At 60.6% G+C, this 57,060-nt stretch carries 50 protein-coding genes, 1 tRNA gene and 1 other RNA gene (2 of these 52 cut by a window edge); 28 read left to right on the forward strand and 24 right to left on the reverse strand.

What is annotated here, in order from left to right; genetic code table 11:
- From ACGHEN_RS02130 to ACGHEN_RS02140, 3 genes are all read left to right on the forward strand, one after another.
- Positions 1–2,006 carry the 3' portion of a heavy metal translocating P-type ATPase gene (locus ACGHEN_RS02130; RefSeq protein ID WP_390397039.1) on the forward strand. Its footprint begins 10 nt before the window's first position, so 2,006 of the gene's 2,016 nt are visible here — the last part of the coding sequence; its start codon lies off the left edge, out of view; it ends in the stop codon at positions 2,004–2,006.
- A gap of 138 nt (positions 2,007–2,144) precedes the next feature.
- Positions 2,145–2,498 carry a hypothetical protein gene (locus tag ACGHEN_RS02135; RefSeq protein WP_390397042.1) on the forward strand — a complete coding sequence of 118 codons (354 nt, stop codon included), beginning with the start codon at positions 2,145–2,147 and terminating at the stop codon, positions 2,496–2,498.
- Positions 2,495–3,010: a type II toxin-antitoxin system VapC family toxin gene (locus tag ACGHEN_RS02140; RefSeq protein ID WP_390397044.1), complete on the forward strand. Its 516-nt coding sequence runs from the start codon at positions 2,495–2,497 to the stop codon at positions 3,008–3,010. The genes ACGHEN_RS02135 and ACGHEN_RS02140 overlap by 4 nt, the downstream gene beginning before the upstream one ends.
- A gap of 58 nt (positions 3,011–3,068) precedes the next feature.
- Here the strand turns inward: ACGHEN_RS02140 and ACGHEN_RS02145 are convergent, their stop codons facing one another.
- On the reverse strand, positions 3,069–3,503 hold the full coding sequence (locus ACGHEN_RS02145) for a hypothetical protein (RefSeq protein WP_349116549.1): 435 nt from the start codon (positions 3,501–3,503) through the stop codon (positions 3,069–3,071).
- A 237-nt stretch (positions 3,504–3,740) separates the two neighbouring features.
- Here ACGHEN_RS02145 and ssrA point away from each other — a divergent pair.
- The 8 genes from ssrA to ACGHEN_RS02185 all read left to right on the forward strand — a co-directional run bounded on the left by ssrA (position 3,741) and on the right by ACGHEN_RS02185 (position 12,829).
- Positions 3,741–4,104: a transfer-messenger RNA gene (gene ssrA / locus ACGHEN_RS02150) on the forward strand.
- Between the two features lie 370 nt (positions 4,105–4,474).
- Positions 4,475–5,353 carry a patatin family protein gene (locus ACGHEN_RS02155; RefSeq protein WP_390397047.1) on the forward strand — a complete coding sequence of 293 codons (879 nt, stop codon included), beginning with the start codon at positions 4,475–4,477 and terminating at the stop codon, positions 5,351–5,353.
- Between the two features lie 157 nt (positions 5,354–5,510).
- Entirely contained in the window at positions 5,511–5,954 is a 444-nt protein-coding gene (gene rplM, locus ACGHEN_RS02160) for a 50S ribosomal protein L13 (RefSeq protein ID WP_022094635.1), read from the forward strand.
- 2 nt (positions 5,955–5,956) lie between these two features.
- Positions 5,957–6,352 carry a 30S ribosomal protein S9 gene (rpsI, locus tag ACGHEN_RS02165; RefSeq protein ID WP_022094634.1) on the forward strand — a complete coding sequence of 132 codons (396 nt, stop codon included), beginning with the start codon at positions 5,957–5,959 and terminating at the stop codon, positions 6,350–6,352.
- Between the two features lie 123 nt (positions 6,353–6,475).
- Positions 6,476–7,813: a phosphoglucosamine mutase gene (glmM, locus tag ACGHEN_RS02170; protein ID WP_349073807.1), complete on the forward strand. Its 1,338-nt coding sequence runs from the start codon at positions 6,476–6,478 to the stop codon at positions 7,811–7,813.
- A 71-nt stretch (positions 7,814–7,884) separates the two neighbouring features.
- Positions 7,885–8,382 carry a PTS glucose transporter subunit IIA gene (locus tag ACGHEN_RS02175; RefSeq protein ID WP_390397052.1) on the forward strand — a complete coding sequence of 166 codons (498 nt, stop codon included), beginning with the start codon at positions 7,885–7,887 and terminating at the stop codon, positions 8,380–8,382.
- A 272-nt stretch (positions 8,383–8,654) separates the two neighbouring features.
- A complete protein-coding gene (gene nagB, locus ACGHEN_RS02180; RefSeq protein WP_349116551.1) occupies positions 8,655–9,383 on the forward strand; it encodes a glucosamine-6-phosphate deaminase in 729 nt (242 codons plus the stop codon).
- Positions 9,384–9,832: 449 nt separating this feature from the next.
- Positions 9,833–12,829, forward strand: coding sequence for a BTAD domain-containing putative transcriptional regulator (locus ACGHEN_RS02185; protein WP_390397056.1), 2,997 nt, complete (start codon positions 9,833–9,835; stop codon positions 12,827–12,829).
- Positions 12,830–12,888: 59 nt separating this feature from the next.
- On the opposite strand, the gene ACGHEN_RS02190 is transcribed toward ACGHEN_RS02185, so the two are convergent.
- Both ACGHEN_RS02190 and ACGHEN_RS02195 read right to left on the reverse strand, forming a co-directional pair.
- Positions 12,889–13,188: a YhbY family RNA-binding protein gene (locus tag ACGHEN_RS02190; protein WP_390397059.1), complete on the reverse strand. Its 300-nt coding sequence runs from the start codon at positions 13,186–13,188 to the stop codon at positions 12,889–12,891.
- A gap of 158 nt (positions 13,189–13,346) precedes the next feature.
- Positions 13,347–14,177 (reverse strand): methyltransferase domain-containing protein, encoded by an 831-nt coding sequence (locus ACGHEN_RS02195; RefSeq protein WP_390399354.1) that lies wholly within the window; start codon positions 14,175–14,177, stop codon positions 13,347–13,349.
- On the opposite strand from ACGHEN_RS02195, the gene ACGHEN_RS02200 reads away from it, so the two are divergent.
- Positions 14,102–14,374 (forward strand): hypothetical protein, encoded by a 273-nt coding sequence (locus ACGHEN_RS02200; RefSeq protein WP_147350659.1) that lies wholly within the window; start codon positions 14,102–14,104, stop codon positions 14,372–14,374. The genes ACGHEN_RS02195 and ACGHEN_RS02200 overlap by 76 nt on opposite strands.
- 176 nt (positions 14,375–14,550) lie before the next feature.
- Here ACGHEN_RS02200 and ACGHEN_RS02205 read toward each other — a convergent pair whose 3' ends face one another.
- The 6 genes from ACGHEN_RS02205 to ACGHEN_RS02230 form a co-directional block, all read right to left on the reverse strand.
- On the reverse strand, positions 14,551–15,915 hold the full coding sequence (locus ACGHEN_RS02205) for a PFL family protein (RefSeq protein WP_117843357.1): 1,365 nt from the start codon (positions 15,913–15,915) through the stop codon (positions 14,551–14,553).
- Positions 15,916–16,023: 108 nt separating this feature from the next.
- Positions 16,024–18,591, reverse strand: coding sequence for a homocysteine S-methyltransferase family protein (locus tag ACGHEN_RS02210; protein ID WP_390397062.1), 2,568 nt, complete (start codon positions 18,589–18,591; stop codon positions 16,024–16,026).
- The gene (locus tag ACGHEN_RS02215; protein ID WP_117800482.1) at positions 18,581–19,594 is read right to left on the reverse strand and encodes a DUF4928 family protein; all 1,014 of its coding nucleotides are present in this window, start codon (positions 19,592–19,594) and stop codon (positions 18,581–18,583) included. The genes ACGHEN_RS02210 and ACGHEN_RS02215 overlap by 11 nt, the downstream gene beginning before the upstream one ends.
- A complete protein-coding gene (locus ACGHEN_RS02220; RefSeq protein ID WP_117790239.1) occupies positions 19,557–20,717 on the reverse strand; it encodes a DNA cytosine methyltransferase in 1,161 nt (386 codons plus the stop codon). The genes ACGHEN_RS02215 and ACGHEN_RS02220 overlap by 38 nt, the downstream gene beginning before the upstream one ends.
- 109 nt (positions 20,718–20,826) lie before the next feature.
- Entirely contained in the window at positions 20,827–21,618 is a 792-nt protein-coding gene (locus tag ACGHEN_RS02225) for a hypothetical protein (RefSeq protein WP_390397065.1), read from the reverse strand.
- On the reverse strand, positions 21,618–22,490 hold the full coding sequence (locus ACGHEN_RS02230; protein WP_390397067.1) for a methylenetetrahydrofolate reductase: 873 nt from the start codon (positions 22,488–22,490) through the stop codon (positions 21,618–21,620). The genes ACGHEN_RS02225 and ACGHEN_RS02230 overlap by 1 nt, the downstream gene beginning before the upstream one ends.
- Positions 22,491–22,916: 426 nt before the next feature.
- Here ACGHEN_RS02230 and ACGHEN_RS02235 point away from each other — a divergent pair, with 426 nt between their 5' ends.
- On the forward strand, positions 22,917–25,004 hold the full coding sequence (locus tag ACGHEN_RS02235; RefSeq protein ID WP_118205277.1) for a glutamine synthetase III: 2,088 nt from the start codon (positions 22,917–22,919) through the stop codon (positions 25,002–25,004).
- Between the two features lie 184 nt (positions 25,005–25,188).
- On the forward strand, positions 25,189–25,950 hold the full coding sequence (locus tag ACGHEN_RS02240) for a 4Fe-4S dicluster domain-containing protein (RefSeq protein WP_390397070.1): 762 nt from the start codon (positions 25,189–25,191) through the stop codon (positions 25,948–25,950).
- A gap of 279 nt (positions 25,951–26,229) precedes the next feature.
- Here the strand turns inward: ACGHEN_RS02240 and ACGHEN_RS02245 are convergent.
- The 4 genes from ACGHEN_RS02245 to ACGHEN_RS02260 all read right to left on the reverse strand — a co-directional run bounded on the left by ACGHEN_RS02245 (position 26,230) and on the right by ACGHEN_RS02260 (position 30,948).
- Positions 26,230–26,306: transfer RNA gene (locus tag ACGHEN_RS02245), tRNA-Glu, on the reverse strand.
- Positions 26,307–26,605: 299 nt separating this feature from the next.
- The gene (locus tag ACGHEN_RS02250) at positions 26,606–28,783 is read right to left on the reverse strand and encodes a MurT ligase domain-containing protein (protein ID WP_390397072.1); all 2,178 of its coding nucleotides are present in this window, start codon (positions 28,781–28,783) and stop codon (positions 26,606–26,608) included.
- Between the two features lie 45 nt (positions 28,784–28,828).
- Complete coding sequence (locus tag ACGHEN_RS02255; RefSeq protein ID WP_390397075.1) at positions 28,829–29,872, reverse strand: hypothetical protein; 1,044 nt, start codon at positions 29,870–29,872, stop codon at positions 28,829–28,831.
- Positions 29,872–30,948 carry a hypothetical protein gene (locus ACGHEN_RS02260; RefSeq protein WP_250786838.1) on the reverse strand — a complete coding sequence of 359 codons (1,077 nt, stop codon included), beginning with the start codon at positions 30,946–30,948 and terminating at the stop codon, positions 29,872–29,874. Before ACGHEN_RS02260 ends, ACGHEN_RS02255 begins: the two co-directional genes overlap by 1 nt.
- Before the next feature lie 500 nt (positions 30,949–31,448).
- Here ACGHEN_RS02260 and ACGHEN_RS02265 point away from each other — a divergent pair, with 500 nt between their 5' ends.
- From ACGHEN_RS02265 to ACGHEN_RS02290, 6 genes are all read left to right on the forward strand, one after another.
- Entirely contained in the window at positions 31,449–32,672 is a 1,224-nt protein-coding gene (locus tag ACGHEN_RS02265; protein ID WP_117583326.1) for an iron-containing alcohol dehydrogenase, read from the forward strand.
- A gap of 83 nt (positions 32,673–32,755) precedes the next feature.
- A complete protein-coding gene (locus ACGHEN_RS02270) occupies positions 32,756–33,856 on the forward strand; it encodes a glycerol dehydrogenase (RefSeq protein WP_117563611.1) in 1,101 nt (366 codons plus the stop codon).
- 147 nt (positions 33,857–34,003) lie between these two features.
- A complete protein-coding gene (locus ACGHEN_RS02275; protein ID WP_390397080.1) occupies positions 34,004–35,071 on the forward strand; it encodes a glycerol dehydrogenase in 1,068 nt (355 codons plus the stop codon).
- Positions 35,072–35,222: 151 nt separating this feature from the next.
- Positions 35,223–36,476 carry a 4Fe-4S binding protein gene (locus ACGHEN_RS02280; protein WP_271744132.1) on the forward strand — a complete coding sequence of 418 codons (1,254 nt, stop codon included), beginning with the start codon at positions 35,223–35,225 and terminating at the stop codon, positions 36,474–36,476.
- Between the two features lie 114 nt (positions 36,477–36,590).
- Complete coding sequence (ychF, locus tag ACGHEN_RS02285) at positions 36,591–37,667, forward strand: redox-regulated ATPase YchF (RefSeq protein ID WP_055309950.1); 1,077 nt, start codon at positions 36,591–36,593, stop codon at positions 37,665–37,667.
- A gap of 11 nt (positions 37,668–37,678) precedes the next feature.
- Positions 37,679–38,062 (forward strand): DUF1648 domain-containing protein, encoded by a 384-nt coding sequence (locus ACGHEN_RS02290; RefSeq protein WP_117640119.1) that lies wholly within the window; start codon positions 37,679–37,681, stop codon positions 38,060–38,062.
- 9 nt (positions 38,063–38,071) lie between these two features.
- Here the strand turns inward: ACGHEN_RS02290 and ACGHEN_RS02295 are convergent, their stop codons facing one another.
- Positions 38,072–38,461: a hypothetical protein gene (locus tag ACGHEN_RS02295; protein ID WP_117757406.1), complete on the reverse strand. Its 390-nt coding sequence runs from the start codon at positions 38,459–38,461 to the stop codon at positions 38,072–38,074.
- Positions 38,462–38,537: 76 nt separating this feature from the next.
- Here ACGHEN_RS02295 and ACGHEN_RS02300 point away from each other — a divergent pair, with 76 nt between their 5' ends.
- Positions 38,538–38,756 (forward strand): helix-turn-helix domain-containing protein, encoded by a 219-nt coding sequence (locus tag ACGHEN_RS02300; protein WP_035136926.1) that lies wholly within the window; start codon positions 38,538–38,540, stop codon positions 38,754–38,756.
- A 317-nt stretch (positions 38,757–39,073) separates the two neighbouring features.
- Here the strand turns inward: ACGHEN_RS02300 and ACGHEN_RS02305 are convergent, their stop codons facing one another.
- Complete coding sequence (locus ACGHEN_RS02305) at positions 39,074–40,087, reverse strand: asparaginase (protein WP_390397087.1); 1,014 nt, start codon at positions 40,085–40,087, stop codon at positions 39,074–39,076.
- A gap of 268 nt (positions 40,088–40,355) precedes the next feature.
- Between ACGHEN_RS02305 and guaA the strand changes: the two genes are divergently transcribed.
- The 3 genes from guaA to ACGHEN_RS02320 all read left to right on the forward strand — a co-directional run bounded on the left by guaA (position 40,356) and on the right by ACGHEN_RS02320 (position 43,007).
- The gene (guaA, locus tag ACGHEN_RS02310) at positions 40,356–41,954 is read left to right on the forward strand and encodes a glutamine-hydrolyzing GMP synthase (RefSeq protein ID WP_035136929.1); all 1,599 of its coding nucleotides are present in this window, start codon (positions 40,356–40,358) and stop codon (positions 41,952–41,954) included.
- Between the two features lie 121 nt (positions 41,955–42,075).
- Positions 42,076–42,711 (forward strand): GyrI-like domain-containing protein, encoded by a 636-nt coding sequence (locus ACGHEN_RS02315; protein ID WP_390397089.1) that lies wholly within the window; start codon positions 42,076–42,078, stop codon positions 42,709–42,711.
- Positions 42,712–42,755: 44 nt separating this feature from the next.
- On the forward strand, positions 42,756–43,007 hold the full coding sequence (locus ACGHEN_RS02320) for a hypothetical protein (protein WP_390397090.1): 252 nt from the start codon (positions 42,756–42,758) through the stop codon (positions 43,005–43,007).
- A 79-nt stretch (positions 43,008–43,086) separates the two neighbouring features.
- Here ACGHEN_RS02320 and ACGHEN_RS02325 read toward each other — a convergent pair whose 3' ends face one another.
- The 6 genes from ACGHEN_RS02325 to ACGHEN_RS02350 form a co-directional block, all read right to left on the reverse strand.
- Positions 43,087–44,484: a sensor histidine kinase gene (locus ACGHEN_RS02325; RefSeq protein ID WP_390397092.1), complete on the reverse strand. Its 1,398-nt coding sequence runs from the start codon at positions 44,482–44,484 to the stop codon at positions 43,087–43,089.
- A gap of 26 nt (positions 44,485–44,510) precedes the next feature.
- Positions 44,511–45,173: a response regulator transcription factor gene (locus tag ACGHEN_RS02330; protein WP_161154696.1), complete on the reverse strand. Its 663-nt coding sequence runs from the start codon at positions 45,171–45,173 to the stop codon at positions 44,511–44,513.
- 45 nt (positions 45,174–45,218) lie between these two features.
- Entirely contained in the window at positions 45,219–45,371 is a 153-nt protein-coding gene (locus tag ACGHEN_RS02335) for a hypothetical protein (RefSeq protein WP_390397095.1), read from the reverse strand.
- A 242-nt stretch (positions 45,372–45,613) separates the two neighbouring features.
- Entirely contained in the window at positions 45,614–46,429 is an 816-nt protein-coding gene (locus ACGHEN_RS02340; RefSeq protein ID WP_390397097.1) for a lantibiotic ABC transporter permease, read from the reverse strand.
- A complete protein-coding gene (locus tag ACGHEN_RS02345) occupies positions 46,429–47,199 on the reverse strand; it encodes a hypothetical protein (protein WP_390397099.1) in 771 nt (256 codons plus the stop codon). The genes ACGHEN_RS02340 and ACGHEN_RS02345 overlap by 1 nt, the downstream gene beginning before the upstream one ends.
- Positions 47,200–47,219: 20 nt before the next feature.
- Entirely contained in the window at positions 47,220–47,924 is a 705-nt protein-coding gene (locus ACGHEN_RS02350) for a lantibiotic protection ABC transporter ATP-binding protein (protein WP_390397101.1), read from the reverse strand.
- A 340-nt stretch (positions 47,925–48,264) separates the two neighbouring features.
- Between ACGHEN_RS02350 and ACGHEN_RS02355 the strand changes: the two genes are divergently transcribed.
- The 3 genes from ACGHEN_RS02355 to ACGHEN_RS02365 all read left to right on the forward strand — a co-directional run bounded on the left by ACGHEN_RS02355 (position 48,265) and on the right by ACGHEN_RS02365 (position 50,540).
- Entirely contained in the window at positions 48,265–48,447 is a 183-nt protein-coding gene (locus ACGHEN_RS02355) for a restriction endonuclease subunit S (protein ID WP_390397103.1), read from the forward strand.
- Positions 48,448–48,573: 126 nt separating this feature from the next.
- The gene (locus ACGHEN_RS02360; RefSeq protein WP_390399357.1) at positions 48,574–49,773 is read left to right on the forward strand and encodes an ATP-binding protein; all 1,200 of its coding nucleotides are present in this window, start codon (positions 48,574–48,576) and stop codon (positions 49,771–49,773) included.
- 236 nt (positions 49,774–50,009) lie between these two features.
- On the forward strand, positions 50,010–50,540 hold the full coding sequence (locus ACGHEN_RS02365) for a flavodoxin family protein (RefSeq protein WP_390397105.1): 531 nt from the start codon (positions 50,010–50,012) through the stop codon (positions 50,538–50,540).
- A gap of 109 nt (positions 50,541–50,649) precedes the next feature.
- Here the strand turns inward: ACGHEN_RS02365 and ACGHEN_RS02370 are convergent, their stop codons facing one another.
- The 3 genes from ACGHEN_RS02370 to ACGHEN_RS02380 all read right to left on the reverse strand — a co-directional run bounded on the left by ACGHEN_RS02370 (position 50,650) and on the right by ACGHEN_RS02380 (position 56,260).
- Complete coding sequence (locus ACGHEN_RS02370) at positions 50,650–51,744, reverse strand: ATP-binding protein (RefSeq protein ID WP_390397107.1); 1,095 nt, start codon at positions 51,742–51,744, stop codon at positions 50,650–50,652.
- Positions 51,745–51,976: 232 nt separating this feature from the next.
- Positions 51,977–54,217, reverse strand: coding sequence for a DNA gyrase subunit A (locus ACGHEN_RS02375; RefSeq protein WP_117635855.1), 2,241 nt, complete (start codon positions 54,215–54,217; stop codon positions 51,977–51,979).
- Positions 54,218–54,262: 45 nt separating this feature from the next.
- Positions 54,263–56,260 (reverse strand): type IIA DNA topoisomerase subunit B, encoded by a 1,998-nt coding sequence (locus ACGHEN_RS02380; protein WP_390397109.1) that lies wholly within the window; start codon positions 56,258–56,260, stop codon positions 54,263–54,265.
- Between the two features lie 465 nt (positions 56,261–56,725).
- Here ACGHEN_RS02380 and ACGHEN_RS02385 point away from each other — a divergent pair, with 465 nt between their 5' ends.
- A protein-coding gene (locus ACGHEN_RS02385; protein ID WP_390397110.1) for a hypothetical protein crosses the window boundary here: on the forward strand, positions 56,726–57,060 show its start. It continues 682 nt past the right edge of the window; the window shows 335 of its 1,017 coding nt (coding positions 1–335); its start codon is at positions 56,726–56,728; its stop codon lies off the right edge, out of view.

The raw sequence follows: 57,060 nt of genomic DNA on the forward strand, positions 1-57,060 counted from the left end.
GCGATCTCGATGCACTTCTTAAGCTTGGCGGCGACATCGACGGCGTGCACAAGGTGCGCGTCTACGGCCGCATCGGCCAGATGGCGCTCGAATACGATGAGCCGCGCCGCGCGAGCGTGCTCGACGCCTTGGGCGCACTCGATGCTCAAGCTATCGCCGATGCCAAGTCGGGCTACGTGATGCAACTCGAGCCGCGCAAGCACAAGCTCGTCATGGATCTTGCCACGCTTATCGGCGCCCACTACGCACGTCGCTGGTTTCTGCCCACGCCCCTGCGTGCGGTGTTTGTCGTGGCCGGTTACATGACCTTTTTGCGCGCCGCCCTCCGTGAGCTCGCGCAGCCGCGCCTGACCGTTCCCGTGCTCGACGCTTCGGCCATCGGCATTTCGTTCGTCAAGCGTGATATCGACACCGCGGGCCAGACGATGTTCCTGCTCAACGTGGGCGAGCTGCTCGAGGACTACACCCGCGCCATGAGCGAAAACGAGCTCATCAACTCGCTGCTCGATGTGCCCGACAAGGCGCAAAAGGTCGTCGGCGACACCGAGGTAAGCGTTGCCGCCACCGAGCTCGAGCCCGGCGACTTGGTGGCCGTGCGCACTGGCATGTCCATTTGCATCGACGGTGTTGTCGAGCAGGGGAGCGCCATGGTCAACCAGGCGACCCTGACCGGCGAGCCGCTTGCCGTCGAGCGCAGCGTGGGCGACGACGTGTTCGCCGGCACCGTCGTGGAGGACGGCAGCGTCTTGGTGCGTGTGCGCGCCAATACGGCGCAAACCAAACTGCGCTCAATTGTCTCGCTCGTGCAGACGGCCGACTCGCTCAAGTCCGAGGGCCAGTCGCATATGGAGGACCTTGCCAACAAGATCGTCCCGTGGAACTTCCTGCTCGCGGGCCTGGTTGCGCTCACCACGCGCAGCCTTATCAAGACCTCGGCGGCGCTGATGGTCGACTACTCGTGCGCACTCAAGCTCACGGGTTCCGTCGCCGTCATGACCGCCATGAGCGATGCCGCCAAGATGGGCGTCATGGTCAAGGGCGCGAAGTACTTTGAGTCGTTTGCCAAGGCCGACACCATTGTGTTTGATAAGACTGGCACGCTCACCGAGGCGCAGCCGCGCCTGGCTTGTGTGCTGACGACCGACGGCTGGAGCGAGGACGAGGTCCTGCGCCTTTCTGCCTGCCTGGAGGAGCATTTCCCGCATCCTGTGGCGCGTGCCGTGGTCAACGCCGCCCGCGAGCGCGGGCTCGAGCACCGAGAGCGCCATGCCGCCGTCGAGTACATCGTGGCGCACGGCATCGCTTCGTCCATCGAGGGGCGTCGCGCGATTATCGGCTCGGCACACTTTGTGTTTGAGGATGAGGGCGCGCAGCTCGAATCCGACATCAAGGAGCGCATCGAGTCCCAGATGCAGGGCTTGTCGCCGCTGTACCTGGCGGTCGACGGCACGGTCGTGGGCGTGCTCGGCATCGAGGATCCGCTCAAGCCCGGAGTGCGCGAGGCCATCGCCGATCTGCATGCGCTGGGCGTCAAACATGTCGTTATGCTTACGGGCGACTCCGAGCGCACGGCCGAGCGCATTGCGCGAGAGGCGGGGGTCGACGAGTTTAAGGCCGAGCTGCTGCCCGAGGATAAGTACGCGTATGTGGAGCGCATCAAGGGCGAGGGGCGCCACGTTGCCATGGTGGGCGACGGCGTCAACGATTCGCCGGCGCTCGGTTTGGCCGACGTGGGCCTGGCGATGGGTGGCGGAAGCGACATCGCCAAGGAGGTCGCCGATATCATCCTGACCGATACGGATCTCGCCGCGATCGTGCGCCTGCGCCGCATGAGTCAGGGCCTCATTGATCGTCTGACGAGCTCCTACTCTAAGGTGATGCTCACCAACTCGGCGCTCCTGGCGCTCGGCATTACCGGCGCGATTACCCCGCAGACGTCGTCGTTGCTGCACAATGGCTCGACGATTGCCTACAGCCTGAGCAACGCGAAAGCATATCTGCGCTAGCACTTTTACTTTAGTTTTCGGCCTGCATTTGGGCGGTGTTGCAGCCGCCAGAATGCAGGCCTTTTGCGTTTGACCATGTGCTAGCAGCAATATATAGTTGTGCTAGCTAAGATAGCGGAAGTCGAAGGTGAGGTTGAGATGGGTGCTGTTGACGGCATGGCGCAGGTGAACGTTCGCGTGGATCGCCAGGTCAAGAACCGTGCCGAGGAAGCGCTGCGGCTTTCGGGCGGGTCACTGCCCGAGCTCATCAAAAAGGTGGTGGCCAAGGTCGCGCAGGGTGGCGGGCAGTGCGAGGAAGTGCTTGCGGCCGTCGACGACCGGCAGCAGACCGTCGCGCCCGATACTCCGTTCGCCGCATCATGGGCGGCGGCGGATCAGCTTTACGCGGACCTGGGCATCGCTACGTTGCCCGTATCCGACGATCGCGATTGGGACACAATCTATTCCGAAGCCATGGACGAGCGCTATCGCCAAAAGGGGATGATCCTGTGAGCGGGGCTCCCCTCAAAATAATGGTGGATGCCAACGTATGGGTTGATTCGTTTTGCGTCGACCATGCCGAGTCGCTTGCCGCGCGTGCGTTTATCGGACGGGCTGCGGAATCTGGCGCAACGTTGCTCTTTCCGGTGCATATCGCCAAGGATGTACTGTACGTTGTCCAACACGAGCTGAAGCGCAGGGTTATTGCTAAAAAAGGCTCGGCCGACGAAGCATCGGCACGAGCGATAGGCGAGGCCGCGCTGGCGTTTGTTCGAAATATGACCGAAAACGCCACCGCCGTGGGCGCAGACGCATCCGATCTGTGGCTAGCCGACAAATACTTAGCGCTCCATTGCGATTACGAGGACAACTTGGTACTCGCCGCATGCAAACGCGCCCAGGTTGATTACTTGGTAACTAACGATCGCAAACTGCTCGAACATGCCGATCTTGCAGCAAAGACACCTCGTCAAATGATGCCGATTCTTATTTTGGCCGAACGCGGCGGCGCGGCTATCAGTTGACGCGAACTGTTTGCAGGCCTCTTGGACGACGATGCGCCAAGGGACCCGCATCTGCTATTTACAAAAGCTCGGCCTTAATGGCGGGACTTTCTGCGAGCTGCTCGGCTGCCTTTTCGTCGGAGCTATCGAGTGCTGCCAGACTGCGGTAGACCCACTCGTTGACCTGGGTGTTCTTGACGCCTGCGGTCTGCATAAGGGCGCCTACCTCGCAGATTGCTGCGAGCAGATCAGCTTTTGGACCCGCGAGCTCGACCTCGATGCCGTGGTAGGCGGACACGCCGCGGTTCTCACTCACATGGTCGATAAAGCCCTCGACGGTCTCAAGCTGCTGGGCGAGAGCTGCATCATCGTCAGCGTCCAGCACGACGAGTGCGTTCGATACCGTGAGGGCGGGATGTCCGCAGGGGACAAAGCCTTCGATGACATCCATAGCTTCGGTAATGGTTGAGCCCAGACCTGCGAGGGCATTGACGAGTTGCTGCTTGGTATCCATAACGGTCCTTTCGATGGGTCAATTTTGCTTGGCGAAAATATACGTGACGTGTCCGGTAGCAAAAGTGCGAAGTGTGGTGCACATTATGGTCTTCACAGCTCGTGCATAGAGCAGCTGTCCGCCTTTAGAACGTGGTAAGATAGCTATCCACGAGCGGGGCTCACCCCGCGTGTTCCTTGAAAAGTCGACGGGTGTTGGGTGCTCGTGCCCAATGCCATCCAGACTTTCCCGACATTCGGGGGCGACTGGTTTCGACACGATAGCTCTGAGAGAGGAAGCAAGCCGAGGTCTCCTCGCCTCGTTAAACAGGGGTACCGTCAAATTGAATTGACAACAACTCTTCTTTTGAGCCTATGGCTCTCGCTGCTTAGTTTATAGCGGCGCGTCAACCCGGTGATTTCCCCGACACCGGCGCGACGTCATTTTAGGGGAATGCTCCTGCGCACGTAATCGGTATGGCGCGGGCTAAGACCGAACCGGTTGGGATGCCGCGAGCGTGTCGCTGCGCGCAAAGCGTCCGAGACAAAACCAGCGACTGAGCTTGGAGATGCCAATCAGGGGGCTTTCGTGGACCGGAGTTCGATTCTCCGCGCCTCCACCAATAGTTACAAGCAGGTAGAGAAGTGTTTCTACCTGCTTTTTTATTACATACAGATACCGCGGAGAATCGAACTCTGCGCAGGGCGCGGGCGTAAAGAAAACGCGTGAGCGTTTTTAGCCCGCGGGCGAGGGCGCCGGCAGGCGGCCGAAGCCGGTGCGGATTTGCGAAGCAAATACGCGGATTCTCCGCGCAAAGCCTCAAACCTATATAGATGCGATGATATCGAATCTCAGCCTGCCATGCGCCGCAGCAACGCAGAGTGGGACGCGCTTTCCCGCCGACCGCCCCGTCCTCCGCAACTCCAAAACCAATGCGCTCTCTATCCCAAAACTGGGTAGAAGAAGCCCAAACGAAACAGCAGGAGGTCAATATGACTGCAGAAGATAGGGCAAAGAACGCCGGCAAGGTCGCGCTCGTTTTGGAGGGCGGCAGCTTCCGCGGGCAATTTACCGCAGGCGTGCTCGACGTCCTCATGGAGGTCGGCGTCGAGATTCCGGCTGTCTATGGCGTATCGGCCGGCGCCCTCAACGGCGTCAACTACAAGTCGCACCAGATCGGCCGTGCCAACCGCATCAACCTGGCTTTCTGTAACGACAGCCGCTACATGGGTGCCGCATCGTTTGCGTCCACGGGCTCTATTGTGGGTTACGACTTTATCTTTAACGACGTCCAGGACCGCCTGGATCCCTTTGACAACGAGACGTTCGACGCCAGCCCCATCGAGATGTACGCCGCCGCGACGGACATGCTCTTTGGAACCGCCGCGTACCTGCCGGTCAAAAGCGCCGTGCTCGACCTCGATGCCGTGCGCGCCTCGACGTCGCTGCCGCTGGTGACGCCGCCGGTCGAGATTGACGGGCACAAATACGTCGACGGCGGCGTAGCCGATTCGGTCCCTATCGAGCATGTGCTCGAGGAGGCGGGCTTCGACCGTGCGGTCGTTATCGTTACGCAGGACCGCTCATACGAGAAAAAGCCTTACGAGTTTATGCCCGCCGCGCGCGCCCGCTATGCCGACTACCCCTACCTGCTCGAGGCTATCGAGACGCGCCACGACCGCTATAACATCCAACGCATGCATCTGTGGAAGTATGAGCGCGAGGGCCGTGCGCTGGTCGTTGCTCCGCAAAAGCCGGTCGAGGTCGGCCACGTTGAGCACGATCCGGCAAAGCTCCTCGACCTGTATATTCAGGGCCGCCAGGAGGCAAAGCGATTGCTGGGAGATATCGAGGCGTTTGTCGAGCGCTAGCGTCGCGACGTCATGACCCATGGACGACATGTGCAGAAAGTCTGGTCAGAGCCAAAATACCTGTTGACTCGGGCGACGAGCGGGGTAATATGGACGGGTTACTTGCAGAGCCCCGTGAATCTCTGTAACAACACGTACTGTACATGGAGGAGTCTAAGTGATTTCGAAATCGACTCACTACGCCAAGCAGGGCGAGGTCCAGCGCAACTGGGTTCTCGTCGACGCCGATGGTGCTGTCCTGGGCCGTCTTGCCACCCAGATCGCAATGATCCTGCGCGGTAAGAACAAGCCCCAGTTCACGCCCAACAGCGACTGCGGCGACTTCGTTGTCGTCATCAACGCCGATAAGGTCCAGCTTACCGGTAACAAGGCCGACACGAAGACCTATTATCGCCACAGCGGCTACAACGGCGGCCTCAAGGCTGAGAGCTTCCGCCAGGCTATGGAGAAGCACCCGGAGAAGGTCATCGAGCGCGCCGTTCGCGGCATGCTGCCCAAGACCACCCTCGGCCGTGCCCAGATGACCAAGCTTAAGGTCTACGCTGGTGCCGAGCATCCGCACGCTGCCCAGAACCCCACGAAGATTGAGCTGGAGGCTTAAAGATGGCTGAGAACACCGTTGTCTACCAGGGTACCGGCCGTCGTAAGAACGCCGTCGCCCGCGTCCGTCTCGTCCCCGGCACCGGCAAGGTGACCATCAACAAGCGTGACGCCGAGCAGTATTTCGGCCGTCATCAGCTCGTTGAGAACGCCCTTGCTCCCTTCAAGGTGACCGACACCGCCGGTCAGTTCGACGTTATCGCTCTGTGCGATGGCGGCGGCATCTCCGGTCAGTCCGGCGCTCTGCGCCTGGGCATCGCTCGCGCTCTTCTGAACGCTGGCGACTACCGTGCTGACCTCAAGAAGGCCGGTTTCCTTACGCGCGATGCTCGCGTGGTCGAGCGCAAGAAGTACGGCCTCAAGAAGGCTCGCCGCGCTCCCCAGTTCTCCAAGCGCTAAGGTTTTATCTCCTTACGAGATACAATGTACAAGCGGGGCCTGCCGATTGCTCGGCGGGTCCCGCTTTTCTTTTTCGACTAGGGTGGGCGACTGCGTTTTGCCCACTTGGGAAGGAGCGATCCTATGCCCCAGAACATCTTCGGTACCGATGGCGTCCGCGGCGTCGCCAACGCCGACCTCTCGTGCGACCTCGCGTTTCGTCTTGGCCGTGCGGCGACCAAGTTCCTTGGTCCGGACATTTGCATCGGCCGTGACACGCGTCTTTCGGGCACCATGCTCGAGAGTGCTCTGACCGCCGGCATTATGGCCGAGGGCGGCCGACCGCACTGCTGCGGCGTTATCCCTACGCCGGCCGTGGCGCTGCTCACCGTCCAAAACGAGCTCGACGGCGGCATCGTCATCTCTGCTTCGCACAATCCGCCGGAGTTCAACGGCATCAAGTTCTTTAGCCGCAAGGGCATGAAGCTTCCCGATGCTGTCGAGGAAGAGATCAGCGCCTGGGTCATGTCCGAGGAGGCCATGGCTGCCGACACGCTGCCGACCGGCGCCGGTGTGGGTCACATCATCAAGATGAAGGACGCCCGCAAGGCATATGTCGATCATGCCATCAACACGCTCGACGGCCTTAAGCTCGACGGCTTGGTTGTTGCCGTCGACTGCGGCCACGGCGCTTCTTGCCAGACCACGCCCGCCGCACTGCAGCGCCTGGGCGCCACGGTCCATGCCATCAACACCGACTACTGCGGCACCGACATTAACGTCGAGTGCGGCTCCACTCATCTTGAGCCCTTGCGTGAGCTCGTACTGCGTACCCACGCCGACATCGGTCTGGCTCACGATGGCGACGCCGATCGCGTGCTGTTCGTGGACAGCGAGGGCAACGAGATCGACGGCGACTACATCCTGGCCATCTGCGGCTCTGACCTGGCCGCTCGCGGTAAGCTCGCCAACTCCGAGATCGTCTCGACCGTTATGTGCAACCTCGGTTTCTCCATCGCCATGAAGGAGCAGGGCTTTGAGATGGTGCAGACCGCCGTGGGCGACCGCTATGTCCTCGAGCGTATGCTCGAGGACGGTGCCGTCATCGGCGGCGAGCAGTCCGGCCACATCATCTTCCTGGAGCACAACACCACCGGCGACGGCTTGGTGACGGCCCTGCAGCTTCTGGCCGTGCTCAAGCGCACCGGCCGCACCCTCACCGACCTTGCCGGCATCATGAAGAAGTACCCGCAGGTACTTGTCAACGTACATTCCGACAATAAGGCCGGCCTGGACGATTGTCAGCCCATTTGGGACGCCGTCGCTGCCGCCGAGAAGGAGCTCAACGGTCGCGGCCGCATTCTGGTACGTCCGAGTGGCACCGAGCCGCTGGTCCGTGTGATGGCCGAGGCCGAGACGCACGAGTTGACCCAGCGTGTGGTTGACGACATCGTCGAGGTTGTCAAGCGCGAACTTCCCTAATGGTCAAAAACGGGTGCCAAGTGGTAAACTGTTAAAGTTATTTTGATTGATTGGTATGTCCGAGGGGGAGCATGTTCACTAAAGTCCTGAGGTCTTTTGGTATGCGTGGTCGAGTCCTTACGCTGGATGCTCCCATCTCGGGCGACGTCATTCCGTTATCCGAGGTCAAAGACCAGACGTTTGCTACCGGCCTTTTGGGCCAGGGCGTGGCGATTCAGCCTACGGGTACACGTGTGATTGCTCCGGCTGACGCTAAGGTCGAGGCGATTTTTCCCACGGGTCATGCCGTTGCGCTCAACACGGTCGATGGTCTAGACGTGCTCATCCATGTTGGTTTGGACACCGTTCAGCTCGAGGGCAAACATTTTACTGTGTATGCGCAAGTGGGTGACATCGTCCATAAGGGCGATGTACTCATCGAGTTCGATCGCGAGGCAATTGCTGCCGAGGGCTACGATGTGACGGTTCCCATCTTGGTGTGTAACTCCGTTGAGTTCTCGAGCATCAAGGGTTCCGTTGGCGAGCATGTCGAGGAGATGGACCAGCTTATCGTCGCGCGTGAGCGCTAGTCGCTCCGCTTGGCCTTTAGCCTACAATTCAAACACGTTTACGGAGGGCGCCCTTGAAAGAGGGCGCCCTCCGTGGCAAGATGGGAAACGTCCGAGGCTAAACAGCTTTGGGTCACCGTGGACGGGCAGGGGCCCCGACGCGGTTAGACACGAGACACATATATTACGCGACCTCGCCCTGGTGGCCGCACACGTTGGTTGCGGCCGACGCGGGCCGCGGGCAAGTGCTTGTAAGGGGAGCCTTGCCTCTCTTGTACGAGAAAGGACGCGTAATGAAAATCATTAAAGCTAAAGACTACGAGGATATGAGCCGCAAGGCCGCTAATATCATCTCGGCTCAGGTTATCCTCAAGCCCGATTGCGTGTTGGGTCTTGCCACCGGCTCCACCCCGATTGGCGCTTACAAACAGCTCGCTGCTTGGTACGAGAAGGGCGACATTGACTTTGCCGAGGTCAGCACCTATAACCTGGACGAGTATCGTGGTCTTTCGCACGACGATCCCCAGAGCTATCACTACTTTATGCGCGAGAACTTCTTCGATCACATCAATATCGATCTGAACAACACGCACGTGCCCGATGGCTCCAACCCCGATGCCGCCGCTGCCTGCTCCGAGTACGACAAGATCGTCGCTGCCGCCGGTTACCCGGATCTGCAGCTGCTCGGCATTGGCAACAACGGTCACATCGGCTTTAACGAGCCCGATGACCACTTCTCCAAGGGCACGCACTGCGTCGACCTCACCGAGAGCACCATTCAGGCCAACAGCCGCCTGTTCGACAGCATCGATGACGTGCCCCGTCAGGCTTACACCATGGGCACCCAGACCATCATGTATGCCCGCATGATCCTGGTTGTCGCCAACGGCGAGGCCAAGGCTCAGGCCGTGCACGATATGTGCTATGGTCCGGTTACGCCCAAATGCCCGGCTTCGATCCTGCAGCTGCACACCAACTGCGTTGTCGTTGCTGACGAGGCCGCTCTTTCGCTCTGCGAGTAACGCGATCAGCGATCTTACATAGTTTCTCAAAAGGCCCTCGCTTTGCGGGGGCCTTTTTAGTGGGCATACGCCGTGGCGTATACATGACGGAAACCTTGCCGCGTGCTTGACTGGAGGGTTTTAAATTTTTGTGATTCATTCTATAGCAGATTCTGTGCACATTTGCCACCATAGAGTCGCAGGCGGTAGCGAGGAGTAGGCGAGTTGCGCAACTCAAATAAAAATAGCCGACTGCGCTACACTGCAAATGGGATGGGACATGCTGGCAAGCGCATTGACCTGCGCAAAGACCTATTGGTCGGGGGATAAGTTACCATCGGGCCTCGCTGTACAAAAACTTGCCAAACACGTACCGGCAGACAATTAAAAACTCTAAGCCGCGCTATTCACGGGGCGGCTATTATGGTCCTGCAGCTACGGTGTCCATATGGTCGAGTTGAGGAGCAAGTATGGTAAACGATCTGGGCAATACGGACGACCTCGAGTTGATGCCGACGGGCGGCGGCTATATGGTGCGGCGCGATCGCTTGATGAACGAGCTCATCGTTAAAGGGCGCAAGGCGGGAATTGTTTTGCTCTACGCGCCCGACGGGTTTGGTAAGACGTCGGTGTTGCTGCAATACGTGCAGGAGGTTAAATCGGATCCCACGCGAGGGCCGGTTCGGATTATCGAGGCCGACCGCGCGATTGGACGCGAGCTCTTTATGCAGCTCGAGGTTGTCGCCGATGAGCTTAAGGACAAACCTCATTCGCTCGTTGCGATCGACAACGTGCCCAATCTCGAGCAGCACGAAACCGAGGACCTCATCGATCGAATCCGCAGCTTACGTGCTACGGGGACGGGGGTCTTTATTGCCTGCCGCCCCTCCAACCGATTGCTTATCCACGGGCTGGGCGATTCTGTAAAAGTCAATGCGCAGATGCTCAAGGTGCACGCCTATGAGTATTCGTCATGGGCCACGGCGTTCTCTATCAGCACATCGCTCGATTTTTATCGGCTCACGCAAGGTGTGCCAGAGCTGGTATCTGCCTTGCAGACGGGGATGTATGGACAGGGCGATGTTGCCGGGTTGCTCGAGAACGAAATCGTCAACGTGTACGGTGCGGCGCTGGCCGATCTCGCATCGCTCGAGAACAACCTGTTGTTTACCGTTGCCTGCTTGATGGTATTGATGGGCGAGGGCCGCATTGCGGAGCTAGAGGCGTGCGGTGTGAGGCTTTCGATGGTCGACCAGTCTATCTTTGTGCGCGATTATCCGATTTTTGGCGTGGATCCGTCTGATCGCACCTTTAGGTGTTTGGGTGCTAAGGACAACGCGCGCCTGAGGCTGCGAAAGCTTGTTGCCGAGATCCGTCCCGAACTAGTATCGCGGGCTGCTCGCATTTTGATAAAGGCGGCCCGATGCGATTTGGCCATGGACCTGGCCGATGCGTTCTTGGACCGCCGTGTGGTGTTGGAGCTTGCCGGGCAGTATGGGGCCGATCTTGCCCTGACCGGGCATGGAGGGGACATTTGCCGTGCAGCATCGGCGATGATCAATGCGGAAAAGCAGGAGCAAGAGCCGACAGCCGCCGAGGCACTCGGCGTGTATCTGGCGGCTGTCAGCGTGTGCAATACAAAGCTCGCAAGGTATATGGCGTCCGTTATCGAACGTGCGGGTGACCAGGCGGCCCGCGAGGTCGACCCCGCTACCTGGAAAATAGCCCAGGCGCTTACCATCGCCTTTTACGGCGACAATGACCTGGGGCTTCCCGCCAACCCTGTTGTGCAAGAACAGACATCCTGCGAGGTGCTCGACATGCTGTCCGCGCATATCGAGGTCAAGCGCCACCTAACCGAGCGAGCGGAAGACGGCAATGTTCTCGCGAAGCTCAAGGCGTGCAAAGCTTATGATTGCGAGCTCGACATCGCGGGGATTCTCATACAGGCCGACCATATGCTGGTGGAGCTGTTCGACGGCTCGTTTGCTAAACCCGACGAGCGCGATGACAAGATGGCGCAGATACTCGAGGCGCTCGATATCCGCGGGCTTAAGGCACCATCCATTTGGCTGCGTATGGTGCTCGCGGCGCGGCGCCTGCTCGCGGGCTTGCCCGTGACCGACGATGTGGCGTTTGGCGAGCTCGACCGCTTTGCGGTGCGTGTTCGTGACAATCAAATTCAGCTGTTTGGGTTATTGCTGGAGGGTTGGCAATCGCTGGCGGAGGGGCGGCCGGTCAACGCGAAGTTCCGTGCGGTTCAGGTGCTCAAGCTCGCCGACGAATCGATTGCGTACATGCGCGAAAACGCGTTGCTGCTGGAGCGCGTGGCGTACCTGCGCAATACGTCGCTGGTATCGGTTCGCGAAGAGGCGGAGCTGCTCGACATTAGCAAGACGCAGGTCGGTGGCTCAGAAGCCTGGATCGTGGCGCTGCACCTGGCCGCTGCGGGCCGCGATAGCGATCTTGCCGCCTGGATGTCTATGAATCGCTCGGGGATTTTAGACCCATCGTATCGGCTATTTGCGCGTCTTGCGATGCACTGTCTGGGCGAGCCTGCCGTCAGGATTCGCAAGAAGCTTCCGGTGCGTGAGCTTTCGCGGTATTCACTACGCGATGATTTTGAGGGCGAAAGCGAGCACCTGTTCCAGGCGGGCGAGGTTGAGGCTGTCGATACGATCGGCCATATTGAGATGCGCATGTTTGGCACATTTCGCGCCGAGCGCGACGGCTTTCCCATCACGGATAAGATGTGGCGTCGCAAAAAGGCGGCAACACTTGCCGAGCGGCTCGCGTTGGGCATGGATGCCATGGTCGACCGCGAGACAATCGCCATGGAGTTGTGGCCCCATGCCGAGTTTAGCGCGGCGCGCAACAATCTGTATTCGACGGTATCGCGCTTGCGCTCGGCTTTGGGTCCAACGCCGGATGGCAAGTCGTGCGTGCTCATCCAAAACGAGTGCATAGGGCTCAACGGCGACTACGTTAAGACCGATGTAAGGCTCTTTGACCAGCTGAGCCGCGAGATCCTGGGAAACCGTATGGGCGCGAGAGGCCCTCACCTGGTTGAGCTTTGTCTTAAGGTTGAGCAGCTCTACGCGGGGCCGCTGTATGTTCCCACCGGTTGCAATCCCACGTTTTTTACGCGCATGCGCCACATTATGCAATCCAAGTACATCGACTGCATGATTAGGGGAGCGAATGCCGCTCTCGAGGAAAATGACCTGCAATCGGCAATTTGGCTCGTTGAATCGGGGCTTCGCCAAGAGACTGCGCGCGAGGACATGGTTCGCTGTGCCATGCGCGTTTACGGTGCGGCGGGACGACGCCGCGATGTTGTCGAGCTATACAGCGGCCACATGCACCACCTGCGAGAGCAGGTTCAAGGCGTGCCCGAGCCCGAGACAAGGCGCCTGTATGAGCGCCTGGTCGAAGGCAGGCTCAAGCGCGTGCTTGTCGAGCGATAAAAAACGGGCGTCCGAATCACTCGGACGCCCGCAGACTTGTTCGGTATGACCAGCCGGTTTTAGACGAGCTTGATCTTCTGGATATCCTTGCGCGAGGACTCGCGATACAGCGAGAACTTGCGGCCGATAACCTGAACGACGTCGGCGTGGCAGCGCTCGGCGAGCTCCTCGGCGGCCTCGCGGGCAGAAAGGCTGGAGCCGTCCAGCACGGAGCACTTAACGAGCTCGTGCTTCTCCAGGTAGGCGACCGTCTGCTCGACGGTGCCCTCGTTGACATCGGACTTACCGATGATGATGGCGGGGTTGAGGTGATGGGCCATGCTGCGAAGCTGCTTGACCTGGGCTCCTGTCAGTGCCATGGGTTCTCGCTTTCTATGTATGGGGCGCCCCGCAATGGGGCCTTAATCTACGTGAGCTGTCCCACGATAGCGCAGGAACGGCGTGGTGTGGAGCGCGTTTGCCCAGTTCGCAAAGAATGCGGATGCCGGGCGGGAAGACGATGCAAGCTTTAGATGGGCTACGGGCGGGGTACGGAGACCGGCTCCCAGGCGATAAACGCCCATCGGACTTTGCGGATGTGGTCGAGCATGTAGCGTCCCTGCGGTACGCCCTTGGATCCCGGCTCACCGGCATGCGGGTTCTCGATCATGTGGTGGGCGATATAGTTGCGCAGGCGGTCGATCTTGTCCTCGTTGCCGTGCTCGAGCATGCGAGAAAAGTCTGCCACGCCTGCCTCGAGACTATCGAAGGTGTCGCGGCGGGGTGATTCAAAATACGTGACCTGTGGCAGTGCACCCATCTGAATAAGGATGTTAAAGGCGTACACAAAACCATTGCTGCAGGTAACCGAGGCGCCGATGGCATTCATCAAGTGCAGGTCATAACGCGGGCTCGAGTTGGCGACCATCGTAACGGCACAACGCCGACGAGCCGTTCGATCAAGCTTGGCAAGTGCGCCTTTTAGGTTGGTCGTGGTGACAGAGCGACTGGCAAAGGCAACATCCACCGCTTTTGCGACCGGTCCAACCAAATCCCAATCATCATCCCAAGCAAGCTCAAGCGGTGTAATGCGATCCTCGAGCCCGTAATACTCAACGCCGGCATCAAGCGTGCCCAACATAGCGGGGGAGAAGTCGGCTGCAATCACAGGATGCCCAGCCTGAGCAAGCGGAATAGCAATCGACCCAGCCCCACACCCCATATCGAGCACCGACTCACCAGGCTCAAGCGCCAGCAGTTTTATAAAATCCCGAGCATACGGGGCAGTCTCCGATGGCCGAAAATGCCGAGCCCGCTTATCCCACTCAAAAGGATCATCAGCCCGATGCCGATCAGCTTGCAAGCGCATCCATTCGTCATTCCAATCAGCAGAAAGAAGCTCAGAGCGAGCATCCCCATCAACCACGGGCCAACCTCCTAGCAACAAAAAAGCGACTCCTCCCAAAAGAAGAGCCGCAACCAGCATATATCAGAAAGAACCGATCCAACGCCAAACCGCCATACCAGCAAAGTAGGGCAGAAGCGAAGCGACTGCCAAAGGGATAGAACCCAACCGAGGTCCCGTTGTGCGTGAGCCCCGGGGAGGGCAAATATATAAGGTCGATCGCGAGTTCCGCACGAGCCGGAGAGCACTTAATGTGCTCTCCGTGCGAGTCAGGACTGTCCGAGCAGGCGACCTTATATATTTGCCCTCCCCGGGGCTCCTCGCCAGTCCCCCTCAGCTAGTTCTTCAGCGAGTTCAGCGGTGCCGGGAAGCGTCCACCACGGTGGGCAAGCACGGTGCCGGCGTTGGGGTTCACCGGCATGATGGGTGCACGGCCAAACAGGCCGCCGTACTCAACGCAGTCGCCCACGCCCTTGCCGATAGCGGGAATCACGCGTACGGCCGTGGTCTTATTGTTGATGACGCCGATGGCCATCTCGTCAGCGATAATGCCGGCGATGGTCTCGACCGGGGTGTCGCCGGGGATGGCGATCATGTCCAGGCCAACGGAGCACACGCAGGTCATGGCCTCGAGCTTCTCGAGCGAAAGTGCGCCGGCCTCGACGGCAGCGATCATGCCGGCGTCCTCGGACACGGGGATAAAGGCGCCCGAAAGGCCGCCCACGCTGGAGCTGGCCATGACGCCGCCCTTCTTGACGGCATCGTTGAGCATGGCGAGCGCGCAGGTCGTGCCGGGGCCACCGCAGGTGCCCACGCCGATGATCTCGAGGATACGTGCGACGGAGTCGCCGATGGCGGGCGTGGGAGCCAGCGACAGGTCGACAATGCCCTTCTCGACACCCAGGCGACGGGCGGCCTCGCGGCTCATGAGCTCGCCGGCACGGGTGATCTTAAAGGCGGTCTGCTTAATCTTCTCGGCGACTTCCATCATCGATGCGGAATCGGGCAGCGTCTCCAGGGCTGCCGCCATAACGCCGGGGCCCGAGACGCCTACGTTGATGACGGCGTCGGCCTCGCCACCGCCGTGGACGGCGCCCGCCATAAACGGGGAGTCCTCGACCATGTTGGCAAAGCAGACAAACTTGGAAGCGCCGACGGAATCCTGGTCGGCCGTGAGTTTAGCGGCATCGATGATGGTCTGGGCGGCCATGAGCACGGCGTCCATGTTGATGCCGGCACGCAGGCTGGCGACGTTGACGCTGGAGCAGACGCGGCTGGTGGTGGCAAGCGCCTGGGGGATGGACTGGATGACGCGGCGGTCGGCGTCGCCGATGCCCTTCTGGACGAGTGCGGAGAAACCGCCCAGGTAATCGATGCCGAGCGTCTCGGCCGCGCGGTCGAGGGCATGCGCGATGGGGGTGAGGTCCTCATCCTTGCAGCACGCGGCGATCTGCGCCACCGGGGTGACGGAAACGCGCTTGTTGACGATGGGGATACCGTACTCGCGCTCGAGGTTCTCGGCGGTCTCGACCAGGTGCTCAGCCGTGTGCGTCACGTGGTCGTAGATCTTCGTGCACATGCGGTCGAGGTTCTCGTCGCCGCAACCCATGAGCGAAACACCCATGGTGATGGTCCTGATGTCGAGGTTCTGCTCCTCAACCATGCCGCGGGTTTCCGCGATTTCTGCGGGCGTGATCGCCATCCTTGCGCTCCTATCTGCCAAAACGAGCATAGTCTTATCTATTTTAACGTGCCGCACGCGCCAGGTGGCGCGTGCGGCACGTTTTAGTGCTCGGTTGTTTCCGTTGTGTTACTGCCCAAAGACCTCTTCGGCGATACGCGCGCTCTCGGCGGCGTCCTTGGCGTAGTAGTCCGCGCCAATCTGCTTGGCGTATTCGGGGGTGAGCACGGCGCCGCCCACGATGATCTTGACGCCCGGCACCTCGGCATGAAGCAGCTTGATGGTCTCCTCCATGGCCACGACGGTGGTAGTCATAAGCGCCGAGAGGCCGACGAGCTTAATGTCACGCTCCTTGACGGTCTTGAGCACCTCCTGCGGATCGACGTCGCGACCCAGATCAAAGACGGTGTAGCCGTAGTTGTCGAGCAGCATCTTGACGATGTTCTTACCGATGTCGTGGATATCGCCCTTAACGGTGGCCACGCAGATCTTGCCCTTGTCGGCAATCTCGCCGGCGGGCATCAGGCGCTTGATGGTGTCGAAGCCCACGCGCGCGGCCTCGGCCGAGGCCATGAGCTGCGGCAAGAAGAACTTTCCCTGGTCAAAGAGGACTCCGACCTCATCGAGGGCGGGGATAAAGTGGTTGTTGATGAGGTCCATAGCGTCGTGGTCGGCCAGCAGGCGCTCGGTCTCGGCCGCGATCTCGCCTTTGCGGCCCGAGACGACCATGTGGCGGATGGGGTCGTCGTTGCCGTCGGTGCCAGCGGTGCCAGCAGCGGGCACGGTGTCGGTCGATGTGGCCTGAGCCGCTGCCGGGTTGGCGGCGATCTTGTACGGATCGGTCCAGCCGGCATAGCGCTCGATGTATCCGGTCGAGCCCTCGTCCTCAACGCTCAGGACGCGATAGCTGTAGACGGTGTCCATAAAGCGCTTGGAGCCCGGGTTCATGATGGGGGCGTCCAGGCCCGCGCCAAAGGCGGCGGCCAAAAAGACCGAGCCCAGCAGCGGGCGCGCGGGCAGGCCAAAGCTGATATTCGACACGCCAAGCGCGCATTTGACGCCCAGACGCTTCTTGCACAGGGACATGGCGCGCAGGATCTGTTCGGCTTGGCGTTGATTGGTCGAGGCGGTCATGACCAGGCAGTCGATGAGGATGCGGTCCGGGCCGATGCCGTAGCGGGCGGCCTCGGCCACGATGCGCTCGGCGATGGCGAAGCGAGCCTCGGCGGTATCGGGGATGCCGCCTTCGTCGAGCGTGAGGCCGACGACGTTGGTTCCATAGTGGGCGACCAGCGGAAAGATCTCATCCATGATCTGCTGCTTGCCGTTGACCGAGTTGATGATGGGCTTGCCGGCATAGCGGCGTACGGCGGCCTCGACAGCGGCGGGATCGGTGGAGTCGATCTGCAGCGGCAGGAGCGTGGAGCCCTGGAGCTGCTCGGTGGCCTGCTGGATAATCTTGACCTCGTCGATCTCGGGCAGGCCCACGTTAACGTCCAGGATATCGGCGCCCTGTTCTTGCTGGCTGATGCCCTGACTTACGACGTAGTCCAGATCGCCGTCGCGCAGGGCCTGCTGCAGGCGCTTTTTGCCGGTGGGATTGATGCGCTCGCCGATGACGGCAATCTTGTGGCCATCGCAGGGAAGGTCCACGACCGTCTGGGCGCTCGTGACCGACATGCTGGGCTTGCGGTGACGCGGACTGGGCGTGTGGTTGTCGATAAGCGTGCGCAAGGCCGCCATGTGCGCGGGCGTGGTGCCGCAGCAACCGCCCACGACGCTCACGCCATCCTTGATCATGCCGGCGACGGCCGCGGCGTACTCGGGCGCCTGGATATCAAAGACGGTGTTGCCGTCGTCGTCCACGCGGGGCAGTCCCGCATTGGCCTGCACCATAACGGGCTTGTCGGTGACGGTGAGCATGCGCGCGGCGAGTCCTCGGAGCTCGGCCGGGCCCTGGCTGCAGTTGATGCCAAGGACGTCGGCGCCGATGGCGTCGAGGGTGATGGCGGCGACCTCGGGGCTCGTGCCCAAGAAGGTGCGGCCGTCTTCCTCAAAGGTCATGGTGGCAAAGACGGGCAGGTCGGAGTTCTCGCGGCAGGCGAGGACTGCCGCCTTGATCTCGGCAAGATCGGTCATGGTCTCGATAATAAAGAGGTCGACGCCCGCAGCGACGCCGGCGCGCACCTCCTCGGCAAAGAGGTCGTAGGCCTCGTCAAAGCTGAGGGTGCCCAGGGGACGCAGCAGGGCGCCGATGGGGCCGATGTCGCCGGCGACGTAGCGGGCGCCGGCCTCGCGGGCGCAGGTGACTGCCGCGGCAAAGACGTCTGCCACGGTGGCAGCGCCGTCGAGCTTGTGAGCGTTGGCGCCAAAGGTGTTGGCGGTGATCACGTCGCAGCCGGCCTCGACGTACTGACGCTGGATATCGGTGATGACCTGGGGCTCCTCAAAGTTGAGCAGCTCGGGCGGGGCTCCGGCTTTCATGCCGGCCGCCTGCAGCATGGTGCCCATGCCGCCGTCGAACAGCAGGTGTCCCGTGCCCTCGATGGCGGCGCGCAGACGATCGTTCTTAATGCGAAGGTCGTCGATTGTGCGCGTCTTGTATGCAGCGCCTTTGCGGCGTGCGGCATCAACAGGCGCCGCCAGCGCGGTACCGTCCAGATCATGAGTGATAAGTATGTTTGAGCTATTCGCCATGTGCATCCATTTCGTCTAGAGCCCACTGAGGAATTTCTATTTGAAGAGATTTGTCGGGCTCGATATCTTCGATTCGCTTGTTGTAGTGGGCAAGAAGCCGTGCGACATTTAATCGAATTAGGTCTCGCTTGTAGAACGATAATTCTTCAATATTGATGCCGATAAACGATTCGAGCGCGATAACCTGTACGCGATTGCCGAGTCCCTCACTTTCGAACAGTCCGTAAGCGAAGGAAACTTTATCGTGGGGGACAACGACGATGGGACGAATGCCATTTCGAATGTTATCTCGGCATCGATCGGTCAATTTGGCCATTGGCGATACAGTCACATGAAATGCAGCATCATTGATTTGGAAATCGCCAGAACGGTCTGTTTGCTGGTCGGCAGCGTTTGAGTTGTCCTTTCCGATTTCTATGGTTGGAAATAACATCTCTAGTTTTGCACCTACCAGGTGCTGTGCGACGGTACCCGTTGGCTTATCGGACCGTAGGCTTGCTTCGGCTAGGATATCATCGACAATGACAGAAATTGGTTTTTGAAGATCAATTTCGACTTTGATTCTCTGCCGGTTAAAGAAATCGACCTGGATTCGCTCGACGAAGAAATTGGCGATTGCATTCGCAGCTTCAAGACGAGCGTCTTCGCAAGTGTCACTGGGTAGGGCAGAGTTGATAATTGTGGCAAGCTCAAGCGCCATCGGGAGTGTGCCGCGTGAGGTCCTGCCGCCCTCTGATGCGAAGGCACGCGTTTCCCCATGCCTGGCTAAAACTGTTTTGATGCATGCTCCACTTAGGCCTCGTACTTGGCTCCCCTTGTCCGATTGCACATAATCGTCGGTGAGCGGAAAACGGTTTTGCAACAGCTCGCTTATGCCTATACCAACCGCCATGACGTTACGGTTGACATTGCCTCGCTTGCTGCGCTTGGATTCGTACCAGAGTTCAATGGCATCCAAGATATCTTTATCGGGCTCGTTCAAGGAGCAATTGGTCATTTCCATTATTGTTCACTCCGTTCCTTGAAGACATAAGCGCGGGTTTGACTGCATTTTTTATAAGCCAAGTGACAACTGGCACGGCAACTGCATCGCCGAATGCGTAGCGAATCTGAGCATCCGAGAAGCCGCTAAACTGACATGAGTCAGCACCTTGGAGACGGGCATATTCAGTTCCAGTCATCCAGCGAACTTCTATCTTTCCGTTTTCGCATATCACGACTGCCTGTCTTGATGAGCCGCCGCGAGCCGTTCTTAGACATCCGGCAATTTCTTCTTCACGGATTTCCCAGCGCACAACGCCTGATCGCGTGCGACGGTAAGCAGTGCGAACAGTTTTTTCTTTGGCATTTAAGAAGCGCTGAAGGCGCTCTGCTTGATGCGGTGCAAGCGAGTCGATAAATGCTTGTACTTGGTTTTTGTTCCACCAACGCTTGTCGCCCTCGGGAATATCTTCAACAACCGTTGCAAGGCCCGTCATGCGAAGTGGGCTCGGCTCGTTTAGGTGAGAGATGTGCGTAATGAGTGAAGGGTCGGAGTGAATCCAGGAGACCTTTTCAGGTCGAAGCGAGGAATCGAGTCGGCTGTTGGGAAGAGGGTTTTTTAATCCGACGACAAACATGCGTGGGCGTGACTGGGGAAGCCAGTGCCGTGCATCGATAAAATAAGCGTCGCATGAATAGCCTAAACGATTAAATTCCTGGCAAACGAGTCTAAAGTCATCACTGTTATTAGACGTGGCAAGGCCGATGACGTTTTCGAGAACAAGTGCCCGCGGGGCACGATCGCTCATTCCTTCGATGGCCTTAATAAAGCCAAAGAACGCACTGGACTCTTTACCAGAGATAAGTCCCTCCCTGTTTCCCGCGAGAGATAAGTTTGTGCAAGGGCTTGACGCCCATGCGATGTCGGCTTGGGGTATTAGGTCGGGGTCGAGCGTGTGGACATCCTGCTCGACTAGATGCTCATCGCCCCAACACTGGCTGTACATGGCGCATTTAGTATGGTCTATGTCATTTGCCCAGATTGTTTTGATTCCGGCTTTTGCCATGCCGGCACGAGCCAAGCCAATGCCTGAAAAAAACTCAAGTGCGGTTAGTTGTGGCGAGAACTGCAGAATGTTGTGCATGTACTGGCTTTCAGATAGTTGTTATTTGGCATCTTATGGTACTTGTTTGTGAGGACATTCGCTTACTTACGGACGAGATTCCCTCGATACCGTGCCATCAATTGACATTTTATTCAGAATGCGAATAGCAGGTGGTGTGGGCGGCGCGGAAGCGACAGTGCTCGCGCATGCGGCAGATATTGCAGGTGGGGCGGCTCTGGGCGTCGTGGACCTCGCCGTCGAACAGACCGATCACCGCGGTCACGCTCTTGGTGGGCATGAGCAGGCTGGTGGGCGTGACGGTAAGCCCGATGAGCCGCGTGGCGTTGAGCGCGTCCACGATTGAGCGCTGTGCCGTAAGCGGGCAGTCGCCGTAGCCGGGACTGAAGCGCCAGTTACCGGCGAGTCCGTGTGCGGCGGCCGCAGCCTTAACCTGCTGGTCCATCTGCTCGACGGCGGCTTCTACATAGGCACAGCATGCGGCGTCGAGCACAGCTCCCTCCAGGGGCTGCTGGGCTCCCGTGGTACGCAGGCGACGCTCGGCGTCCATGCCGAGGGTGCATGCCATGAGTGCGGCAAAGCGGGCGTCTTTGAGATGGCGATAGATATCGCGACCGCGCAGCTCAACGTTGGTGCCGACCAAGCGAATGCAAGGCTCTCCCTGCTCATCGACGCCCGTGGCATCGACGGCAAAAACGCGGCGCACGCCACGGGGCTCAATGTCCAGTTCCAGACGCTCAACGACAAGCTCAATACGCTGCGACAGCTCGGGCTCAATCTGCTGACCGCCGTAGCCCAGGTAGCGCAGCATCTCGGCACGGTCGACGCGGGGGCGATGGGCGGCATCGATACGGTAGAGCGCCGGCGACGCAAGATCGGCCGGCACTTCACCAAAAGCTGTATCGATGTGCGGTTTTTCCATTACCCCAGGCGCTCCATAATGGTCGCGGCGATTGCAGGACGGTTCATAGTGTACAGGTGCAGACCGTCGGCACCGTGCTCCTTGAGGTCGCAAAGCTGATGGGCGGCATAATCTACACCGGCTGCCTGCAGGCTCTCGGGGTCGTTCTCGTACTTGGCGAGGATCTTGATGACGGGGGAGGGCAGCGACGCGCCGCACATAAAGACCATGCGGCTGATCTGCGACTTGCCCATAAACGGCATGATGCCCGCGGTAATGGGCACGGTGATGCCGGCCTTGTCGGCAAGCTCGCGAAAACGGTAGAAGCACTCGTTATCAAAAAAGAGCTGCGTCACAAAGAAGCTCGCGCCGGCGTCCTGTTTTTGCTTGAGGTATTCGACCGAGGCGTTGAGATCTTCACAGGCAATGTGGCCCTCGGGGTAAGCTGCGGCGCCCACGCAAAAGCCGGCGTCGACGAGCTCAGGGATGAGGTCGCGGGCGTAGGCGTAGTCCGAGGCGGGCTTGTCGTCCTCGGTCGCGCCGGCGGGAAGATCGCCGCGCAGGGCCAGTACATTTTCTACGCCGGCGGAGCGGTATTCATCAATCTTGGCGGCGATATCGGCATGCGTGCGGCCAACGCAGGTGAGGTGCGCCACCGAGGGCGTATCGAATTCGCTCGTAATCATATGCGCGATGGGGGCGGTGGTGGCACCGTTGCCCGAGCCGCCGGCCGAGCAGGTGACCGAGACAAAGCTCGGCGAAAGCTTGCACAGATTGCCTGCCACTTTGCGAGCCGTGTCGAGGGTCAGCTCGCCCTTGGGCGGGAACATCTCAAACGAAACGGGTGTGGTGCCCTGGGATGCCGCCTGCTTAAAAAGCTCGTCGACGCGCATATCGTGCTCCTTTAGATACGTAATAGTGCGATGTGTTGTAAGGATTCTACAGCACCACTGTGCCACGATGGAGTTTTACTCGCTATTTGGGGATACCAATCGAAAATGCTTCGCTATCGGCATTTCCTATAACAGAGCGGTCAATGTAGGATGGGGCTATATTGAATGGTATCTGATGCGAAATACCAGTTAATAGAGCCCCATTCTACATTGACTACCCTTAAACCATGGGGAGAGGTCTGCAATTTATGCAGTTGATTGGCTGTTGAGGGTGGCAACGCCGCCTCGATAGGGTAACCTCATTGATTGGTTTCGCGACGGCAACATAACGGTAATGTCGCGGAAACACGGCGAGTCTAAGCTATGACTCGTTCGTTAGTAATCAACACCGCTTCTCACGCGGTGCCGATACGAAGGGAGTTCCGTATGGCCGAACTTACTGACCGCTTCGGGACCATGGTGTTCTCTGAGGAAGTCATGAAGGATTACCTCCCCAAGGACATTTGGAAGCGCCTTGCTGCAACCCTCGAGGGCGGTGAGCCGCTCGACCTGGACGTGGCCAACGCCGTTGCCCATGCCATGAAGGTCTGGGCCATCTCCAAGGGTGCGACGCACTACGCGCACTGGTTCCAGCCGCTTTCGGGCATTACTTCCGAGAAGCACGATAGCTTCCTGGAGCCCAACCACGACGGCACCGCCATTACCAAGTTTACGGGCAAGAACCTCATCCAGGGCGAGCCGGACGCCTCCAGCTTCCCCAACGGCGGCCTGCGCGCTACCTTCGAGGCCCGTGGCTACACCGCTTGGGATCCCACTAGCCCCGCCTTTATCAAGGACGATGTCCTGTGCATCCCCACGGCTTTCTGCTCCTACACGGGCGAGGCCCTGGACAAGAAGACCCCGCTGCTGCGTTCCATGACCGCGCTCTCGCGTGAGTCTAAGCGCGTTTTGGCGCTGTTTGGCAAGACCCCCAAGAAGGTCGTTCCTTCCGTGGGCGACGAGCAGGAGTACTTCCTGATCAAGAAGGACGCCTATCGCAAGCGCAAAGACCTGGTCATCACCGGCCGCACCCTCTTTGGCGCTGCTCCCTGCAAGGGCCAGGAGCTCGAGGAGCACTACTTTGGCGCTATCCGCCCCACCGTCTCGGCCTATATGAAGGACCTGGACGATGAACTGTGGGCGCTTGGCATTCCCGCCAAGACCAAGCACAACGAGGTTGCTCCCTGCCAGCATGAGCTCGCACCGGTCTATGGCGAGGTCAACGAGGCCATCGACCAGAATCTGGTCATGATGGAGAAGATGAAGCTCATCGCCTCCCGCCACGACTTGGTCTGCCTGCTGCACGAGAAGCCCTTCGAGGGCATCAACGGTTCGGGCAAGCACAACAACTGGTCGCTTGGCACCGAGTCCGAGAATCTGCTCGATCCGGGCGACACCCCGCTCGACAACCTGCAGTTCATCGTCTTCCTCACCGCGGTGATCGAGGCCGTCGATAACTATCAGGAGCTCCTGCGTGCCTCCGTTGCCTCGGCCGGCAACGACCATCGTCTGGGCGCCAACGAGGCTCCTCCGGCGATTATGTCCATCTTCCTGGGCGACCAGCTTACCGAGGTCGTCGAGAAGATCATCGATGGCAAGGCTTCCGTCCATGCCACGCGCGGCGTGCTCGACCTGGGCGCCGATACCCTGCCCAAGCTGATGCAGGACAACACCGACCGCAACCGCACCTCCCCGTTTGCCTTTACCGGCAATAAGTTTGAGTTCCGTGCCTGCGGCTCCGAGCAGAACGTCTCCGACTCCAACCTGGTGCTCGATGCCGCCGTGGCCAAGTCGCTCAAGTCCTTCGCCGACGCGCTTGAGGGTACGCCCGAGGATGAGTTCCAGGACGCCGCGCTCGAGTACTGCAAGAAGGTGCTGACCGATCACCAGCGCATCCTGTTCTCCGGCGATGGCTACTCCGACGAGTGGCCCGTCGAGGCCGAGAAGCGCGGCCTTGCCAACAACAAGACCACGGCCGATGCCCTGCCCGCCTTTGTTTCCGATAAGGCCATTGCGCTCTTTGAGGAGACGGGTGTCCTGACCAAGGCTGAGGCCCAGTGCCGCTACGACTGCAAGCTCGAGAAGTACAACAAGCTCATGAACATCGAGGCCACCACGATGGTTCGCGAGGCGCGTCGCACCTATCGCCCGGTCATTACCGCCTATGCCACCAAGGTCGCTAAGGGCCTTGAGACTATTCGTGCCGCCGGTGCCGAGGCCGCCATGCAGTGCGAGCAGAACACGCTCAACAAGCTCTGCAACGGCATCACCACCATCAACGACTCCATCAAGGCACTCGACGCCGTGCATCAGAAAGCCGAGGCTCTCGATGGCCAGGAGCAGGCCAACGTGTATGCACATGAGGTCGTTCCCGCTATGGATACGCTGCGCGCCGCCGTGGATGCCATGGAGGAGATCGTGGCCGCCGACTACTGGCCGGTTCCGACCTACGACGACATTCTGTTCTATGTGTAACAGACACGTTTGATTTTGTGTGCGAAGGGGTCTCGCCTGTGCGAGGCCCCTTCTCTTTATGTCGCTCGGACCTGCTCTGAACTTGCAGCCGAGCAGGTGTTTCGCGCGGGGCATCTTAAAAGTTGTAACCTGTTTTGGCATGCGGACGTTTCGGGCGTTTGTTCGTAAAGGGGAGGATTATCCGATGAAGGTATTCGATATCGTGTTTAGCCCGACCGGCGGAACGGAAAAGGCGTCTGGCTACATTGCCAATGCGTTGGAAGGGGAAACCGTTGCTGTAGATCTGACCGATAGCGGGCTTGGTTTTCGCACAGTTGCGATGACAAAAGAGGATGTAGCCGTGGTCGCGGTGCCCTCGTATGGCGGGCGAGTCCCGGCTGTGGCCGCGGAGCGCTTGGGTATGATGCGGGGAAACGGTGCGCAGGCGGTTCTGGTTTGCGTTTACGGAAATCGCGCGTATGAGGACACGCTGGTCGAGCTTGAGGATGCGGCGAAAGATGCGGGCTTTCGGGTGATCGCGGCGGTTTCTGCCATCGCCGAGCATTCTATTGTTCGCCAGTTTGCCGCCGGTCGGCCTGATGCACAGGACGCGGCGCAGCTCGCTGGGTTTGCGGATCAGATTCAGCAAAAGATGTCTGCAGGAGATGCTTCTGAGCCGGCTATTCCGGGTAATCGTCCCTATAAGAAAGCCGGGGGTACCGGTATGGTGCCTATGGCCACAAAGGAGTGCACCGCCTGCGGGGCTTGCGTCGCAGTGTGTCCCGTTGGCGCTATCGACAAAGACGATCCCAAGCGGGTGGACAAAAAGGCCTGTATCTCTTGCATGCGCTGTGTCGCCGTATGTCCGCGGGGCGCTCGCGCGGTAAATCCCGTCATGCTCTCTGCGGCTACCAAGATGTTGAGCAAAGCCTGCTCTGAGCGAAAAGAATGCGAACTGTTCATCTAGCGCAAGGGCGTTGAGTACTTTTCGTCTTATAACGGCAAAAAGAACGAACCCGTCGGACCTTACATCCGGCGGGTTCGAACATTTTAAAGTTGGTGCCCCCAGCGGGATGTCCGCGTGCGGCTTCCGCCGCTCGCTTCCGCTGCGTCGCTCCGCTCCTTGCGTGCTGCGCTGGAAAACGCTTGCGCGTTTCCTCAGCTCCGCACCCTGTCGGGTTCGAATCCCGGCGCATGGGTAGCAAAAAGCCCGCTACCGAATTGGTAACGGGCTTCTCAGATTCTGTGGTGCCCCCAGCGGGATTCGAACCCGCGATATCCACCTTGAAAGGGTGGCGTCCTTGGCCGCTAGACGATGGGGACAGTGGGAAAGAGTATAGCAGACTTTTTTGCCGGCGCGTATATCGTTGGCAAACTGGAAAACCACCACACAGGAGCTGGCTCCCTATCCCGATCTTCAAACATCTCAACCTGTAACATCTGGGCTGATAAATCGGCTCTATCTGTTACAGATCGAGACAGACGGCGGGCGTCGGGACGAATATCTCAATCTGTAACAGTAAGACGACTTTCAACGGCCTAGATGTTACAGATCGAGACAAACAAACGTGGCAGATCAAAACCACCACAAAGGTGCCTGTCCCCTTTGTGGTGGCGGGGCGTTAGGGGAGGAGCTTCATCGCGGCGTCGTGGGCGGCGTGCTCGTAAGCGTCGTCGAGGGGCTTGAGCGGCAGCAGAGCGGTGGCCTGTGCATCGCCACGGCGCTCGAGAGCGTGGGTGATGAGCCAGTCGGCGAGTTCGGGGTTCTTGGGCAGTGCCGGTCCGTGTAGGTACGTGCCGATGACGCCCTTGTAGATCAGACCCTCAAAGCCGTCGTCGCCGTTGTTACCGGTGCCCGTGACGACGGACGTTCCGAGCGGCGTGGCCTCGGCGTCCAAAAGCGTGCGGCCACCGTGGTTCTCGAATCCCACAAAGGGCTCGGGTGCCAGGTCGGTCTTGACGGCGACGTTGCCGATCAGGCGGTCGGAGCCGCGCACGGTTTCGGCGGCAATGACGCCCAGGCCCTCGAGGCGATTCTCACCCATATAGTACGAACGGCCGAGCAGCTGATAGCTGCCGCAGATAGCGAGCAGCGAGCCGCCATCCTCAACATAGGACGCGACCTTGTCTTTTTGAGCGAGCAGCTCGTGTGCCACGGCAAGCTGGTCGCGGTCGGAGCCACCGCCCATCATAACGATGTCGGCGTCGGTGAGATCGAGCGACTCGCCCATGCGGACCTCGTCCACACGCACGGGAATGCCGCGCCAGGCGCAGCGGCGCTCGAGGGCAATGACGTTGCCGCCGTCGCCATAGAGGTTGAGGGCATCGGGATACAGGTAGACGATGCGCAGGGGGCGCGAGAGTTCGACCGGCGCAATATCGGTGGGGACAGCGCTGCCATCGGCGCGCGTTGCGGCGTGGGAGGCAACCGAGCTCGCATCGGTGCCCTTAAGCTCGTCGAGCTCCTTGACCAGCGGCGGGAAGGCCGTGTAATTGGCGACGGCGTAGAAAGTGTCGCCAGCCTCCTCGTCTGCCACGGCGCCGATTGCCTGCTCGATATTCGAGATGATGGCGGAGTCGATGCCGGCGTACTTCAGGCGTACCTGCATATCGTGTGCACGCGTGCCGCCGGCAAAGGCGACAAGCCCTGGGGTATCGGCGATGCGCTCGAAGTCGACGTCGTAGATCCACGAGACATCGTGGCCGTCGGCGTCGTTGTCGTTCAGAAAGAAGGCGCAGAGTCTGCCGCCCGCCGTCTTAATGGACTGGATCTGGCGATCGAAGCCCACGGGATTCTTGGCCAGGTTTGCCTCGACGGTACGGCCGGCGATCTCCCAGCGGCCCATGCGTCCGCCGGCGGGGACGTAGGCATCGAGCGTGGACTGTAGATGTGCCGCGCCCACGCCCAGCTCGCGCGCCGCAAAGAAGGCGGCGGCAACGTTATAGACCATGTATAGGCCGTTGTAGCGCGTGGCGATGTGCGTTGCGGGTGCGTCAGTATCGGGTCCAAAGTTCAGGTCAAAGCCGTAGCCGTTGCAGGTGAGCTCAACGTCCGTTACGCGACGGACCAGCGCGGGACGACCCCAGCCGCACGAGGGGCAATGGTATGCTCCAAGCTGTCCGTACTGCACATAGTCGTACTCCAGCGGCGCGTTGCACTGCGAGCAAAAGCGCGAGTCGCTAATGCGGTCAGACTCGGTGTCGGTGGCGCCGTCGATGCCAAAGGCGATGCTTGCATTGGGAACGCGCGCGGCGATCGCGGCACACAGCGGGTCGTCGGCGTTATAGATGAGCGTCGTTGTCGGCGAAAGCTCCAGCGCGTGGGCGATGACATCCTGGGTATGGTCGATCTCACCGTAGCGGTCCAGCTGGTCGCGGAACAGGTTGAGCAGCACAAAGTAGGTCGGCTTGAGCTTGGGCAGGACGCGCACCGTGTAGAGCTCGTCGCACTCAAAGACGCCTACGCGCTTGCTGCTGGCGGTTCGCTTAAGGTTGCCGCGCGCCTCGAGCAACGCGCCCACCACGCCTGGCTCCATGTTGTTGCCGGCGCGGTTGCATACCACGGTGGCGCCGCTGGCGGCAACGGCATCGGCGATGAGGTTGGAGGTGGTGGTCTTGCCGTTGGTGCCGGTGATCACCACGCTGCGGTCGACAAGGCCCGCGAGGTCGCTTAGCAGCTCGGGGTCGATCTTCATGGCGATGCGGCCGGGGAGTACGCCGCCCTGGCGCTTAAGGACGGAGCGCAGCCCCCAGCGGGCGATATCGCTCGAGGTGCAGGCGAGAGATGAGCGGAAGTTCATGAAGCCGTTCCTAACGTGAATGACATGGTCGTGGCGTTTGCGCCGTTAAAAGCCGTAACGGCGCGCAAATTCCTGGGCAAGCTGCGATACGTCTTCGCAAGCGTTGGCCCAGGGGGCAAAGTCGGGAGTATCCGAGATGATGCCGTCGGCCTCCCAAACTGCCTGATGCGAAAGGTCCCAGGGGTCGTGCGGTTCGGGCCGGCAGGGAAGGTACGGTGTCTGATACATGGGGTTCAGCAAAAAGAACGCGCCGCCCTCGCAGCGGTTGGCAAACTCGCGCAGCGCGCGTGTCGCCGGGCGCATCTTGTTTGTTTTGAACAACAGGATCGTGCGGGCGAGTAGGTACCAGGGGGAGCTCTCGAGGGCATCGGCCCCCATCTGCTCCTCGAGCTGGTGGGCCAGGGCAAAAAAGCCGTCCTCGTCTTCCAGGCGAGCGAGGGCGAGTAGCACGGTGCCTGCAGCTCGGGTGGGATAGCCTTCCGCCTTAAGAACGCGGCGAGAATAGTTGGCGGCAGCACGGTAGCGAGCGCTCGCCATGCACAGCTGCGAGATGGCCTCGAGCGTGTGGAGCCACCCGATAAGAGCCGGCTCGCTTACGGTGAGATCGGCCGCCGTCACGCCGTCCGTCAAAACCTTGTTGGCCCAGTAGTGCGGGGCCTCCATGTCGAACCCGGGCACGCTTTGCTGCAAGTAATCGGCCGTGGTCGCCTCGAGCTTCATCAAGTCGCCTAGACAGGCGTCGACGGGCGTGTCCGCCAAAATGATGGCGAGCAGCTGGGCATCGAGGACATACGCATCGACGCGGACGATTTTGAGTAGCTCATCGCGCATATCGTCGAACAGGCGGTTGCGCGTCTGCTCAAACTCCTCATCGCTGCCCATGTCCTCGATGCGATGGAGCTCGTCGAGCAGGTGGCGGTGGACGCCTGCATAGGACAGCAGTGCCTGGGCATGCTCGGTCTGCGCATACTTATGAGGGTTGACGCTCACGTCGTTATGGACAAGCTCGCGTGCTGCATCGGTGAGTTCGGGGTGCGACGCAAGGTAGGCGCGCTCCAGGTAGACGGGGATGTAGACGCTCGGATCCATTAGAGGTCTCCTCCCTTAAACGGCAAGCCCTGCTCGGCCGCCCGCAGGATGCGCTCGTCGATCTGGGAGCGGACGATATCGTTGGTGGCGACCCAGGCAGCGAAGCTGGCGTTGTCGGGGGCGCCCAAGCCCTCCTGCAGTACCGGCGTCGCCTCGGACAGCGCAAGGACAAGCTCGTCGGTGGAGCCCACGCCCACGTTGACGCGGGCATAGACGCCATCGGGAAACTCGGTTTGGAAATAGAGCGCCTCGGCTGCGTGTGGGCACGAGCGTGCAAGGATGCGCAAGTAGTGCTCGGCACCCTCGTAGTCCAGCTCGCGCCAGGCAGCGCTCATCAGCGCGATGAGCGTCCATGGGTCCAAGTCGCGCTCCGCGTCCTTGGGACGACGGCGTAGCGGCGTGTTGGTGAGATAGGGGACGGAGTGGGCAGAGCGAAAGCGCTTGAGCTCCTCGGCGGGGTATTCGAGCTTCGCCATGGCGAGCATCGCGGTGTGACGGACGCCGGCCGGATCGTTGGGGGCAAAGTCGAGGCTGCAGTTTGCGGCTTCGAGCGACATGCGATAGCGGCCGCTAATGAGGGCGCGCGACGCAAGGGCGGCAAGCCAGCGCAGGTAGGGGCGGCGCATAAGGTCGCCTGCGGCCTCACGCTCGTAGGGGTCCTGCGCCGAGGCGATCTTGAGTGCCAGGTCGTGCTCGACTTCATCGCGCTTGGATACCAGGTACTGTACGTACTCCTCGTTGGAGTTGGCGGTGAGGGCGGTCAGCATGCGCTGGGCATCCCAGTTGGTGGGGTCGAGCGCGGCTGCCTCGCGAAGCATGTTCTCGGCAGCGGCCTCTTCTTGCTCTGCCTGGGTATCGTCAGGGATAAAGGGAATGCGGTAGTCGACAGCCTCGACCACCTTGGCAATGAGGTGCCCGGCGCGGTCGCGGTCGTGCACGATGAGCGGCGCGGGGTTGCGGGTGAATTGTTCCATCAGACGCTCTACGGCGGCACCGTCGGTGAGCGGGATATTGTCGCGGCGCAAGGCCTCAAGAACGAGGCGATGGCAATCCTCTTGAATGGGATCGAATGCCATGGGGCCTCCTTTGCTGCGGTTAGGGTTCAAATGTCTCTATATAAGGTTCTAGTTTACCCGCATGTGGCACACCGGGGGTGCCGCACTTGGACATGCACCTTTGCACCACGAAGACGGATGTCGCACAAATGTCGGCACCTTGGACGACTGAGTGGTATCACGATGCCGCAAACGGTCGATTTTTGGCGGCGAACGGGGCACATTTTGGAGGGCCACAGTCCTGCCCGGGATATGTGGTCAACCTTGATAAAACGTTTGCCCAGCTTGGGAGTATGAATGCCCCACAAGGGTCTTCAGGGATAGAAAAAACGTTTCATCATTGTCGGCTTTAGGTGAATAACTGACCAACCAGAACGGTAGAATAGTGTTTGTCTGAGCGTTGAGACGTTTAGACATCGCGCACTGTCATCGCCGGCAACGCGCAAAACGGTCCTAACGGAGCCAATCGGGTGCTCCGTTATATACGCAAGTCTAAGAGGGGCTTGTTTAGGAGGCACAGTATGGGACGTTTTACCAATCCTCGTGATCTGTACTTTGGTGAGGGCGCTCGCCACGAGGTGAAGAACCTCAAGGGCAAGAAGGCCATCATCGTTTCTGGCGGCAGCTCTATGCGCCGCGGCGGGTTCCTGCAGGACGTTGAGGCCGACCTTAAGGAAGGCGGCTTCGAGGTCAAGCTGTTCGAGGGCGTCGAGTCCGATCCGTCCATCGAGACGGTCATGAAGGGCGCCGAGGCCATGCGCGAGTTCGAGCCCGACTGGATTATCGCCATCGGCGGCGGCTCGCCCATCGATGCCGCTAAGGCCATGTGGGTCTTCTACGAGTATCCCGAGGAGTCCTTCGATAACATCATCCAGCCGTTCAGCTTCCCCGAGCTGCGTCAGAAGGCTCACTTCTGCGCCATCTCCTCTACCTCCGGTACCGCTACCGAGGTCACTGCCTTCTCCGTCATTACCGACTACGCCAAGGGCATCAAGTACCCGCTGGCCGACTTCAACATCACCCCTGATGTCGCCATCGTCGACCCCGAGCTCACCTACACCATGCCCGCCAAGCTGTGCGCTCACACCGGCATGGACGCTCTGACCCACTGCATGGAGGCCTACGTTTCCACCTGCGCTTCCATGTTCACCGACGCCAACGCTCTGCACGGCATCCGCGAGATCGTCGAGTGGCTGCCCAAGTCCTATGCTGGCGACCATGAGGCCCGTCAGCACATGCACGAGGCTCAGTGCATCGCCGGTATCGCCTTCTCCTCGGGCCTGCTCGGCATCGTTCACTCCATGGCTCACAAGACCGGTGCTGCCTTCGAGAACGGCCACATCATCCACGGTGCTGCTAACGCCATGTACCTGGGCAAGGTCATCCAGTGGAACTCCAAGGATCCCCGTGCTGCCGAGCGTTATGCTTACGTGGCCAAGGAGATCCTGCACCTTCCCGGCGAGACCAACGAGGAGCTCATCGCCGCGCTCGTCCAGAAGATTCGCGACCTCAACGACCAGCTCAACATTCCGCAGTCCATCAAGGATTACGCGAATGGTGGCGTGAAGGTCGACGCCGAGAACCCGCAGATGGTTTCCGAGGAGGAGTTCCTCGCCAAGCTGCCCGAGATCGCCGCGAACGCCGAGACCGACGCCTGCACGCCGGAGAACCCGCGTGAGACCAAGGCTGCCGACTTCGAGAAGATCCTCAAGGCCTGCTACTACGACACCGACATCGATTTCTAATCGACTCTTGTTATCGTAACGAGGGGCTCCGCACGTATCCGTACGGAGCCCCTTTCTTTTTTCTTTTAGAGAATGGGATAGTTATGGCTGCAATTTTCAATAGCCCCAGCAAGTACATCCAGGGTCCGGACGAGCTGGCCAAGCTCGGCTCCTATGTCGAGCCGCTCGGCGCTAAGGCCCTCGTCATCGTGACGCCTTCGGGCAAGAAGCGCGTCGGTGCCAAGATCGAGGGCGGTTTTGCCGAGGCTAAGGCCGAGCTGCTGTTTGAGGACTTTAACGGCGAGTGCTCCAAGGGCGAGGTCGATCGCCTGGTTGCGCTCGCTCGCGACAACGGTTGCGACATCATCGTCGGCGTCGGTGGCGGCAAGATCCTCGACACCGCGAAGGCCGTCGCCTATTACCTGGAGTCCCCGGTTATCATTTGCCCCACCATTGCTTCGACCGATGCCCCGTGTTCGGCACTTTCGGTGCTCTACACCGACGATGGCCAGTTCGATAAATATCTCTTCCTTAAGGCAAACCCCAACATTGTCCTGATGGATACGACGGTTATCGCGGCGAGCCCGGTGCGCCTGACGGTTTCCGGTATGGGCGATGCGCTCGCAACCTACTTTGAGGCCCAGGCGACGCATGATGCCGACGGTGGCACTTGCGCCGGCGGTAAGGGCGGCATGGCCGGCCTGGCGCTCGCCAAGCTCTGCTACGAGACGCTTATGGCCGATGGCGTCAAGGCCAAGGTCGCGCTGGAGAAGGGTGCGCTCACGCCTGCCGTCGAGCATATCATCGAGGCCAACACGCTGCTTTCGGGCATTGGCTTTGAGAGCTCGGGCCTTGCTGCTGCTCATGCCATCCACAATGGCCTGACGATGCTGCCCGAGTGCCACGGCATGTATCACGGCGAGAAGGTCGCCTTTGGCACCATCGTTCAGCTGGTACTCGAGGATGCTCCGACTGAGAAACTCGAGGAAGTCTTGGGCTTCTGCATTGAGCTGGGCCTGCCGGTCACGATGAAGGAACTTGGCGTTGCCGAGCTTACGCGCGAGCAGGCCATGATTGTTGCCGAGGCCGCCTGCGCGCCCGATGACACCATGTGCAATATGCCATTTGAGGTGACGCCCGAGATGGTCGCAAACGCCATCCTGGGTGCCGACGCGCTGGGACACTACTATCTCATGGATGAGTAAATCAAGCTAAGGAAGGGGCAAAGCCAGCAGACGGCTTTGCCCCTTTTTGCTATGGTGCAAACTAACCTGACCCCATCGCACCAAGTTGGTGCAAAGGGGTCAGGTTACTTTGCACCAATCGTTGTTTGATGAAGGGCGGATTCTCGTATGGCGCTTCCTATGGTTTACGGCGGTCCCGGCCGGTATGTTCAGGGGCCGGGCGAACTTTCGCGTCAGGGCAGGTATTTGTCATGGTTGGGCTGCGCTGCCTATGTCTTGTTTGACCAGGGCACCGAGGATCGGCTGTGCAGGCAAATCGTCGATGGATTTCTGGATGAAGATCTAAGCGAGCCGTTCTTTAAGATTTACAACGGTCCGTGTACGGAAGATGCCGTTGTCGAAATGGCCAAGGAAGCCCAGGCCGAGTATTGCGACATGGTGGTGGGCATTGGCGGCGGCAAGATGCTCGATGTCGCAAAGGCCGTTGCGTTTTATGCTGAGCTGCCGTTGTGTGTATGCCCCACGGCGGCTTCGATGGACGGTCCGTGCAGCGCGATTTCGGTGCTGTATCACGAGGATGGGTCGTTCGATCGCTATCTGATGCTCGAGAAGAATCCGGACCTGGTCGTGGTCGATACCAACGTGGTCGCGGCGGCCCCACTGCGCATGACGGTCGCCGGTATGGGCGACGCGCTGGCAACGTACTTTGAGGCGCATTCGTGCGCCGCGGCGCACGGCGCGAACGAGCACGGTGGCGCGCCGGGGCACTTGGCACTGGTCGCGGCACGTGCCTGCTACGATACGCTTATGGAATGCGGCGTCGCTGCCAAGCGCGATCTCAAAAAGGGGCGTACATCGCCGGCGGTTGAGCGCCTGATCGAGTGCAACATCCTGCTTTCGGGCGTTGGCTTTGAGAGCGGTGGCTTGGCGTTGGCGCATGCCATCGCCAACGGTCTGACGATTCTGCCCGAGTGCAAGGCCATGCATGGTGAGGCCGTGGCATTTGGCCTGGTGGTGCAGCTGCGCCTGGAGCGTGCGCCCGAGCTTGAACAGGTGCTCGAGTTTTGCCAACGCGTTGGTCTGCCGACGACGCTCGAGGATCTGGGCCTTGGCGAGATTTCCGATGCCGACCTGCAGAGTGTTGCAAATGCGGCCTTTAGAAACGAGCGTAATATGGCCAACGAGCAGGCCAAGGTGACCAAACAAAAGCTCGTGCAGCTCATGTGCGAGGCATAGTTTGGCGCTTGATTGACCTTGTGCAATCGAGGCGGCGATAGGCCATAGGCTATTTGTCCCAAAGGTGCTCCGCGTGTAATTTGCTCGAGGCACGGGCCGATGGCGTATCATTATCTCTTGCTTGTTTGCACTGCTCAGGGAGGGGCCGCGCATGGCGCAGGAACACGATCTGTTTGATGACATTATCGAAATCAGCAAGGGTTTCGACTTTCTTAAAAACCCGCTTGGCGGTGTGACCGACGCACTCGATCCGTCGGCGCCGCAGTGGAATCCTGCCGACTACAAGGAGCGTCCGCGCGGCAACACCATTCCGTGCCTGACCTGCAAAAACGAAAAGAGCGGCTGCACCGCGTGCATGGATGTGTGCCCGGTCAACGCTATCGAGGTCGAGGAAGACGCCATCGAGATCCTCGACTCCTGTCGCAAGTGCGGCCTGTGCGCCGCTGCCTGTCCGACCGAGGCGATCATCTCGCCGCGCCTGGCGCCCAAAAACCTTTACGACGACATTGTCTCTGCAGCTACGAGCCACGAGACCGCCTACGTCACTTGCACGCGCGCCCTCAAGCGCATGCCGCGCGAAAACGAGGTCGTCGTCGCCTGCGTGGGCGATATTACGGCCGAGACCTGGTTCTCGGTGCTGGCCGACTATCCCAACGTGAGCGTGTACCTGCCGTTGGGCGTGTGCGATAAGTGCCGCAACACCGGTGGCGAGGATATTCTGGGCGAGGCCATCGCCACCGCCGAGGAGTGGGCCGGTACGGGCATGGGCCTGGAGGTCGACCCCAAGAGCCTCAAATGTCATAAGCGCCGCGAGTACGAGCGCAAGGAGTACATGGATAAGATTGCCCGCACCACGGGCCTGACGGTGACCAAGCTCAATCCGGCAACGGCGGCGCTGGCCTCGGTGACGCAGAAGTTGAAGGCCCACCGTCACCAGATCACGCAGCTTGAGCGTACGCTCAACACCATGTGCGGTACCACGTCGGCCAAGCGTCGCCGTTTGCTCACGCACGGGCGCCAACTGGTGCTCTCGACGTTGCAAAACCACCCCGAGCTTGCCCAGAACATGCAGGTGAGCACGCCGGAATGCGATTTTGACAAGTGCACGTCGTGCGGCGAGTGCGTCAACGTGTGCCCCACGTTTGCCTGTGACCTGGTGGGAAGCGGCCGCTTTGCACTGGAGTCCACGTATTGCCTAGGCTGCGGAGCCTGCGTCAAGGTGTGCCCCGAGCATGCGCTTAAGTTGGTTGAACATGATGCATCCAACCTGGTCGTCGTCGATCCCGAGGCCGAGGAAAAGGCCGCCCAGAAGGCTAAGGCCCACGAAGAAGCCCAGAAGGTCAAGGCTGAGGCGAAGGCCAAGCTCGACAAGATGCTCGATCAGGTGGAGAAACTCGCGGACTAGTCAGCGACCCCTATCTCTGCTTCATTCGTGCCGCCGTGGCGTCCGGGTTAGCCCAGATGCTGCGGCGGCGCTATACTTATGCAGTTTGAAGTACCTGTACCAAAAGGAGCTGTCGTGTCCCTTTCCATCGGTATCGTGGGCCTGCCCAACGTGGGCAAGTCGACGCTGTTCACCGCGCTTACCAAAAAGACCGGCCTTGCCGCCAACTACCCGTTCGCCACGATCGACCCCAACGTGGGTATCGTCGATGTGCCCGATAGCCGCCTGCAAAAGCTCGCCGACATCGTTAACCCGGGTCGCATCGTGCCGGCGACGGTCGAGTTCGTCGACATCGCTGGCCTGGTGAAGGGTGCCAACGAGGGCGAGGGCCTGGGCAACCAGTTCCTGGCCAACATTCGCGAGACCGACGCCATCTGCGAGGTCGTGCGCTACTTTAAAGACCCCAACGTCATGCGTGAGGTGGGCCGCACGGGCGAGTTCGTCGATCCCGCCGGTGACGCCGATACCATCATGACCGAGCTCATCCTGGCCGACATGGGCACGCTCGAGAAGCAGCTGCCCAAGCTCGAGAAGGAGGCCAAGCGCGACAAGGAGCTCATGCCCAAGTTCGAGGTCGCCAAGCGCCTGCTCGCCTGGCTCAACGAGGGCAAGCGCGCCGCGTCCATGGAGATGACCGATGAGGAGCGCGCCGCCGCCAAGGGCCTGTTCCTGCTCACCATGAAGCCCATCCTGTATGTGGCCAACGTAGACGAGGACATGCTCAACGAGGACCTGGCGCCAATCGATGGCGTCAAGCCGCTGCCGATCTGCGCCAAGATCGAGGCCGAGCTTTCCGAGCTCGATCCCGAGGATGCGGCCGACTACCTGGAGAGCTTGGGCCTGGAGCAGCCCGGTCTGGACGTGCTCGCGCAGGCGGCTTACAAGCTGCTCGGCCTGCAGTCATTCTTTACGGCCGGCGAGATGGAGGTCAAGGCCTGGACGGTTCGTCAGGGCGCGACCGCCCCGCAGGCCGCCGGCGTTATCCACACCGACTTTGAGCGCGGCTTTATTAAGGCCGAGGTCATTGGCTATGACGACTACATCGAGCTCGGCGGTGAGCAGGGCGCCAAGGCCGCCGGCAAGCTGCGTATTGAGGGCAAGGACTATGTCATGGCCGATGGCGACGTCGTGCACTTCCGCTTTAACGTGTAAGGACGACGCATATGTTTAAATATGGCAAAAAAGCTGGCTACATGGGTATTGCACTGCTCGTGCTTGCGGTGATTCCGCTGGTGGTCGCAGCGTGCGTTATCCCCAACATTGGTCCCGAGGTGGCAACAAAGTTTAATGCCGCCGGCGAGGCGACGCGCTGGGGCAAGAGCTACGAGTTGCTGGCACTGCCGGTGCTCAACCTGCTGCTGAGCGTGGCGACGTACTTTACGGCGGGACGCCAGGCTAAAAACAATGATGACTCCGCCGCCATGGCGCGCATCGTGTGCGAGCGCTACCTGCGCAACGGTTGCATCACGGGTGTGTTCCTCAACGTGGTCAACGTTTACTTTATGTACTCGGCGATTACCGGAACGGGCTTTGGCCTTGGTTTCTAGCTTGTCCTTTTAGGCAACGAGCCTGCACATATATTCAATGGCTGCTGCGAGGCCGCCGCTCGATCGTGGTTTAAAGACCATGTCGGCGGCGGTCTCGTTTTCGTATCCGGAGCCGCGGAGGGCGAGTGCGATACTGGCTTCTAAAAGGAGCGGCAGGCCGCGTTGGCTGGTTGCGATTACGGCAGCCTGATTGAGCGGGCAGCTGTGCGTTTGGCATTGGATGGCAAGTTCACCTTGCGCCGGGCAAGGGATCAGAACGGCGGCGACGCGACTTGATAGCAATGCAAATGCTGTGCGCTCATCGGGCGAAAGGCATTCGGCTTCAACGACGACAAGCTTGGGCGGTGCGCTGTTTGTGCGAAGCGTGGCTGGGTACGTGCGGACCGAAGAACCCGACATAGAAAACTCCTGTGTATTCGGGAAAACGTAAACTATAGTTTACGTTTATGTTCGGCTCCATTTCAAACTCGGCTGCATGGACGAACGTGCGAAACAGATTCTTGGCAGGCGGGTCGAAGAGACACGCAGGGACCTTGGTATCTCCAAGGTTGATTTTTGTGTGGCGACAGGAATCAGCCGACCCTACCTCGACCGAATCGAAGATGGGACGGCAAATTTCACGCTCAAGGTTCTATTTAAGATCGCACCCGCACTCGGTATGACGGTGTCAGAGCTTCTTGAGGGTATCGAGTAGCCTTTTTTGCTAGATTTGCCGCTTGTTGAACGGGTCCCCCCGACGGCGGCGTGCAAAAACGCGAGTATTCAGCATCCCTCAATAATTTGACGGCAGCCGGGGCCACAAATACGACGCGTAATGTTTTGGACTATCCACAAAATTCAATAATATGAGGAATAACAAGCGCGCGGAACGAGTCTTTCGAGTCGAAAGGCAATTTACAGCCAGCGGTTTTAACGTTCCCGGAAGGGGCGGATGCTGAAAACTCCGCTTTTTGCACGTTCCGAGGGGTACCACGTGCCCTACAAGGCCCAAAGAGGCGGATTTTGTTTTAGCTACGCCATCGGGATACGGTCGTGGTTGACTTGGCTGTAGAACAGGCGTTGAATCTCTGCCGCATCACGTGACTGGCCGAGTGCCCACATGGTTTTGGCCACGAGCGTCTCGGTTGTCATATCGTCGCCGCGTAGAATGCCCGGATGGTCGGCGTAGGCACGGCCGACCTCATAAACACCCAAATCGAGGCCCTCCTCGGGGACCTGTGTGGTCATAACGACGGTGCGACCCGAATTGACCCAGCGGAAAATTGCCTCTTGGAATGACTCGCCGGACTCGCCAAACTCGGGGATACCGCCAATGCCAAAGGTCTCCAGAATCACGGCGTCGTAGCTATCGGCAAGGGCGTCAAGGATACCCGGGTTTACGCCGGGCGTCAGCTTAAGGACAAACACGCGCGGGTCGATGCTGTCGTAGAAACGCACCGGGTTTTCGCCCTGATGCGTGCCGTGAAGCCCGTTGCGCACGATGCGGTCGTTGCGGATGTAGGCAATGGGCGGATAGTTGACGCTAATGAACGCGTTAAAGCTCATGGTGCGCTGCTTGCGGGCGCGAGTGCCGGCAATGGCGACACCGCCAAACACGATCGAGACGTCGTGCGAATGCTCGTCGAGCGCATAGAGCAGGCTCTGGTACAGATTGAGCTTGGCATCGGTAAAGGGGTTACCCATGGGCTTTTGCGAGCCGGTGAGTACGATGGGCTTGGGACTGTCCTGAATCAGATAGGAAAGCGCTGCCGCGGTGTAGCTCATGGTGTCGGTGCCGTGCAGGATCACAAAGCCGTCGTGATCGGCATAGCCTTCGACGATGACATCGCGGATGCGCATCCAGTCACTGGGACGCATATTGGTGCTGTCGATGTTCATGGGCTGCACGACGTCGAGCTCGCAGAGGCTCGAGATCTCGGGTACGCTCTGGGCGAGTTCCTCACCGGTCAGGGCGGGGGAGAGGCCGTTGCCGTCCTCGGTCGATGCGATGGTGCCGCCCGTGGCGATGAGAAGGATGCGCTTCATGCTGGTATTCCTATCGTATTTGCCGCCACAGAGGCGGAGTCGTTCGGCAGTATTGTGTCACAGGGCGTCCAATGTTCAAACGTATTACATCATCTGCAACGTTTGGTAACACTTCAATTGCCGTCTAATAGGGGCCCAGGTCGTGCGTTTGCCGTGCGCTGATGGCTGTGAGCGACGAGAAACCCCCATATAACGTGTACACTATGAAAGATATTTTCGTTCATTCACGCGGGTGGGCACCGGCTCCCCGCCAACAAGAGGGGGAACCATGGATCAAAAGGCTTCCGCAAAGGTCCTCGTACTCGACTTTGGTGCGCAGTACGGTCAGCTCATTGCCCGTCGTGTCCGCGACCTCAACGTGTATTCCGAGATTGTCCCCTGCGACATCTCGGCCGACGAGATTCGCGAGATGAACGCCTCCGCGCTCATCCTTTCTGGCGGCCCGGCCTCCGTGTATGCCGAGGACGCTCCGTCTATCGATCCCGCCATCTTTGACCTGGGCCTTCCCGTCCTGGGCTTTTGCTACGGCCATCAGATCACGGCCGTGACGCTCGGCGGCAAGGTCGGCCACTCCGAGGTAGGCGAGTACGGCCGCGCCACCATCACGCGTACGGCCGGCGCCAAACTCTTTAACTCCACGCCCATGGAGCAGACCGTGTGGATGAGCCACCGCGACGCCGTGTCCGAGGTGCCCGAGGGCTTTACCGTTACCGCCAGCACCGACGTATGCCCGGTTGCCGCCATGGAGTGCGTTGAGCGCAAGATTTTCACCACGCAGTTCCACCCCGAGGTCAAGCACTCCGAGTATGGCCAGCAGCTGCTGAGCAACTTCCTGTTTGAGATCTGCGGCCTGGAGCCCAACTGGAGCATGGACAACCTGGTCGAGACCATGACGGCTGAGTTCCGCGAGAAGGTCGGCGACGACCGCGTGATTCTGGCCCTGTCCGGCGGCGTCGACTCCTCCGTCGTGGCTGCGCTGGGCGCCCGCGCCGTGGGCAAGCAGATGACCTGCGTGTTCATCAACCACGGCCTGCTGCGCAAGGGCGAGCCCGAGCAGGTGGAGGAGGTCTTCACCAAGCAATTTGACGTCGACTTTATCCACGTTCATGCCGAGGACCGCTACGCCGAGCTTCTGGCCGGCGTGACCGAGCCCGAGGAGAAGCGCCGTATCATCGGTACGCAGTTCTGGAAAGAGTTCTTCGCCGTGGCGCAGCAGCTCGAGACCGACGGCAAGCCGGTCAAGTACCTGGCTCAGGGCACCATCTACCCCGACATCATCGAGTCCGGCGCTCGCAAGACGGGCGGCAAGACGGCCACCATCAAGAGCCATCACAACCTGATCCCGTTCCCCGAGGGCGTGCACTTCGACCTCATTGAGCCGCTCGACCACTTCTTTAAGGACGAGGTCCGCGCGCTTGGTCTGGCGCTGGGCCTGCCGGGTCACATCGTGTTCCGTCAGCCCTTCCCGGGCCCGGGTCTTGCTATCCGTATCATCGGCGCGGTCGACAAGGAGAAGCTCGAGATCCTCAAGAACGCCGATGCCATCGTGCGCGAGGAGCTCGACGCCTACAACCAGCGTCTGTTTGAGCAGACCGGCGAGCGCAACTCCGAGCACAGCTGCTGGCAGTATTTCGCGGTCCTGCCTGACATCAAGTCCGTTGGCGTTATGGGCGACGAGCGCACCTACCAGCGCCCGATCATCTTGCGTGCCGTCGAGTCCAGCGATGCCATGACCGCCGACTGGGCCAAGCTGCCCTATGACGTGCTGGCCCGCATCTCTGGCCGCATCGTTGCCGAGGTTCCCGGCGCCAACCGCGTGTGCTACGACATCACGTCCAAGCCGCCCGCGACCATCGAGTGGGAATAGAACAGACGTTCGATTCTGTGTTATAATATCCTGCAATGGGCGCGGCCTCTTCCGAAGCCGCGCCCATTGCTATATTTGGTCGGATATCGACGGAAACCCAAGCTCAGGGAGGTTTGTTGCGATGGCATACGATTTCAAGAAGGAGTTCAGGGAGCTCTACAGGCCGTCCGGCAAGCCGAGCGTCGTAACCGTTCCGCCTATGAGCTACGTCGCCGTGCGGGGCAAGGGCAATCCCAATGCCGAAGGCGGCGAGTACCAGAACGCGTTGCCGCTGCTCTATGGCGTCGCTTATACCATCAAGATGTCGAAGAAGGGCCCGCGAGAGATCGAAGGCTATTTCGACTTCGTCGTGCCTCCGCTCGAGGGCTTCTGGTGGCAAGACCGCACCGATGGCGAGATTGATTATGCGCGGAAGGATGACTTCAACTTCATCTCGTGCATCCGTCTGCCCGATTTCGTCACTCGCGAGGACTTCGACTGGGCAGTTTCGGAAGCTGCCGCCAAGAAGAAGCTGGACTTCTCGGCGGTCGAGCTGCTGAGGGTCGACGAGGGCCTTTGCGTTCAGTGCGTGCATACCGGGCCTTACGACGACGAGCCGGCGACCATAGACGCCATGCGCACATTCGCGGCGGAACGGGGCTACGCCCCCGACTTCTCCGAAGCCCGTCTGCATCACGAGATTTACCTCTCCGACCCGCGCAAGTGCGCGCCGGAGAAGCTCAAGACCGTGATCCGTCATCCCATAAAGTTGATTTAGCGAAGCGAGTGACGCCGATCGCTTCGGCGTTTTGGGGGCTCACCGTGGCGTGGTCGGCAACGGGACGCGCCATGCGACCGGCGGCGGAGGTCGAGGAGCGGGAGCGCGCGTTCGTTTGCACCGCCTCGCACGGCTTCGTCACCCCGCTCATGACGGTGACCGCGAACCGCGACGTGCTTGAAGCGGAGGCATCCGATCAGGCCGGCCTTGCGTCCTGGGTCGCCAACATCCGTGCAGTGGAGGACGAGATGGCGACTCGCATCGCCGACATGCTCATGCACATGGGCGGCGACTAGCCAGTGCGATCCCCGCAACGGGCATTATTATCCGGGAAGCGTTTGATTACGAGGCACGCCGGTGTGAGGGCCTGAGTCGTCAGATCCCGCACAGGGGGACCGCGATGGTGGCCACCGCGCCGCCCGAGGGGCCGTTGGCGAGCGAGACGGAGCCCCCGTGGGCGCTCGCGGCCTCGGAGGCGACGTGGAGGCCGAGCCCGTAGTGGCGGCCTCCGTCGCGCGAGGAGCGGGAGGAGTCGTCTGTGAAGAGGCGCTCGCAGCCGCGCTCGAGGGCGGCGGGAGAGAAGCCCGGTCCGTCGTCGGCCACCTCGATGACGAGGCGCCCGCCCGCGACGTCGCAGGAGACCGCCACGCGCGAGCGCGCGTGCTCGGCGGCGTTGGCCACGAGGTTCGCGGCGGCTCGCGCCAGGGCGGTTCGGTCGAGCGGGGCCTCGGGCGCGCCCGCGACAGCGGGGCCCGTGGCCGCGTCGAGCGTCACGCCTCGCGCCCGGGCGATCTGGGCGGCCTCGGCGAGGACCTGCTCGCAGAGCTCGGCCGGCCGCATGGGGGCCCTCTCCGCCCCGCCGGACCCGCGTGAGGCCTCGATGAGCAGGTGCACGTAGCCGTCGAGCCTTTCGACACCGCCGGCTATGTCGCGCGCGGCGGCCGCGATTTCGGCGTCTTTCTCGTCTTCCAGCTCCTCCGCCACGAAGTCGGCGTTGGCGCGCAGCACGGTGAGCGGCGTCTTGAGGTCGTGGGCGAGCGACGCCACCTGCTCGCGCTGCCCCCGCTCCGCGGCCCAGCGGGCCTCGAGCGACTCGGCGAGGGAGGCCCGCATGGCGTCCATCGCGGCGAGGACGTCGTTCACCTCGCGCACGTTGGTGCTGCCGACCGCGAAGTCGAGATCCCCCGCGCCCACGCGCCCCGCCGCCTCCGCGAGCGGCGCCATCTTGCGCGAGATCACGCGGCTCGCGCGGCGCGCCACGAGCGCGAGCGCGAGCGCGCTTCCCGCAGCGGCGCCGACGAGCATGAGGCTCTGCGGGTCGGGAAGCAGGCCGGCGAGGTCGCGCGAGACCCACTGCGGCAGGTACTCGCTGGCGAGTGCGCAGGCCCCGCCGCCCTTGAGCGGGAACGCGGCGTAGGTGAGGCCCGAGCCCCCGCCCTCGATCTCCACTGTGCCCGGATCCGCGGCGAGTGCCGCACGGGCCATTTCCGTCGCGTCCTCGAGCCTCGTGCCCTCGAGGTCTGTCATCAGCGCGTATCCGTCCTTGTTCAGGATGAGGTAGCGGTACGCCGTCGGCACGTCCTGCTGCCCGCAGACGCCGTCGCGTGCCAGGCCCTCCGCGACCTCGCGCGCATTGGCCGGCCCCCAGCTTGCCTCGTAGACGAAGCCCGCGTCGATCGCCGCGGAGAGCGCCATGAACGAGGCGAGCCACGCCGTGGCGACCGCCGCGAACGCGTAGGCGAAGTAGCGCGCGATGACGAAGGAGAGCGGCATGCCCCCGCGACCTCGCGCCCCGGTCCTCAGAGCTGCCACTTGTACCCCATCCCCCAGACGGTCGCGATCGGATCGGCGCCGGCCTCGGAGAGTTTCCTCCGGGCGCGGCTGACCTGCATGGATATGGCCGCGTCGTCGGCGTCGCTCTCCCAGCCGAGCACCGCCTCGCGGATCTGCGCGCGGCTCATGACCTGCCCGGGGTGGCGGGCGAGGTACTCGCAGATGGCGTACTCGGTGGGCGTGAGCGGCACGGCCTCTCCGCCCACGGCGAGGCCGCGCGCCCCGAGGTCGATCCGCACCTCCCCGAAGGAGAGGGCGTGCGAGCGCGGCCGGCGCTCACGGCGTAGATGGGCCGCGACCTTGGCGCGCAGCTCCGCGGCCCCGAAGGGCTTGCGGACGTAGTCGTCGGCGCCCAGGCCGTAGCCGGCCACGGCGTCCTCCTCGGCCACGCGCGCGGTCAGGAAGACGATGGGCCCGTCGAAGTCCGGGCGTATCTGCCGCACGAGCTCGAAGCCGTCGAGCCCCGGCATCATGACGTCGCAGAGCACGAGGTCGAAGCGCGAGAGGTCCATCCCCGGGACCGCCGTCGGGTCCGCCTCCCTGACGACCTCATGGCCGTCGCGGCCGAGGACGCGCGCGAGCGCGTCGAGGATCGCCCGTTCATCATCCACTGCCAGTATCCTCGCCATGTTCGACCTCCTGAAACTCCCGTCGGCATTGTACTAGCGCCGCGCTCAGCGGTCCAGAGCCCCGCGCGCAGCCGCGGGCGCCTCGGCCGCATCGCACGCGCGGTAGCGCACGCCCGAGCCGCCGCGCGCCTCGATCTCGAGCCAGCCCTCGCCGTCCGACTCCCGCCCGAAGAAGATGAGCTGTGAGCTCTCGGACATTGCCCCTGTCGTCCGCCGCGTCCACCAGGTAGACGTAGTTCGCCCCCGCCCCGGTGGCGTCGGCGTAGGAGCTCGCGTGGCTGCCGGGCTCGGGCGCGGGCGCCCACATGGCGATCTCAGGGTTGGGCAGCACGCGGTCGGCGATCGAGTGCGGCGCCGACCCCCAGCCGGCGTCGAGCAGGGCATTCCCGCCCAGGACGAGCGCTGCGGAGAGGAGGGCGAGCACGGCGGCGAGCGGCCTCCTACGCATCTACCCTCCCGTCCTCGAAGCGGCAGAACCAGGCCAGAAGGACGGCGGCGGCTGCCAGGGTGAGCACGAGGCCAGCGAGCGCAGTCGTGAGGAGAGGGCCCGCCGCGCGTGCGGCGTCGATGAAGGCCTCCACCCCGAGCGACCCCAGGCGCGCGGGCCAGGCGAACGGCACCCAGCTCAGGGGCGTCGCCAGGGCACCGGTGAGCTCGCCGGTCATGAGGCCGTGCGCAAGTCCGCCCACCGAGAAGAACGCGAGGAGCACCCCCGCCGCGCCGGCGCCGATGGCGGCGTTGCGGCCGAGGCGCAGGGCCACGCCGAGCCCCAGCGCGTAGAGGGGCAGGCTGCCCAGCACGATGCCCGCCCAGGCGGCCGCAAGCGGAGCGGGCCCGAGCGGCAGGCGCCCGGCGACGGCGAGCACGGCCCCGAACACGCCGAGCGCCACGGCCAGCGCGCCCGCGCCGAGCGCCGCAAGGGCGAGCAGCTTCGCCGCGACGGCGCGCCCGCGCGAGGGGACCGCCGTGAGGTTGGCGAGGCGCCCGGCAGCGCGCTCCTCGTCCACGGCGAGCCCGCAGACGATGGCGGACATGAGCGGCATGAGGGCGCCGAGGAACTGGGCGTAGGCGTCCGCGCCCAGCGCCGGGTCCCATCGGGCTACGGAGAAGTACTCGCCGCAGGCAAGACCGGCTGCCAGGCCGCAGACGAGGTGCACCGCCGCGAGCGGGGAGCGCGCCAGGCGCAGGGCCTCGGAGAGCAGGGCCCGCGGGAGAGTCATGCGCGGCGTCGGGTCGGAGAGTCGTGTCACGGCCATCACCTCTCCTCGGAGCGCGCGAACCAGGCCGCGCCCGCCGCCGTGAGCGCGGCGAACGCGAGCGCGCAGACCGCAAGGCCCGCCAGCGTGAGCATGCCGTCCGCCGCGAGCGCCCCGCCGAGCGCCATGTCCGCCGCGAGCGGCTCGCCGCTCGGCAGCACGGGGATGAAGCTCGTGGGGATGACCATGCTCGCCGACGGCGGAAAGAGCTGCGGCAGCGGCACCAGCGACCAGGCGAACCCACCCACGAGCTGCGCGGCGAGCGGGCAGAAGATGCCCGCGAGCATTCCGAGCCGCGCCGTGAGGAAGAGCCCTGCGGGGATCATCCACGCCGCGGTCACCGTGTTGGCGAGCGCGCAGAGGAGCATCGTGAGCGTGCCCGCGGCCGTGAGGCCCTGCGAGGAGAACGCCGATCCCGCGAGGTAGATGCCGAAGACCACGAGGTTCGAGAGCGCGCAGAGCGCGAGGCACCAGAGCGCCTTGGCCCACCAGGCGCGCCCGAGCGGGAAGCCCAGGCCCAGAAGCCCCCGCATCCGCGTGCGCGCGTCCGCCCGCGCGACGCACGCCACCACGAGCGAGAGAGCCACGGGCAGGAAGAGCGCGTACCAGTAGTTCCACGCGCTGAAGATCTGCACGCCCCGGTAGGGCATCGCGCCGAGCAGCGGCATCGGCAGCGCCATGAGCACGGCCAGGCGAACCGGTGCCGCGTGGCGCGACTTCAGGGCCTCGGCGCGCAGGCCCGCGAGCAGGCCGCCTTTCTCGCCCGTCATGCCGCCACCTCCCCGCGCGCTCATCGCCCCTCCCGGCAGACGCTCATGAAGAGTTCCTCGAGGTCCTGCCCGGGTCGAAGCGCATCCTCGTAGGCGAGGCGCCCCCCGCAGATGATGCCGATGGTGTCCGCCATCTGCTGCACCTCGGAGAGGATGTGGCTCGAGACGATCACCGTCGTACCCGCCGCCGCGAAGCCGCGGATCTGGTCGCGCAGCTCCTCGATGCCGATGGGGTCGAGGCCGTTGGTGGGCTCGTCGAGCACGAGCAGGCGTGGCCGGGCGATCAGCGCCAGCGCGAGCCCCAGGCGCTGCCGCATGCCCATCGAGAAGCGCCCGGCGCGCTTCTTCCCGGTGTCCGCGAGGTCCACGGCGGCGAGCACCTCATCTACGCGGCTCTCGGGAAGGCCCAGCAGCGTGGTGCGCACGCGCAGGTTCTCGCGCGCGGTGAGGTTGGGGTAGAGCGGCGCCTCCTCGATGAGGCTGCCGATTGCGTAGAGGTCCTCGCGGCGCCAGGCGTGCCCGGCAAAGAGGATCTCCCCGGCCGTCGGCCGCAGCATCCCGCAGATCATCTTGAGCGTTGTCGACTTGCCGGCTCCGTTGGGACCGAGCAGCCCGTACACCTCGCCCTCGCGGATATGAAGGCTCACGTCGGCCACGGCATCCTGCGCCTGGTCGCCGCGGCCGAAGCGCTTGGTGAGCCCGCGCGTCTCGAGCATGTAGCCCATGGGTTCGTCCTTTCTCTTCCGGGCGCGCGGGCCGAGTCGCCGTGCCCGCGCGCCTTGCCTTTCGGGTTCACCATCCATGGTGGGGCGCGTTTCTAACGAAGCCGTAACGGCCGTTGGAGTCTTTTGGCGCCAGCCCTTCTCGACCCGTACGCCACTCATGGTATGTTTATCGCGATAATAAGGACGGAGGTACCCGTGGCACGCAATAAGTACCTGGAGGAGACGGTCGAGAAGATTCTCGATGTTGCCGAGCGGCTCCTCGTGGAGCGCGGCTACGAGCACATCACGATGATCTGAAGAGCGATACGCTAAATCGGAAAAGGCAATCGAAGCCGCGCCTGTGGACTTATCGAGGGTTGAGATTCCCGCCCCATCCATCGCCACCCAGCGGAAGGTCGTCGACATCCTCGACCGCTTCGACACCCTAACGAAATCGCTCACCGACGGTATCCCTGCCGAGATCGAGGCACGCCGGGCGCAGTACGGGTACTACCGCGACCGCCTGCTCGACTTCCGAAACTAAGTGAGAATAAGTTATCGGTACGCTTTTTTATAAAATGTAAAAAAGTACCCCCATAACTGATAAAATTGACACTAAAAAAAGGGGTGCATCTTGCGTATATACCGACGTGAAAAGTATCTGAAGCAAATGCGTGGTTTCTACCACGATGACGGGATGATCAAGGTAATCACCGGTGTTCGCAGGTGTGGTAAATCCTGCCTCATGCAATCAATCGCAGACGAACTTGTGGAATCCGGTGTAGCGAGCGACCACATCATCTATATCGACCTCGACTCACGGGAGAACAGGAAGGTCAAGACGACCGATGAGCTCGAAAATCTGATTGACATGTCGACCTCAGCAGACACTGAGGAGACGAAGTACCTCTTCATCGATGAGATTCAGAACGTAGAGGAATTCGAGCTGCTCATCAACGGCTACCGGACAGATGGCGGTTGGTCCATTTTCATTACCGGTTCGAATTCATATCTGCTTTCTGGGCAGCTTGTTACAAAGCTGACGGGTCGCTATATCGAGTTCGAGGTGTTCCCACTCGACTTTGCGGAATATATCGATATGAAGCGTTTTCTCGGCAAGCCTGTCAATGACGTTCTCGTGGGAGAGTTTACCGAGTACCTGACCCTTGGAGGATTTCCCAAAGCGTTGGAGTATGAGGGCGAGGATGAAAAGCGCACCTATATCAAAAGTGTTATTCGTGAGATCTTTGAAAAGGACGTCAAACATTCGAACAAGATTAAGAATGTCTCGGTTTTCGATGCCGTCCAGACGTATCTCATCAACAACTTTGGTGCGCCGACGAACCTGAAGAACCTCCTTGCGTACTTCAATGATGTCGAGAAGATTCCCATCAAGCGCGAAACGCTCAATCGGTATATCCAGATTCTTGTTGACGCGAAGATCCTTTATCGCTGCTCGAGGTTCGATCTCAAGTCTCGGCGATCGCTTATCCGCGAAGAGAAGTACTACCTGGCTGATCCCGGCTTCTATTTCGCCATGAACACGGATGCGAGGATTAACTACGGGCCGGCGTTGGAGAACGTGCTCTACCTCTATCTTGCATCGCGCGGGTACGAGCTTTCTGTGGGCCGTATTGGGAAGCTCGAGTGTGACTTCATCGCTCGTAGGCGCAATGCTTACGCCTACATCCAGGTCTCTATGTCGATTGCCGACAGAGGCGTCGAGGAGCGCGAGTACAGGCCGTTCGGCCACATCAGGGATGGGTATCCGCGCTACTTGTTCACGCTTGATCCTCTATTGCAGGAGAGGGATGGCGTCAGGCACCTTAACATGGCGTCGTTTATGCAAGATGGCGGTGATCTTATTTGAGCGGCGGCCAGATTCTTTTGCTCCCTAGTGCGCAAACAGTGCGGGCATCAAATGGGGACCATTGCCTCACGTAGAATCGATAGATTGAAAACTTGTTTTGATGTTGACAGGCTTTTGACCAGTGGCTCCTATTACTAAGTGGAAGTAGCTGAAACGAGGCGACTGCATAGCTCCATCTGTTTTGGTTACAACAAAATGTGTGCCGCGCGCCTGCGGCATGAAGGAGGGAGATTTCTATGAATATCGTTGTATTGAGTGGTAGCCCGCGCAAGGGAGCCAATACCGACACCATGGTCGAGGCGTTTGCCGAGACCGCGCGCGAGGGCGGCAATACGGTCGAGGTCGTCCGCGTTGCCGGCAAAAAGATCGCTGGTTGTCTGGGATGCCAGTACTGCTTTACCCATGAGGGCACTTGCGTGCAGAAGGATGACATGGCCGACGTGATCGAGTCGCTGAAAGGCGCCGATATGGTTGTCTTCGCTTCGCCTATTTACTGGTTTGATATCACTGCGCAGGAGAAGGCCGCCATCGACCGCCTGTACGCCTTCGGTGCTACGGGCTTCCCGTTCACCAAGACGGCCCTTTTGCTCGATAGCCACAGCGAGGGCGTCTATGATGCGGCGATCGCTATGTACAAGTCGACCTGCGCGTACTGCAAGTGGGAGGACCAGGGCATTGTCACCATCAGCGGTATGACCGAGCGCGACAGCATGGCCTCCTCGCCCAAGTTGGAAGGGGTGCGAGAGCTCGCTCGCAAGCTCGCCTAAGGACAAGAAGAACGCATGGCAATCAGCGTTGGTGGAAAATGCTTGCTATCCTTACCAAGAGGAATGCTGATTGCCATGCGTTGATGCTTCCGCGGACAATTCCGGCGTGCTAAAACGCCTTCTCGTTCAAGAATTCCCTGAACGCGGGAATGTCAAAGCCAACGAGACCACGCCCGCGCTCTCCAATGACGCCGTCCTCCAGGAGGCGGCGTTTGTATTGGCTTGCGTAGTTGCTGGCGACGCCCATGCGTTTGGCTATCTCCGAGACCCTGCTGGGGCCAGAATCGGGCAGCATCGCGAGCAAAAACTCAATGTCTTTATCGGAAAGCTTCCGATAGGTTGTTTCGAGAATTCGATCGCGCAGCTCCATGCGGGCAAGCAGAGAACCCTGCTGTACATCAGGTGCACTGATTTTGGGCGAGTTCTCCGAAACATCCCATGTGCGATATCCGACGAGCTGCATCATATAGGGAAATCCGTCGACGGCCTTCACGGCATCCTCGAGCGCTTCTGGCGTGATTGAGCGGCCTCCGGCCTCAACGGTTTTGCGGAATGCGTTTGCAATTTCAACGTCAGTGATTCGTCCCAACTGATGATATTGGGAACGCCTGAGAAACGAGACGGAATCGTTACGCAGCAACGCCGATACTTTGTAGGGCAGTCCTGCCATGAGTAGGGCAACTTTTTTACCTTCGCGTACAAAGTGCTGGTAAACAGAGGCAAATTGAAGCATTTCTTCGAGATCGACGGTGACTTCATCGATGGTGATGAGAAGTCCGATGTCATGTTTTTCGAGTTGCTTAAAGACGCCATTCATGCGCGTGCGCCAGTTGCCCTGAGCCTCTTGAGCATATGTCCAATCGATGCCTACTGGGCCAATTTGAACACCGTTTATGCGCGCGTGAGGCTGTGAGAGGTAGCTATCTGCGGCTTCTTTGGTTCGCTCGATAATATCTTCGAGCATGCCTGGCATGGCGGAGACATTTGCTGCGATCCAGTCGTGTTCAAGCGCCGTTTCTGAAAGGAGCGAGAGAAGCGCCGTCTTGCCCGTTCCCCTTGCGCCAGTAAAAATGGTCGACAGGTTGGGATCTCCCGGGCCGTTGATAAAGCCACGGTTGATGTCACGCAGGATATGCTCGCGACCCGCTAGAAAGGGAGGGACGCTTCCAAATGTTGGGGTAAAGGGGTTCTTGCTGTACTCCATGGTAGCTCCTTTGCAAGTTTTGCTAATTTTTGCAACTTTTGCCAACTTTTGCTAACTTTTGCAAGTTTTGCTAACGGCTTAACATGCCTTGTGCCGTGGGGTTGCAGGAGTGAAAAACGGGGATTCCTATTATTCCGACTACGTTGCAGCGAGCAGGGCCCGGAGCGCAATGCCGTTGCGTTCCGGGCCTCGTCGCTTTGCGAAGTATCTAACGATCTCGTTGCCGTGGTACCTAGTCAAACAGACTCGGCATGTCGTTTTCTTTCATGAGGGCACCGGCGGAGGGGAGGCTCTGCGCGGTGAACTTCTCGGCTGAGACGCCGGCGCCAAGAATCTCCTCGGTCGTGCCGACGGTGGTGACCGAGCGGCCCTTCTTGGCCGTAAAGGCCTGGACGCCCTGCGTGTTGGTGGTCGTCTTGGTCTTGAGCAGCGACGTGTTGAAGTTCATCAGGCGATAGTCGCTCGAGACCAGCGCGATGTCGCGATCTTCCTTGAGCACCTGGGCATACAGCAGCTTGCTGCCACCGTAGATGGCGTTCTTGAGGCGCTTGCGGTTGGTCTTGGTGACGTATCCAGAAAGCGCGACGCGCACTACGCGGCCGTTCTCAAAGACGAACAGCACGTCGGCTTTGTAGTCCTCGGGGTCGATGACCCAGATGACACTCTCGTCGGGTTCCATCTCGAGGTCGGTGGGCAGGTACGAGCCCAGCTGTGCCGACTTGGTATCCTCAAACGCCGCGACTTTGCACTTATAAACCTGGCTCTTGTTGGTAAACACGAGCAGCTCGTGCGTATTGGAGGACGGGAACTCGATAAAGGGTTTGTCGCCGTCCTTGTACTTGAGCGTGGTCGCCTTCTTGAGTACGCGGTCCGTCATCTTCTTAAGGTAGCCATCGCGCGAAAGCATGATGGTAACCGGATATTCCTCGACCTCGGGCTCCAGGCTTACCTCGATGACCTCATGGGGCTCAATCCTGCCCGTGCGGCGCGGCATCACGTACTTCTTGTTGACCGCGGCCAGCTCGTCGCTGATGACCTTCTTGATGTTCTCCTCGCTGGAGAGGATCTCCTCAAGCTCGGCAATCTCGCCCTCAAGCTTAGCAATGTCCTTGGTGCGGTTGAGGATGTACTCCTCGTTGATGTTGCGGAGCTTGAGCTCGGCAACAAACTCGGCCTGGGTCTCGTCGATGTCGAAACCCTTCATAAGGTTGGGCACGACCTCGGCTTCGAGCTTGGTGCCGCGGATGATGGCGATGGCCTTGTCGATGTCGAGCAAAATCGCCTCGAGGCCGTGCAGCAAGTGCAGACGCTCGGACTTTTTGCCCAGGTCAAAGTTAATGCGGCGACGCGTGGACTCAATACGCCACTTGACCCACTCGTGCAGAATCTGGCGCACGCCCATAACACGGGGATAGCCGTCGACCAGTACGTTAAAGTTGCACGAGAACGAATCCTGCAGCGTGGTCGAGCGATAGAGCTTGGCCATGAGCTTGTCGGGGTCGACACCGCGCTTAAGGTCGATGGCGATGCGCAGGCCCGACAGGTCGGTCTCGTCGCGGATGTCGGCGATCTCTTTGACTTTGCCCTCTTTGGAGAGCTTGACGATGCGCTCGATGATGACATCGGTCTTGGTGGTGTAGGGGATCTCGTAGACCTCGATGATGCGTTCTTCGGGAATCCAGCGCCAGCGGGAGCGGATCTGGAAGCTGCCAAGGCCGGTCTCGACAATCTTTTCCATCTCCTCGCGGCGGTAGATAATCTCGCCGCCGGTCGAGAAGTCGGGCATGGGCATGTACTCGAGCAGGTCGCAGTCGGGGTCCTGCAAGTAGTGCATGGTGGCAGTGCAGACCTCGTTGAGGTTGAAGCCGCAGATGTCGGACGCCATGGCGACGCCGATGCCCTTGTTGGCCGAGACGAGGATATTGGGGAACGTGGTGGGCAGCAGGCGCGGCTCCTTCATGGCGCCGTCGTAGCTGTCAACGAAGTCGACCGGGTCCTTGTCGATGTCCTTGAAGATCTCGGCGCTGATGGGGGAGAGCTTGGCTTCGGTGTAACGCGAAGCGGCGTAGCTCAAGTCGCCCGAATAGTACTTGCCAAAGTTGCCCTTCGATTCAACGAACGGTGCGAGCAACGCCTCGTTGCCGGTTGCCAGGCGCACCATCGTCTCGTAGATCGCGGCGTCGCCGTGTGGGTTGAGCTTCATGGTCTGGCCCACAATGTTGGCGCTCTTCTGGCGCTCGCCCTTGAGCAGACCCATCTTGTACATGGTGTAGAGCAGCTTGCGGTGCGAGGGCTTAAAGCCGTCAATTTCGGGGAAAGCACGCGAGACGTTGACGCTCATGGCGTAGGGCATGTAGTTGACCTCGAGCGTCTGCGTGATCGGCTGGTCGGTGACCTCGGAGTGCAGGCCGATGACGTTCTCGGCGTTGACCTGCTTTTTCTTTGGCTGGTTCTTCGTCTTCTTCTTTGCCACGATATCCTCTTGAACTTCTTATGGGCCGTCGTTATCGATTTGCTGCTACTGCAGGTCCAGCTGGTCCAGGTATTCCTTGCCGTGCTCGGAGATATGGCGCTTGCGGCCCGCTTCGTCGTTGCCCAGCAACAGGTTGAACATGGTTTCCATCTTGGTGACGTCCTCGGGCTCCACCTTGATCAGGCGACGCGTCTCGGGGTTCATGGTGGTGAGCCACATCATGTCCGGGTCGTTCTCGCCAAGACCCTTGGAGCGGTTGATGGAGCACTTTTGGTCGCCAATCTCCTTGAGGATGCCGTTCTTCTCGAGCTCGGTGTAGGCAAAGTAGGTCTTCTCTTTGCAGTTGATCTCGTAGAGCGGCGATTCGGCGATATACACGTAGCCCTCGTCGATAAGCGTGGGCACCAGGCGATAGAGCATGGTGAGCACGAGCGTGCGGATGTGATAACCGTCGACGTCGGCGTCCGTACAGATGATGACCTTGTTCCAGTTGAGGCTGTCCAGGTCAAAGGCGCCGAGGTTCTTGATGCGCTTGTCTTTGATCTCCACGCCGCAGCCCAGCACACGCATAAGGTCCATGATGATGTCGGACTTAAAGATGCGCGGATAGTCCTCCTTCAGGCAGTTGAGGATCTTGCCGCGGACGGGCATAACGCCCTGGAACTCGGCATCGCGCGACGTGCGAATGGCGCCCGCTGCCGAGTCGCCCTCTACGATGTAGATCTCGCGGCGGCTCTTGTCCTTGGAGCGGCAGTCGATGAACTTCTGCACGCGGTTGGCCATGTCGGTCTTTTGCTGCAGGTTGGTCTTGATGCTCTGGCGCGTCTTTTCGGCGTTCTCGCGCGAGCGCTTGTTGATGAGCACCTGCTCCATGATCTTATTGGCGGCGTCCTTGTTCTCGATCAAGTAGGTCGAGAGGCGCTCCTTAAAGAAGGCCGTCATAGCCTGCTGGATAAAGCGGTTATTAATAGCCTTCTTGGTTTGGTTTTCGTAGGACGTCTGGGTGGAGAAGCAGTTAGTCACCAGAACCAGGCAGTCCTGGACGTCCTGCCATTTGATGCCGCTCTCGTTTTTGTTGTACTTGCCCTGTTGCTTAATGTAGGCATCGATGGCGCTGGTCAGAGCGCTGCGGGCGGCCTTCTCGGGCGAGCCGCCATTCTCGAGCCACGATGAGTTGTGGTAGTACTCCTGCATCATGAAGGTGCGCGAGAAGCACATGCACGCGGTAATCTTCACGTTGTAGTCGGGCAGGTCCTCGCGGTCGCGACCTCGACGGTCGGCCTCGATAAAGAAAGGCTCGGTAAGGTAGTCGGTACCGACCTTCTCGAGCACATAGTCCTCGATGCCCTTGGGGTAGCAAAAGTCCTCTTCGGAAAACTCGCCATCGTCGCCCTCGATGCGCAGGCGGAAGGTCACGTTGGCGTTGACCACGGCCTGGCGGCGCATGGTCTCGCGATACCAGTCGTGGGGAATGCTGATGGAAGTAAAGACCTCAAGATCGGGGCGCCACTTGATGGTGGTGCCGGTGCGGTTCTCGTCGCTGGGCTCAATCTCGAGTGCCTTCTTTTTGGCACCGACGACCTTGCCCTTCTTAAAGTGCAGGGAGTACTTGTTGCCGTCGCGCCAAACCGTGACGTCCATGTACTCGGATGCGTACTGGGTCGCGCACGAGCCCAAGCCGTTGGTACCGAGCGAGAAGTCGTAGTCGCCGCCCTGGTTGTTGTTATACTTGCCGCCGGCGTAGAGCTCGCAAAAGACGAGCTCCCAGTTAAAGCGCTTCTCGGAAGGGTTCCAGTCGAGCGGGCAGCCACGGCCGTTGTCCTCTACCTGAATGGAACCATCGCGAAAGGCGGTAAGGGTGATGAGCTTGCCGTAGCCCTGGCGCGCCTCGTCAACGGCGTTGGACAGGATCTCGAAGGCGGCATGTGCGCAGCCGTCGAGCCCGTCCGAGCCAAAGATGACGGCGGGGCGCAGGCGTACGCGCTCCTCGTCCTTGAGCTGGCGGATACTGTCGTTACCATAGTTTGCGGTGTTTTTTGCCATACTCGCTCTCTCGGTGCTCCTTTGCTGCGTTTAAGTCATATAGATAGTCAAGGTAGCATAGCCCAGCCCTTGGGCGATTCCACCCAACACGAAATCCATCGAACAATCGTTCGGAATTTGGTGGAACAGCGTTTACTCGGACAAATCCGAGTCGGTTCTGTCCGAGTAAGTTTGAAAGCGGTCGAATGCGTCCTGCTGCGTTTGCGGTTGGACGCGTTTGTCAAAAACGCGCCATGCGGATTGTTGGATTGAATCGAACATTGGGACATGCGTCTCGTTTTGTGGGCCGAGGGTATGCGAACTGGGGCCCTTTTGGTCTGAAAGGGGGTCTAACGGGGCGTTATTTGGGCCACGGGTCACTTCGCCGGCGCCGTGTTTCGTCATACGCTCATTGTGGAAGCCGATGCCACGGGGCGACGAAGGCCTCGGGCAACGGATGAGCTGCAAGCGAAAGGAGCGGTGAGGATGATGAAGCCCATGACGAAGAAGCTGCTGTTAGGAATTCCCACCGTGGCGCTTTCGGCTGTGTTGGCGTGTACGCTTGCTGGCTGCGGCGGTAATGCGCCGAGTGGCTCGGGCGGGAGCGCACCTGTGCAGGAGAAGTCCAAGAAGGCCAAGGCCTATGATTCGCAGACGGTCGAGGTAGCAGGCATTACCTATGAGTCTGTGGCTCACGGTACGTTCTATCGCGGCGATGCCAAGCTGCAGGACGGCTTTTACCTGCACATCAAGATCACCAACAACAACACAAAGAACAGGACGTTCAGTTCCTTTAACGTGCATGCTGCCCAGGGTGATCT

The sequence above is a fragment of the Collinsella sp. i06-0019-1H4 genome, assembly GCF_042849575.1.
Lineage (GTDB): Bacteria > Actinomycetota > Coriobacteriia > Coriobacteriales > Coriobacteriaceae > Collinsella.

Excerpts from the sequence above, each read along its gene's own strand:
- ACGHEN_RS02135 (WP_390397042.1), top strand. The coding sequence starts at position 2,145 with ATGGGTGCTGTTGACGGCATGGCGCAGGTGAACGTTCGCGTGGATCGC.
- ACGHEN_RS02145 (WP_349116549.1), bottom strand. The coding sequence starts at position 3,503 with ATGGATACCAAGCAGCAACTCGTCAATGCCCTCGCAGGTCTGGGCTCA.
- ACGHEN_RS02155 (WP_390397047.1), top strand. The coding sequence starts at position 4,475 with ATGACTGCAGAAGATAGGGCAAAGAACGCCGGCAAGGTCGCGCTCGTT.
- rpsI (WP_022094634.1), top strand. The coding sequence starts at position 5,957 with ATGGCTGAGAACACCGTTGTCTACCAGGGTACCGGCCGTCGTAAGAAC.
- glmM (WP_349073807.1), top strand. The coding sequence starts at position 6,476 with ATGCCCCAGAACATCTTCGGTACCGATGGCGTCCGCGGCGTCGCCAAC.
- ACGHEN_RS02175 (WP_390397052.1), top strand. The coding sequence starts at position 7,885 with ATGTTCACTAAAGTCCTGAGGTCTTTTGGTATGCGTGGTCGAGTCCTT.
- nagB (WP_349116551.1), top strand. The coding sequence starts at position 8,655 with ATGAAAATCATTAAAGCTAAAGACTACGAGGATATGAGCCGCAAGGCC.
- ACGHEN_RS02185 (WP_390397056.1), top strand. The coding sequence starts at position 9,833 with ATGGTAAACGATCTGGGCAATACGGACGACCTCGAGTTGATGCCGACG.
- ACGHEN_RS02190 (WP_390397059.1), bottom strand. The coding sequence starts at position 13,188 with ATGGCACTGACAGGAGCCCAGGTCAAGCAGCTTCGCAGCATGGCCCAT.
- ACGHEN_RS02200 (WP_147350659.1), top strand. The coding sequence starts at position 14,102 with ATGGCCGAAAATGCCGAGCCCGCTTATCCCACTCAAAAGGATCATCAG.
- ACGHEN_RS02195 (WP_390399354.1), bottom strand. The coding sequence starts at position 14,177 with ATGCGCTTGCAAGCTGATCGGCATCGGGCTGATGATCCTTTTGAGTGG.
- ACGHEN_RS02205 (WP_117843357.1), bottom strand. The coding sequence starts at position 15,915 with ATGGCGATCACGCCCGCAGAAATCGCGGAAACCCGCGGCATGGTTGAG.
- ACGHEN_RS02210 (WP_390397062.1), bottom strand. The coding sequence starts at position 18,591 with ATGGCGAATAGCTCAAACATACTTATCACTCATGATCTGGACGGTACC.
- ACGHEN_RS02215 (WP_117800482.1), bottom strand. The coding sequence starts at position 19,594 with ATGGAAATGACCAATTGCTCCTTGAACGAGCCCGATAAAGATATCTTG.
- ACGHEN_RS02220 (WP_117790239.1), bottom strand. The coding sequence starts at position 20,717 with ATGCACAACATTCTGCAGTTCTCGCCACAACTAACCGCACTTGAGTTT.
- ACGHEN_RS02225 (WP_390397065.1), bottom strand. The coding sequence starts at position 21,618 with ATGGAAAAACCGCACATCGATACAGCTTTTGGTGAAGTGCCGGCCGAT.
- ACGHEN_RS02230 (WP_390397067.1), bottom strand. The coding sequence starts at position 22,490 with ATGCGCGTCGACGAGCTTTTTAAGCAGGCGGCATCCCAGGGCACCACA.
- ACGHEN_RS02235 (WP_118205277.1), top strand. The coding sequence starts at position 22,917 with ATGGCCGAACTTACTGACCGCTTCGGGACCATGGTGTTCTCTGAGGAA.
- ACGHEN_RS02240 (WP_390397070.1), top strand. The coding sequence starts at position 25,189 with ATGAAGGTATTCGATATCGTGTTTAGCCCGACCGGCGGAACGGAAAAG.
- ACGHEN_RS02250 (WP_390397072.1), bottom strand. The coding sequence starts at position 28,783 with ATGAACTTCCGCTCATCTCTCGCCTGCACCTCGAGCGATATCGCCCGC.
- ACGHEN_RS02255 (WP_390397075.1), bottom strand. The coding sequence starts at position 29,872 with ATGGATCCGAGCGTCTACATCCCCGTCTACCTGGAGCGCGCCTACCTT.
- ACGHEN_RS02260 (WP_250786838.1), bottom strand. The coding sequence starts at position 30,948 with ATGGCATTCGATCCCATTCAAGAGGATTGCCATCGCCTCGTTCTTGAG.
- ACGHEN_RS02265 (WP_117583326.1), top strand. The coding sequence starts at position 31,449 with ATGGGACGTTTTACCAATCCTCGTGATCTGTACTTTGGTGAGGGCGCT.
- ACGHEN_RS02270 (WP_117563611.1), top strand. The coding sequence starts at position 32,756 with ATGGCTGCAATTTTCAATAGCCCCAGCAAGTACATCCAGGGTCCGGAC.
- ACGHEN_RS02275 (WP_390397080.1), top strand. The coding sequence starts at position 34,004 with ATGGCGCTTCCTATGGTTTACGGCGGTCCCGGCCGGTATGTTCAGGGG.
- ACGHEN_RS02280 (WP_271744132.1), top strand. The coding sequence starts at position 35,223 with ATGGCGCAGGAACACGATCTGTTTGATGACATTATCGAAATCAGCAAG.
- ACGHEN_RS02290 (WP_117640119.1), top strand. The coding sequence starts at position 37,679 with ATGTTTAAATATGGCAAAAAAGCTGGCTACATGGGTATTGCACTGCTC.
- ACGHEN_RS02295 (WP_117757406.1), bottom strand. The coding sequence starts at position 38,461 with ATGTCGGGTTCTTCGGTCCGCACGTACCCAGCCACGCTTCGCACAAAC.
- ACGHEN_RS02300 (WP_035136926.1), top strand. The coding sequence starts at position 38,538 with ATGGACGAACGTGCGAAACAGATTCTTGGCAGGCGGGTCGAAGAGACA.
- ACGHEN_RS02305 (WP_390397087.1), bottom strand. The coding sequence starts at position 40,087 with ATGAAGCGCATCCTTCTCATCGCCACGGGCGGCACCATCGCATCGACC.
- guaA (WP_035136929.1), top strand. The coding sequence starts at position 40,356 with ATGGATCAAAAGGCTTCCGCAAAGGTCCTCGTACTCGACTTTGGTGCG.
- ACGHEN_RS02315 (WP_390397089.1), top strand. The coding sequence starts at position 42,076 with ATGGCATACGATTTCAAGAAGGAGTTCAGGGAGCTCTACAGGCCGTCC.
- ACGHEN_RS02325 (WP_390397092.1), bottom strand. The coding sequence starts at position 44,484 with ATGCCGCTCTCCTTCGTCATCGCGCGCTACTTCGCCTACGCGTTCGCG.
- ACGHEN_RS02330 (WP_161154696.1), bottom strand. The coding sequence starts at position 45,173 with ATGGCGAGGATACTGGCAGTGGATGATGAACGGGCGATCCTCGACGCG.
- ACGHEN_RS02335 (WP_390397095.1), bottom strand. The coding sequence starts at position 45,371 with ATGTCCGAGAGCTCACAGCTCATCTTCTTCGGGCGGGAGTCGGACGGC.
- ACGHEN_RS02340 (WP_390397097.1), bottom strand. The coding sequence starts at position 46,429 with ATGGCCGTGACACGACTCTCCGACCCGACGCCGCGCATGACTCTCCCG.
- ACGHEN_RS02345 (WP_390397099.1), bottom strand. The coding sequence starts at position 47,199 with ATGACGGGCGAGAAAGGCGGCCTGCTCGCGGGCCTGCGCGCCGAGGCC.
- ACGHEN_RS02350 (WP_390397101.1), bottom strand. The coding sequence starts at position 47,924 with ATGGGCTACATGCTCGAGACGCGCGGGCTCACCAAGCGCTTCGGCCGC.
- ACGHEN_RS02360 (WP_390399357.1), top strand. The coding sequence starts at position 48,574 with ATGCGTGGTTTCTACCACGATGACGGGATGATCAAGGTAATCACCGGT.
- ACGHEN_RS02365 (WP_390397105.1), top strand. The coding sequence starts at position 50,010 with ATGAATATCGTTGTATTGAGTGGTAGCCCGCGCAAGGGAGCCAATACC.
- ACGHEN_RS02370 (WP_390397107.1), bottom strand. The coding sequence starts at position 51,744 with ATGGAGTACAGCAAGAACCCCTTTACCCCAACATTTGGAAGCGTCCCT.
- ACGHEN_RS02380 (WP_390397109.1), bottom strand. The coding sequence starts at position 56,260 with ATGGCAAAAAACACCGCAAACTATGGTAACGACAGTATCCGCCAGCTC.